At 42.2% G+C, this 47,171-nt stretch carries 47 protein-coding genes (1 of these 47 only partly in view); 31 read left to right on the top strand and 16 right to left on the bottom strand.

All coding sequences use genetic code 11. The annotated features are described in order from the left end of the window. Positions 1-99 precede the first annotated feature (99 nt). The 3 genes from M3N64_RS07640 to M3N64_RS07630 form a co-directional block, all read right to left on the bottom strand. Positions 100-336 (bottom strand): hypothetical protein, encoded by a 237-nt coding sequence (locus tag M3N64_RS07640; RefSeq protein ID WP_249100551.1) that lies wholly within the window; start codon positions 334-336, stop codon positions 100-102. Positions 337-389: 53 nt separating this feature from the next. Beyond that, complete coding sequence (locus tag M3N64_RS07635) at positions 390-776, bottom strand: hypothetical protein (protein ID WP_249100549.1); 387 nt, start codon at positions 774-776, stop codon at positions 390-392. Between the two features lie 221 nt (positions 777-997). Beyond that, positions 998-1,258, bottom strand: coding sequence for a hypothetical protein (locus tag M3N64_RS07630; protein WP_249100546.1), 261 nt, complete (start codon positions 1,256-1,258; stop codon positions 998-1,000). A gap of 301 nt (positions 1,259-1,559) precedes the next feature. On the opposite strand from M3N64_RS07630, the gene M3N64_RS07625 reads away from it, so the two are divergent. The 5 genes from M3N64_RS07625 (at position 1,560) to M3N64_RS07605 (ending at position 5,562) form a co-directional block, all read left to right on the top strand. Continuing rightward, positions 1,560-1,937, top strand: coding sequence for a nuclear transport factor 2 family protein (locus tag M3N64_RS07625; protein ID WP_249100542.1), 378 nt, complete (start codon positions 1,560-1,562; stop codon positions 1,935-1,937). A gap of 168 nt (positions 1,938-2,105) precedes the next feature. Continuing rightward, entirely contained in the window at positions 2,106-3,059 is a 954-nt protein-coding gene (locus M3N64_RS07620) for a C39 family peptidase (protein WP_249100539.1), read from the top strand. A 738-nt stretch (positions 3,060-3,797) separates the two neighbouring features. After that, positions 3,798-4,220 (top strand): phage holin family protein, encoded by a 423-nt coding sequence (locus M3N64_RS07615; protein WP_249100537.1) that lies wholly within the window; start codon positions 3,798-3,800, stop codon positions 4,218-4,220. A 127-nt stretch (positions 4,221-4,347) separates the two neighbouring features. Further along, positions 4,348-4,950: an ECF transporter S component gene (locus M3N64_RS07610; RefSeq protein ID WP_249100534.1), complete on the top strand. Its 603-nt coding sequence runs from the start codon at positions 4,348-4,350 to the stop codon at positions 4,948-4,950. Between the two features lie 66 nt (positions 4,951-5,016). Then, positions 5,017-5,562: a DUF6944 family repetitive protein gene (locus M3N64_RS07605; protein WP_249100531.1), complete on the top strand. Its 546-nt coding sequence runs from the start codon at positions 5,017-5,019 to the stop codon at positions 5,560-5,562. A gap of 60 nt (positions 5,563-5,622) precedes the next feature. Here the strand turns inward: M3N64_RS07605 and M3N64_RS07600 are convergent, their stop codons facing one another. Beyond that, the gene (locus M3N64_RS07600) at positions 5,623-5,970 is read right to left on the bottom strand and encodes a hypothetical protein (protein ID WP_249100528.1); all 348 of its coding nucleotides are present in this window, start codon (positions 5,968-5,970) and stop codon (positions 5,623-5,625) included. Between the two features lie 103 nt (positions 5,971-6,073). Then, a complete protein-coding gene (locus M3N64_RS07595; RefSeq protein ID WP_249100524.1) occupies positions 6,074-6,508 on the bottom strand; it encodes a DUF4395 domain-containing protein in 435 nt (144 codons plus the stop codon). 168 nt (positions 6,509-6,676) lie between these two features. On the opposite strand from M3N64_RS07595, the gene M3N64_RS07590 reads away from it, so the two are divergent. From M3N64_RS07590 to gnd, 5 genes are all read left to right on the top strand, one after another. Further along, a complete protein-coding gene (locus tag M3N64_RS07590) occupies positions 6,677-7,561 on the top strand; it encodes a putative RNA methyltransferase (RefSeq protein ID WP_249100522.1) in 885 nt (294 codons plus the stop codon). A gap of 117 nt (positions 7,562-7,678) precedes the next feature. Continuing rightward, the gene (locus M3N64_RS07585; RefSeq protein WP_249100519.1) at positions 7,679-8,443 is read left to right on the top strand and encodes a DeoR/GlpR family DNA-binding transcription regulator; all 765 of its coding nucleotides are present in this window, start codon (positions 7,679-7,681) and stop codon (positions 8,441-8,443) included. Between the two features lie 145 nt (positions 8,444-8,588). Continuing rightward, positions 8,589-10,487, top strand: a complete 1,899-nt coding sequence (locus tag M3N64_RS07580; RefSeq protein ID WP_249100517.1) for a PTS fructose transporter subunit IIABC — start codon at positions 8,589-8,591, stop codon at positions 10,485-10,487. Positions 10,488-10,692: 205 nt separating this feature from the next. Further along, entirely contained in the window at positions 10,693-12,906 is a 2,214-nt protein-coding gene (locus tag M3N64_RS07575; protein WP_497007935.1) for a glycosyltransferase-like membrane protein, read from the top strand. A gap of 164 nt (positions 12,907-13,070) precedes the next feature. After that, a complete protein-coding gene (gnd, locus tag M3N64_RS07570; protein ID WP_249100511.1) occupies positions 13,071-13,970 on the top strand; it encodes a phosphogluconate dehydrogenase (NAD(+)-dependent, decarboxylating) in 900 nt (299 codons plus the stop codon). Between the two features lie 152 nt (positions 13,971-14,122). Here the strand turns inward: gnd and M3N64_RS07565 are convergent, their stop codons facing one another. Then, positions 14,123-15,853: a pyruvate oxidase gene (locus tag M3N64_RS07565; protein WP_249100506.1), complete on the bottom strand. Its 1,731-nt coding sequence runs from the start codon at positions 15,851-15,853 to the stop codon at positions 14,123-14,125. Positions 15,854-16,082: 229 nt separating this feature from the next. Here M3N64_RS07565 and M3N64_RS07560 point away from each other — a divergent pair, with 229 nt between their 5' ends. Then, entirely contained in the window at positions 16,083-16,673 is a 591-nt protein-coding gene (locus tag M3N64_RS07560) for a hypothetical protein (protein ID WP_249100504.1), read from the top strand. Between the two features lie 37 nt (positions 16,674-16,710). On the opposite strand, the gene M3N64_RS07555 is transcribed toward M3N64_RS07560, so the two are convergent. The 3 genes from M3N64_RS07555 to lexA form a co-directional block, all read right to left on the bottom strand. Next, entirely contained in the window at positions 16,711-18,390 is a 1,680-nt protein-coding gene (locus M3N64_RS07555; protein ID WP_249100501.1) for an ABC1 kinase family protein, read from the bottom strand. 21 nt (positions 18,391-18,411) lie between these two features. Then, complete coding sequence (locus tag M3N64_RS07550; protein WP_249100497.1) at positions 18,412-18,729, bottom strand: phasin family protein; 318 nt, start codon at positions 18,727-18,729, stop codon at positions 18,412-18,414. Between the two features lie 141 nt (positions 18,730-18,870). Then, positions 18,871-19,482 carry a transcriptional repressor LexA gene (gene lexA / locus M3N64_RS07545; protein ID WP_249100496.1) on the bottom strand — a complete coding sequence of 204 codons (612 nt, stop codon included), beginning with the start codon at positions 19,480-19,482 and terminating at the stop codon, positions 18,871-18,873. 163 nt (positions 19,483-19,645) lie between these two features. Between lexA and yneA the strand changes: the two genes are divergently transcribed. From yneA to acnA, 8 genes are all read left to right on the top strand, one after another. Continuing rightward, complete coding sequence (yneA, locus tag M3N64_RS07540; RefSeq protein WP_249100493.1) at positions 19,646-19,942, top strand: cell division suppressor protein YneA; 297 nt, start codon at positions 19,646-19,648, stop codon at positions 19,940-19,942. A 116-nt stretch (positions 19,943-20,058) separates the two neighbouring features. Further along, entirely contained in the window at positions 20,059-20,421 is a 363-nt protein-coding gene (locus M3N64_RS07535) for a hypothetical protein (RefSeq protein WP_249100490.1), read from the top strand. A 92-nt stretch (positions 20,422-20,513) separates the two neighbouring features. Further along, on the top strand, positions 20,514-20,729 hold the full coding sequence (locus M3N64_RS07530) for a YneF family protein (RefSeq protein WP_249100487.1): 216 nt from the start codon (positions 20,514-20,516) through the stop codon (positions 20,727-20,729). 98 nt (positions 20,730-20,827) lie between these two features. Continuing rightward, positions 20,828-21,745, top strand: coding sequence for a Gfo/Idh/MocA family protein (locus tag M3N64_RS07525; RefSeq protein WP_249100484.1), 918 nt, complete (start codon positions 20,828-20,830; stop codon positions 21,743-21,745). A gap of 265 nt (positions 21,746-22,010) precedes the next feature. Beyond that, positions 22,011-23,177 (top strand): N-acetylglucosamine-6-phosphate deacetylase, encoded by a 1,167-nt coding sequence (gene nagA / locus M3N64_RS07520; protein ID WP_249100482.1) that lies wholly within the window; start codon positions 22,011-22,013, stop codon positions 23,175-23,177. 6 nt (positions 23,178-23,183) lie between these two features. Beyond that, positions 23,184-23,924 carry a glucosamine-6-phosphate deaminase gene (gene nagB, locus M3N64_RS07515; RefSeq protein WP_249100479.1) on the top strand — a complete coding sequence of 247 codons (741 nt, stop codon included), beginning with the start codon at positions 23,184-23,186 and terminating at the stop codon, positions 23,922-23,924. Positions 23,925-23,928: 4 nt separating this feature from the next. Further along, positions 23,929-24,657 (top strand): GntR family transcriptional regulator, encoded by a 729-nt coding sequence (locus M3N64_RS07510; protein ID WP_249100476.1) that lies wholly within the window; start codon positions 23,929-23,931, stop codon positions 24,655-24,657. Positions 24,658-25,096: 439 nt separating this feature from the next. Continuing rightward, positions 25,097-27,829, top strand: coding sequence for an aconitate hydratase AcnA (acnA, locus tag M3N64_RS07505; protein WP_249100473.1), 2,733 nt, complete (start codon positions 25,097-25,099; stop codon positions 27,827-27,829). 261 nt (positions 27,830-28,090) lie between these two features. Here the strand turns inward: acnA and M3N64_RS07500 are convergent, their stop codons facing one another. Further along, entirely contained in the window at positions 28,091-29,464 is a 1,374-nt protein-coding gene (locus M3N64_RS07500) for a dipeptidase (protein WP_249100471.1), read from the bottom strand. A gap of 200 nt (positions 29,465-29,664) precedes the next feature. Between M3N64_RS07500 and M3N64_RS07495 the strand changes: the two genes are divergently transcribed. From M3N64_RS07495 to dat, 4 genes are all read left to right on the top strand, one after another. Beyond that, positions 29,665-29,784 carry an FbpB family small basic protein gene (locus M3N64_RS07495; protein ID WP_249100468.1) on the top strand — a complete coding sequence of 40 codons (120 nt, stop codon included), beginning with the start codon at positions 29,665-29,667 and terminating at the stop codon, positions 29,782-29,784. 209 nt (positions 29,785-29,993) lie between these two features. Continuing rightward, positions 29,994-30,521 carry a GrpB family protein gene (locus M3N64_RS07490; RefSeq protein WP_249100466.1) on the top strand — a complete coding sequence of 176 codons (528 nt, stop codon included), beginning with the start codon at positions 29,994-29,996 and terminating at the stop codon, positions 30,519-30,521. Between the two features lie 11 nt (positions 30,522-30,532). Continuing rightward, complete coding sequence (locus tag M3N64_RS07485) at positions 30,533-31,315, top strand: SGNH/GDSL hydrolase family protein (RefSeq protein ID WP_249100464.1); 783 nt, start codon at positions 30,533-30,535, stop codon at positions 31,313-31,315. Between the two features lie 130 nt (positions 31,316-31,445). Continuing rightward, on the top strand, positions 31,446-32,309 hold the full coding sequence (gene dat / locus M3N64_RS07480) for a D-amino-acid transaminase (RefSeq protein WP_249100461.1): 864 nt from the start codon (positions 31,446-31,448) through the stop codon (positions 32,307-32,309). A gap of 393 nt (positions 32,310-32,702) precedes the next feature. On the opposite strand, the gene zwf is transcribed toward dat, so the two are convergent. After that, on the bottom strand, positions 32,703-34,175 hold the full coding sequence (zwf, locus tag M3N64_RS07475) for a glucose-6-phosphate dehydrogenase (RefSeq protein WP_249100458.1): 1,473 nt from the start codon (positions 34,173-34,175) through the stop codon (positions 32,703-32,705). Between the two features lie 362 nt (positions 34,176-34,537). Here zwf and cshA point away from each other — a divergent pair, with 362 nt between their 5' ends. Further along, positions 34,538-35,974, top strand: coding sequence for a degradosome RNA helicase CshA (gene cshA / locus M3N64_RS07470; RefSeq protein ID WP_249100455.1), 1,437 nt, complete (start codon positions 34,538-34,540; stop codon positions 35,972-35,974). A 431-nt stretch (positions 35,975-36,405) separates the two neighbouring features. Continuing rightward, a complete protein-coding gene (locus tag M3N64_RS07465; RefSeq protein ID WP_249100451.1) occupies positions 36,406-36,633 on the top strand; it encodes an IDEAL domain-containing protein in 228 nt (75 codons plus the stop codon). Positions 36,634-36,831: 198 nt separating this feature from the next. Here M3N64_RS07465 and M3N64_RS07460 read toward each other — a convergent pair whose 3' ends face one another. Beyond that, the gene (locus tag M3N64_RS07460) at positions 36,832-37,773 is read right to left on the bottom strand and encodes a DMT family transporter (protein ID WP_249100447.1); all 942 of its coding nucleotides are present in this window, start codon (positions 37,771-37,773) and stop codon (positions 36,832-36,834) included. A 2-nt stretch (positions 37,774-37,775) separates the two neighbouring features. Continuing rightward, positions 37,776-38,186: a reverse transcriptase-like protein gene (locus tag M3N64_RS07455; protein ID WP_249100445.1), complete on the bottom strand. Its 411-nt coding sequence runs from the start codon at positions 38,184-38,186 to the stop codon at positions 37,776-37,778. A gap of 135 nt (positions 38,187-38,321) precedes the next feature. On the opposite strand from M3N64_RS07455, the gene M3N64_RS07450 reads away from it, so the two are divergent. Further along, positions 38,322-40,013 carry a formate--tetrahydrofolate ligase gene (locus M3N64_RS07450; protein ID WP_249100443.1) on the top strand — a complete coding sequence of 564 codons (1,692 nt, stop codon included), beginning with the start codon at positions 38,322-38,324 and terminating at the stop codon, positions 40,011-40,013. 50 nt (positions 40,014-40,063) lie between these two features. On the opposite strand, the gene M3N64_RS07445 is transcribed toward M3N64_RS07450, so the two are convergent. Beyond that, entirely contained in the window at positions 40,064-41,464 is a 1,401-nt protein-coding gene (locus M3N64_RS07445) for a BaiN/RdsA family NAD(P)/FAD-dependent oxidoreductase (RefSeq protein ID WP_249100440.1), read from the bottom strand. A 234-nt stretch (positions 41,465-41,698) separates the two neighbouring features. Here M3N64_RS07445 and trhO point away from each other — a divergent pair, with 234 nt between their 5' ends. After that, entirely contained in the window at positions 41,699-42,634 is a 936-nt protein-coding gene (trhO, locus tag M3N64_RS07440; RefSeq protein WP_249100437.1) for an oxygen-dependent tRNA uridine(34) hydroxylase TrhO, read from the top strand. Between the two features lie 198 nt (positions 42,635-42,832). Next, positions 42,833-43,522: a type II toxin-antitoxin system HicB family antitoxin gene (locus tag M3N64_RS07435; RefSeq protein WP_249100434.1), complete on the top strand. Its 690-nt coding sequence runs from the start codon at positions 42,833-42,835 to the stop codon at positions 43,520-43,522. 288 nt (positions 43,523-43,810) lie between these two features. On the opposite strand, the gene tgl is transcribed toward M3N64_RS07435, so the two are convergent. Together tgl and M3N64_RS07425 are read right to left on the bottom strand one after the other, a co-directional pair. Next, positions 43,811-44,611: a spore coat transglutaminase TGL gene (gene tgl, locus M3N64_RS07430; RefSeq protein WP_249100431.1), complete on the bottom strand. Its 801-nt coding sequence runs from the start codon at positions 44,609-44,611 to the stop codon at positions 43,811-43,813. Continuing rightward, the gene (locus tag M3N64_RS07425) at positions 44,608-45,591 is read right to left on the bottom strand and encodes a hypothetical protein (protein ID WP_249100428.1); all 984 of its coding nucleotides are present in this window, start codon (positions 45,589-45,591) and stop codon (positions 44,608-44,610) included. The genes tgl and M3N64_RS07425 overlap by 4 nt, the downstream gene beginning before the upstream one ends. Before the next feature lie 197 nt (positions 45,592-45,788). Here M3N64_RS07425 and M3N64_RS07420 point away from each other — a divergent pair, with 197 nt between their 5' ends. The 3 genes from M3N64_RS07420 to M3N64_RS07410 form a co-directional block, all read left to right on the top strand. Next, the gene (locus tag M3N64_RS07420) at positions 45,789-46,583 is read left to right on the top strand and encodes a thymidylate synthase (protein ID WP_249100426.1); all 795 of its coding nucleotides are present in this window, start codon (positions 45,789-45,791) and stop codon (positions 46,581-46,583) included. Beyond that, complete coding sequence (locus tag M3N64_RS07415) at positions 46,580-47,071, top strand: dihydrofolate reductase (RefSeq protein WP_249100424.1); 492 nt, start codon at positions 46,580-46,582, stop codon at positions 47,069-47,071. Before M3N64_RS07420 ends, M3N64_RS07415 begins: the two co-directional genes overlap by 4 nt. A 77-nt stretch (positions 47,072-47,148) precedes the next feature. After that, on the top strand, positions 47,149-47,171 hold the 5' portion of the coding sequence (locus tag M3N64_RS07410; protein ID WP_249100422.1) for a hypothetical protein. 193 nt of this gene lie beyond the right edge of the window; the window shows 23 of its 216 coding nt (coding positions 1-23); it begins with the start codon at positions 47,149-47,151; its stop codon lies off the right edge, out of view.

Raw genomic sequence — 47,171 nt, 5'->3', positions numbered from 1 at the left:
TACACGGGAGACTGCGAATGCACGGGCTCCCGTTTTCTTTTTACATAATAAAGCCCCGGCGATGACCGGGGGGGATGTATGTGTCAGATAGTCGACTGATTAGAAAATATAATCCACTTCAATTTTGTCCCAAACTTCATTAAGTGATTTTCCATCTATTGTATAGTTATCAAAAATATCCTTACCAGATTTATATTCTTTACCTTGTCCATCATGAGCGATGCCCTTAGTTTTACCTAAATTGGATATTGTATATACCTCATCTTGATATCTCAAATCGAACTCTCTGCCTTGATCTATCATCTCAATTACTTTGCTCACGGATAAGTCATTCATAATAATCCAACCTTTCTCGATTTATGTCATCATTATGTGATGAACACTATTTGTCACTTTCTGCTAGCTTTATTCCCATTCCAGCTCCAATAATGTATATGTGGGTTAGTATGATACTTTGGAAAACCGTGATCAGTGTAGTCGATGTCAACCTTTGCACGGCCTTTTTTATCGAAAAGCCTTTTTTGATATGGTTTCCCCTTTTTATAAAGACGGTATTCGCTTTTTGGTTTAGCGCCTTTTATTGGCATACTTCCCCCATGATAATATTTTACTCCGCCACCACCACGAGTACCAAAGCCAATCGGGCTTTCATAAAACCCACCACCTCCAAATTGCCCACCTGCATTACTACTATTGTTCTGAGCAGAAGCAAAATTAGCAAAATAAATAGAAAAAAATAATAGTGGAAGTAACACGATAATTAATCTGTTCTTCAAATAATATCTCTCCAAGAAATAATTAATACATAGATGATATCATCTTGGGAGAAAAAGAAAATCAATAATTATCAACACGTTTCGACATGAATTGGATAGTATGGACTGCGCTTTAATTACTGATATTTGCAGCCATAATATCCAAAAAAGCATAGCTTTCTTTCAGCGTACGACCGACCTCCTCGAGTTCATCTCTGCCAAGATGGACGGCTCCGGCAACATCATCCGGGCGTATTGTTTTTCACGCCGACAGATCCGAACTTTTTCCAGAGAGCGTGTCTTTTCGGCGCTGATAGTAATTTCTGCTTAATCGCCGGATCGTGGTAAATATAGACGGATTCAGTCATTTTGTTTAAATAACCTACGTCTTCAAAAATAAGCAACCACTGATCGGCAGAATCCAGTTCAACACCTTCCAGTTCCCACTCCGTAAACCAGTCTTCATTCAAAATTTCACTTATCGTAATTAATGTGTTTTGCATAATTATCGTCTCCTATTTGATAAGTAGGAGGCGGATATAAAATGCAGTGAAAAAAGTAGCAAAAAATGTTCATTTTTATTTTTATATAGATTCATCAGTTTGCAGCGGTCTGTAATGTTTGCGGACCAAGGAAGCAGTTCGACAGAACCTTAGGGGCCTGTTTTTGAAGGCATGCTGAAAGAGCCTCAACGATGGTTTAATTTGACTTTGGTGTACGTGATAACGTTCATCATCATTGGAAGCCTTGCCAGGTGATGATATTATAGAAAAACAATGATAAACAATTGGGGAGACAAAGTAAATGGACATTAAAAAATTTTGGAATGCAGTACTCAAACAAGATGCAGAAAAACTGAAAACCTTTTTCAAGGACACGGCATATGTAAATTGGCATTGTACCAATGAACACTTTACGGTAGATGAGTATATTAGAGCAAACTGCGAATACCCTGGAGATTGGGATGGAACAATTGAAAGAATAGAGAAAGTTGGGAGTTTGATCATTACTGTAGTGAATGTTTTTACTATCGATAAAGAGTCGTCTTTTCATGTGGTATCGTTTATGGAAATCGAGGATGATAATAAGATAATTGCGATGAATGAGTATTGGAGTGATGATGATACTGCACCACAATGGAGATTACAAAAGAATATAGGAACGACAATTTTTAAGCGTTGAATATTCGTTTTTTTAATCAAAAATTAAGCATTTTCCTGTAAACTGTAATTATTCATTTCTAACCAATGCAGGGGTGTCGAGGAGTCAGTGAAAACATACTTTAAATGTTATATTATGGTGATCGCGATATTTAGTGCTGTTCTGCTGCTAACGGGGTGTTACGGCACGATGAAACAGGAAGAACAAGTTGTAATTACGATAAAAAAAATGCCGTCAATTATCCGACTGGGAGAAAATATTGATCCAAAAGATTATGTTACCGTAACAGATCAGAAGGGAAAAGCATTGTCATTAAATCATTTAATCGTCAAAGGTGAGATGAATACGAATCAAACCGGGACTTACAAACTGACTTTTTCTTACAAGAGTGAAAAGCATGTAGTTCCTGTGTCAAAAGTGGTTAAAGTAATCTATGAACGCACGGAGCGCACTGCATTTAAGACAAAATATGTGGACGATGATTCAATGATGCGCGGTGAAAATCGCGTTCATCAGAATGGAAAAAACGGAATTGAGCGTGTCCGTTATGATGCGAAACGAGTAAACGGAAAAATCATTCTTGGCGCCACCCTTAAGAGAGAAACAGTAAAACCTTCCCAGACTAAAATTGTGTACTCAGGTACTCAGATTCCCGAAAACTATAAAATGAACGTTGTAAGCATACGGCAGTTGCCTGAACTGCCCACGGGTTGTGAAATTACGGCGGTAACGATGATGCTCCGTTTTCATGGTGCACATGTGAATAAAATTCAGATGGCGAACGAAATGCCACGGGCTGTGAATGGTGATCCGGATACTGGCTTTGTCGGTTCACCATTTACTAAATCCGGAGTAACCATAAATCCACCCGCTTTAATGGGACTCGTAAAAAAGTATGCGGGAAGTGCTGTCAATTTAACAGGCGCTTCAACTGAGCAATTAAAGGATTATCTAAGTCGTAATCATCCGGTTGTCATATGGGGCACCTTTGATGGTTTTAGTATTCATGCGCTCACATTAACCGGATACAATCAAAGCGGCTTCTATTATAATGATCCTTGGTCGGGAGCAAAACGTTGGATGACAGATGAATTTCTGGTTAAACATTGGAGCGATCTTAATCGTCAAGCGATAACTTTTTGAAAAATTAACAATATTTTTGAATCATGCGTGATGATGCGTGACCCCGCACAAAAAATGCGTGACCCCGCATCATAAATGCGTTGTTATGTCGTGTGAAAAAGAGATAAAATTATATATGTAAAGCAGATGATTGCTTTACATGAGGTGAATACAGGCAGTGTTTTAGCAAATCGCGCCCCAATTACTTATTCACTGAGTCGCTCACAAATGTCACACAGCGTTCAGTGAAACAATGATTTTCCCTCTTTTGTATTTCCTATCCAACTTTTTAAAGGTTTGCTGGCACGCCCGATTCACCTTTTATTTTTTGCTTTTATAGGTCTCCGGACGTAGCGTGTTTTCGTGCTCAGGGTTGATGAAAAAGCAAAAGATAACATGTTACAGTATTTATGTAAAAGTAATACCCCCCAAAACATTTTTTGTGCAGGATCCTTTGTCAAAAGGATCTTTTTTTTTGCACTATAAGAAAGTTTAAAATTCAGCGGATTGTAGTATAAGTGCGGCGGCAGCTTTGCCTTTGCCAGAGGATTGGCAAAACCAAGTTTTCTAATTCGGGTATTTTGTATTCATGTACGGGTTGCGACGTATGGTTACAGCCAGAATGCATTTTTGTACAAACAGACTAAGTAACTCACCTCAGCCTTTTTTAGTGTTTCTGAGATGTCATTGGCATTCAGCCCTGTCCCTTAAAATGCGACAACATAAATTATAGAAACGAAGCAGAGAGGGGATAGGCAAGTGACACAGCATTTACATGTCTATAAAAGTATAACAATGTTTTTGAGTGTCATACTCAGCTATGTGTTTGGTGAATGGTCACCGCTCATTACGCTTCTTATTGCATTTGTTATTCTTGACTATATATCGGGACTGCTTGCTGCTGCATATAAAGGAAAGTTGTCAAGTAAAGTTGGTTTTCAAGGTATTGTCAGAAAAGTAATGATTTTCGCCGTGGTGGCCGCCGCTCATTTATGTGATCGAATACTTGGTTCAGAAAGCATAATTATGGATGCAAGCATTTATTTTTATCTGGCAAATGAATTACTGTCTATTATTGAAAATGCAGGAGAGATGGGGCTTCCGGTTCCGGACAAAATCAAAAAAATGGTCGCTGTTTTAAAGAATCAGGAAAAAAACAAGGCCGACGATCCGAAACAATAATAATATTATGTTAACAAAAACATTTAATTAGAGAAATTGAATGTTTCCCTTGTCGTAAAAAGTCATTATAATGACAAAGGAGGATTGATATTAAGAAATAGAGAGTTGACAAAAAAAGGGGTTTAACATGGAAACGACAAACAGAAAAAAAACTTATCGTTTAGTTATTTTAAGTGTTTTTACAGCAATTATTCTTTTGCAAAACCTGGTGCCATTTCTTGGTTACATACCGATTGGCGTTTTTAGTTTAACCATTATCCATCTTACAGTCATCATTGCAGCAATTGCACTCGGACCGGTTGAAGGTGCAATCGTGGGCTGTGTATGGGGCATGACTACTTTTATTCGTGCATTTGCATTTCCAACCAGTCCAATCGCACCTATTGTATTCACAAATCCGCTTATTTCAGTTGTTCCACGTATTTTAGTCGGCATTATCGCCGGGGGCGTTTATGTTGCATTGAAGAAGACCAGATTGCCGAAAGTTGTCAGCATGTCGGTTGCCGGTTTGCTTGGGTCTTTGACTAATACGATTCTTGTTCTGGGGCTGATTTACATTTTTTACAGTCAGCCATATGCGAACTTTCTGCAAATTGATGTCAGTAAGCTGCTTCCGGCATTGCTCACAATCGTTATGACGAATGGTGCTGCTGAAGCAGCAGCAGCCCTTATCGTGACGCCGGCAGTTGCGGGCGCGCTCCTGGCAGCAGGAAAGAAATATAACAAGTAATCGGACAATTAAAACTGAATACGAATATGATGGAATGATGAGGCTCAATTGATTGGTGGGACAACTGTGAACAGAGAAGAGATGTCCGATAACATAGCACTCGCATCCATTACAGTTGGAAAGATTCTGAATGCCATAGGTCAAACTCCTCTGGAGCATCTGGATCGTGAAACACAGGATGATCTGGTTTTTGCCGGGAGTTTAATTCAAGTTGCGGCTGGTTCTCTGCTTATTGATTTGTTTTCTGAAGACTCAGTTGCTCGGTTAGGCCTTGCATTGAATTTTATTGGCTACGGCACTTTCGCAATACAATTTATTAATGACGAAGATGATGACAGAAAACTGCTTGTGCAGACAATGTCCGCGAATCTTAAAGAAGTGCTCGGGAACATGGTGCTTGTAAGCGATCCGAAGGCATGGAGAAGAATGTACGTGATTATCGGAAGAATTATGGTATGTCTCGGAAACTTTCTCGAAGCACAGGGGAGAAAACGGTTACTGGACGCAGGTGGGGACTACACGCTATCCGATCCGATGGTTACCGCCGGCACTTGGACAGAGGCATGTGGCATGCTGATTATCCTGCTGGGGAATCTGGTCGAAACGACATAAATTGGGAAAAAACGCTTCTCTGATTTTTGAGAAGCGCGTTTTCTAACTGAATTTAAGGTTTCAGTAAAAGTATGGGTACGGATAGAAGAATGGAGGGACAAACAGAATAAATGGAAAGAGAAAACGATTGAAACGTCTGAATCTTCTGCGGCCTCCGGGTCCATAGAAATAACGTTCTGCATCGTTTACGTCTTCCGGTATCAGCATCACGACGCCCTGATCGTTAATATCTTCGATAATTCCCTCCATCTTTTTACCGTCCGCCATTTCCGCAATGACATGATAGTTCATGTATTTACGGCATACGTCATTGATATTCGGAACCGTATTTCCCTGCTGTGCATTACGACCATCCATTAATTGCGGGACAAACAGCGGTTGCTCATTTGTCTGATCATATTCTGCCATACTTGATCGCTTCCTTTCGCATCCAGTGTATTCACCCAGCAACATAACGGTGACACTTGGCGAACAGCAGGAGAGCCAGGCTGTTCATTTTGTGCCTGATTCTTTATTTAACATTTTGCTGTACACGTTTCTGGTGAAATCTGGTCCATTGGTAATGGATGAAGCAGCCGATGCAGAAACCGAGAATAGCGATGAATGCCGCAAGACCAACAATGGCAGAAAAAATATAAGCGGCAATCGTCCAGTTAAAAGCAAAACTGATTAAAGCGAGTGACAGGCACGAGACTGAGATCAGTTGATTAAAACGTTGTTGCTCATAGTCTTCAGGAATATATGAACGCTGCGGTTTTCTTAAAAATTTTTTTGCAAGTACCATAACAGGATTAAAATCAAAGACTAAACCAGACAAACCAGATAAGAGTGGAATAAGAAGCAGCCAATATTGATGTGTTAGCCAGGAGATAACAATTGCAAGAACAATCACCCACTGATTTGTTCGAACGAGGGGGCGCGGAATGGAATGAACAGTCGATGCCATAATAACACACCTTTCTTATCGGAATAGATATATTATACGATAAATCGTTCAACACGGCTAATAATAATTATCCCCCGTCTAAAAAATCTGGGAGTACACGGCTATGTTATAATAAGTCCGTCTTTAATTTTTTCATTCTATAAACAAACGACAAAAAGGGCGTTCTATATGAGTAAACGTTTACACTTTATTGATCAATTGCAAGTAAATTTAACTCTGCTGAAGTGTCCCATATGTGGACAGGCAATGGCGGTTTCAGAACAAAAAAGTCTGATCTGTAAAACTGGCCATACATTTGATATTGCGCGGAAAGGGTATGTTAATTTTCTGACCCGATCGATCCACACGGCCTATGGAAAAGATCTCTTTGAAGCGCGACGGCGAATGATCGCTGAACATGGTTTTTTTGACCCGCTTCTATCCACAATATCTGAGCAATTGAAAGCTACGGTTACATCACTAAGTTCATTAAATATACTTGATCTTGGCTGCGGGGAAGGATCATCTTTTTCGAGACTTTGCCAAAAAATAGTTAGCTTTCTGCCTAATGATATTAATGGGTTTGGAATCGACTTATCAAAAGACAGGATCAATTCGGCGGCAGTTCATTATCCGGAACAGATGTGGTTTGTGGCTGATCTTGCTTATCCCCCATTTGAAGATGGACATTTCGATTGCATTCTTAATCTGCTGTCCCCTTCAAACTATACGATTTTCAATCGGTTGCTGAAACCCGGTGGGTGTGTTATTAAGGTTATTCCCGGGAGCAATTATTTAAAAGAACTACGTACCTCATTATATGATGATCAAAAAGCACATTATTCGAACCAGGATACATTAGGACTGTTTAAAAAGCACTATCCGGAAGTTACGACCAGACATATAAATTACGTTGTTCGTTTAAAAAAAGATGCGATTCATGATCTTATTAAAATGACACCGCTTGCCTGGAATGCGTCTGAAGAAAATCAGCGGGCCTGGCTGAATATACCGTCTGCAGAGATCACTGCTGATTTTGATCTTTTAATAGGGAAAAGCAATAAACGTTCATAATCATTCAAAAAATGTAATATATCAAGGATAATAAGTGAATGGATGACGTCTTTTGAATTTTAGTGATTGAAAATGAATGAAATCATGTTACAATAAACATTGTGGAGGAATGAGTGTATGTTAGCAGAGGAAAGACAACAATCCATTTTGAAGATTTTAGCAGATACGCATGTTGTCAAACTTCAGGAACTGGTCCAGATGCTGGATGCTTCTGAATCAACAATTCGAAGAGATTTGCAGGAACTGGAAAACCGGCATTTACTTCGCCGAATTCACGGCGGAGCATCACTTCTGAATAAGCTTAATGAAGAACCGGACATGGATACTAAAACGCTGAAAAATGTGCATCAAAAAAAAAAGATCGCACGTCTTGCTGCTTCAAAAATAAAGGACAATGATTGTATCTATCTGGATGCCGGAACAACAACTCTAGAAATGATTCCTTTTATCAAAGCAAAAGATGTAACCGTTGTCACCAATGGACCCATACATGGAGATTTGCTCGCCCACAATCACATTCTCTGCTACTTGCTTGGTGGCATGATGAAATCAACGACAAAAGCAACAGTCGGGAGTATCGCATTGCAAAATATTCGCGATTTTCGCTTTGATACGGCATTCATTGGAACAAACGGTATTCATCCGTCGGCGGGATTTACTACGCCTGATCCCGAAGAAGCGGCACTGAAGCGCTGTGCACATGCGCTTGCCGATCAAACTTTCGTGATCTCAGACAGCAGTAAATTTACGGAAGTTTCTTTCTGTAAACTTTTCGATTTGAACGAAGCGATAATCATCACGGATGAAATACCTGAAAGCTGCAGATCCTTAATTTTAGAAAGGACTTCTGTTTGTATCGCCGATGATCCGGCCATTTTATAACAGGATTTTTTTGGCAACTGCGTTTTATTGTGAGTAAACAGCTGAATCTGTCCGGTTCATTCATTTCTACAATCATTTTTATGTAACACTCGACTGCTTAACTTATTTCTCTATACGTGTAACAACTTGGAAAAGGAGTGTACCTATGAGAATTACAGACCTAATGATTGAAAAGACAATGGTACTGGACATGAAGGCGACGGATAAGGAAGAAGCAATTGATGAGCTGATTGACAGTTTGCATCGTAATGGCAGAATCAATGATCCAGTACTATTTAAAGAAATGATTTTGAAACGTGAAGCACAGTCCAGTACGGGTATTGGAGACGGTATTGCTATGCCGCATGCCAAAACAAGAGCCGTTAACGAGGCAACTGTAGTGTTTGGACGAAGCCAAAAGGGGATTGACTACAAGGCCTTGGATGGGCAACCTTCTTATTTGTTTTTCATGATTGCTGCTCCTGAAGGCGCTGCTGATGTACATCTCCAAACGCTTGCAGCGCTCTCCCGCTTATTAATTGATCATGAATTTGTTGAACAGGTAAAACATGCTACTACTTCCGCTCAGGTAGCCAGACTGTTTGATGAAAAACAGGCTGAACATGATGCGGCAGAGGCAAGGGAAAATACTGTGCAGACCAATGAAATAAAGTCGGACGACGAGCGATTTGTTGTTGCAGTAACAGCCTGTCCAACGGGTATTGCTCACACCTATATGGCGGAAGATGCGTTAAAAAAGAAAGCAAAAGAAATGGGCATCGCCATTCGTGTTGAAACCAACGGGTCTGAGGGTGCAAAGCACGTTCTGACAAAAGAAGAAATTGATCGTGCAGCTGGTGTGATCATCGCCGCCGATAAGAAAGTAGAAATGGCCCGGTTTAATGGGAAGAAAGTACTGCAAACACCGGTAAGTGATGGAATTCGGAAGCCAGAGGAATTGATTACTAAGGCGCTTAAAGGCGAGGCACCAACGTATCACGCGGAAGGCGGTGAAGCATCAAGCGGCAGTGCGTCTGAAGACAAGGTGTCTGTATGGGGAAAAATCTACAAAGATCTGATGAACGGTATCTCCCATATGCTTCCGTTCGTTGTGGGCGGTGGTATTCTGCTGGCGATTTCATTTCTTCTGGAGCGTACGATTGGCGAAAGCAACACGATCTTTAAAATGCTTGGTGCGATTGCCGGTGGAGAAACGGGTGCCTTTCATTTTTTGATTGCTATTCTTGCAGGCTTTATTGCAATGAGCATTGGCGATCGTCCTGCCTTGATGCCAGGTGTGGTTGGCGGATTTATGGCATCATCATCGTCTGCGGGCTTTCTTGGTGGTCTTGCTGCCGGATTTCTCGCAGGCTGGGTCATTGTTTTATTAAAGAAAATTTTTCACGGTATGCCTCGTGCGCTGGACGGTCTTAAACCGATTCTTCTTTATCCGGTATTTGGTCTCCTGATCACTGGCAGTTTAATGTATTATGTGTTCGATCCGATTTTTAAAAATATCAATACAGGCTTAATTGATGCATTGAATCATCTGGGTACAGGTAACGCGGTTTTACTTGGCATTGTTCTTGGCGCAATGATGGCAGTCGACATGGGTGGACCGGTTAATAAAGCAGCCTACACATTTGCTATTGGCGTATTTACAAGCAGCGGGAACACAAACGGCTTGCTTATGGCAGCGGTAATGGCTGGTGGTATGGTTCCACCTTTAGCCATCGCGCTTGCAACCTCATTGTTTAGAAACAAATTTACCGATGAGGAGCGAAAAGCGGGGATTACCAATTACGTCCTGGGTCTTTCTTTTATTACCGAAGGAGCCATTCCATTTGCTGCATCCGATCCGCTTCGCGTGATTCTCTCAAGCGTCATCGGTGCAGCGATCGCCGGTGGTTTGACGCAATTATGGGGCATTAATATTCCAGCTCCACACGGAGGGATATTCGTTGTTTTGCTTGGAAATCATGCAATTCTGTTTCTCATTTCTACAGTTATCGGTGCGGTGATTTCCGGATTGATCTTAGGAATGTGGAAAAAAACAGTTGACTAAAAAAGCGTATTTATTTGCATTTAAACAACACGATGAGAAGTGGCAAAAATCAATGATAAAGTTTAAAAGGTCTTCTCTAAAAAAGGCCGAAAAAGCAGTCGATGATTATGAGTCGACTGCTTTTAACTTATAAATAAAAGTAATAATAATCGAAACGTTAACCAATAATATTTAAGACCATTAGGGAAATGACTACCTGGGTGTGATGATCTTGTCAGGCATAAGGAATAGCTTAATCAGGACGTTTAGTGACTCATTTGCATTGTTTTCCGGATTTTTCCTGCTTCTAAGTATTTGTGCTCCGTTTCTTTTGGGAATGAATCACTCTTTTGGCAAACTGGCATATTCGTCTGCAGATTTATTTTTTATGCTGCTTTTTTTTGTAATCGTTACACTTTTTTTCTTTGTTGCACTTCATCATGCGATGGCACATATTTCAGAATGTAGAGTTAAAAAACTGAGCTGGGTTCTTTTTGGTGTAATTATATTAGTCGAACTTTTCCTGCTGTGTGCTTTTACAGGAATCGAGCCACCTGAAATTGACGGAGGACATCTGTATTTAAAAGCAAAAGAACTGATAAATCCCGGTCAGGCAGGCAATGATCATTTGTATTTTCAAATTTATCCCAATAATATTCCGATCATGCTGATTCGCTATCTGTTTTATTTATGTACGCCTTTTCAATCAAGTCACGCATTATTTATTTTTGATCATGTGCTTTGCATGGTCGCATTGAATCTCGGCATCTTCTTTTCCTGGAAAATTGTTAAGCAGCTTTTGGGCGGCAGGATGGGGCTGGTTTTTCTCTTTCTCATTCTGACATGTGCGCCTGTTTTTTTCTATACACTGTATTTTTATTCAGATACACTGATGATCATGATGCCACCATTGCTTATTTTTGTGGTTATGTGCTATGAGCGCAGCGGGCGTGTATTTGATGCGGCGATGCTTTGCTTTATCTTTGCAGCAGGCTGCGTCATTCGGCAAAATCTTATTTTGTTTCTTCCGGCACTTATGATATATCTATGTTTTCGTTCACAGTTTAAACGTGCACTTGTACTGATGGCAGGCATTTTAACTGTATTATTTTTTTTGCAGATGGCTGTTGCCGATTTTGCTGGGCACATAAATATACAGGCGAATTCAAAAACTAAAATGCCTGTGACGCATTGGACCATGCTTGGCCTTTCAGAACAGGGGCGGTACAATCTCCGGGATTTTCGACTCACCTATCAGCAGCCGACTCAGGCCGCCAAAAAAGCGGTCAATGTACGTGAAATAAAACGAAGACTTGCATCAAAATCAATTGGGGAACTGACCTATTTATGGGCAGTGAAGGCTTTTCGCGTCTACGCAGATGGTTCGCTGGGTTATTACTGGTATTTAGGAAATACTACTGACCATTCTCTGCTTTACGATTATTTCATCGGTAATCAGCGCCAGTTGCTTCTCTTTATGATCCAGATTGGGCATTGCGTCCATTTACTGCTCCTTTTTTATGCAGCTCTTTTGGTACGTGCAAGCAGAAAAGTGGATCCGTCTTTGTTCCTCCTGATTATGTTGTTCGGAAATTTTCTTTTCTATATTTTTCTTTGGGAAGCTGAACCGAGATATGCATTGTTATTCTTCTTTCCTCTGCTGATCGCAGACTGTTATGGATTAAAAGCACTGGCTTCTTTTCTGAGCCGTCATAATCAATTACGAATTTTAAAGATGTCGATCAGCACGCAGCAAATGGCTCATTTTCTTTTCCTTTTGCTGCTATGCATTAGCGCAGCACACATAAATCAGTTAACAAGAGAAAGCGATGTTCAGTATCGTTATGCAGTGAACCAAAATCAAAGTAAAGGGTCTGAATATGCGCGTGTATCTGATGCAAGCAGTGTGCAGCAAACCTTTTACGCCAATCGAAGTTTTGATCATATTTCTCTGGGGAAAGCAGGTGCGCGCGGGACCGCTGTTTATCGATTGATGATCAGATCTCAGTCTGGCCCCGGACAGAGCGCTGTAAAAACGTTTACAGCTCAGGAATTAGAAAAAGGTGAACTGTCCGAGATCAAGCTTAACCATCCTCTTGCTGCGGCGACTAATTATACGATGATTCTTTCAAAACTAACCGGAAACGATTCAGATTATCTGGATTTGCCGATTCATGGAAAAGGACTATTTGAGCAGAGAGATCTCTACCCAGAGGGTTCGCTCTTTCAGAATGGACGGCAAAAGTCAGGGCAGGATCTCCAATTTCGCGTGTACCATAAAGAGATCCGAGCTTATCTCACAGTGCCTGTATTTGTTCTTCTCATAAGCGTTCCTTTAGTCATGATCATTTTTTTTGCAGATGTCTACCGTGAAAGCGAAACGGCTGAAGACGTTTCAGGAGGACCAGCCATTTTTCGCTATGATCGTCAGAAAAATTGATCATTGTTTGAAGTAATTATCGGACAGATAATCATGGCTTGCTCGTTAGTCTGCTATTAGTTGAGTTGAGCCATAACACATTATATTTTCTATTTGGATAAAAAGGCTAAATACGTTAAACTAAAAAAGATGAATATCAATAATACATAAATTAGGTGAGTGACATGGAAATCGGATTAATCGGTTTAGGTAAAATGGGTTATAATCTTGCCTTGAATATGTCGGAACACGGGTTTTCGGTCAAGGCATTTGATCTCTCTTCGGAAGCAGTAGCCAAAGCGGATACTTTCGATGGTATTGAAGGAATCTCGTCGCTTGAAGCACTTGTCGGTGCACTGAAAAAGCCGCGCGTTTTTTGGATGATGGTCCCTGCGGGCAACCCGACAGAACAGACATTGACAAAATTGCTTTCGTTGCTCAGTGAAGGAGATATAATACTCGACGGTGGAAATTCGAGGTATACAGATTCGCTGCGCCGCTATCAATTATGCAAGGAGAAAGGAATATCTTTCATGGATGTCGGTACATCCGGCGGAATGAGTGGTGCAAGAAACGGTGCATGTGTCATGGTCGGTGGGGATGAAGTATCATTTCGCTATCTTGAACCGCTCTTTAAAGCCATTTCTGTCAACGACGGTTATCTTTACACAGGCAGGGCAGGCAGCGGGCATTTTTTGAAAATGGTGCATAACGGAATTGAATACGGAATGATGCAGTCGCTTGCTGAAGGTTTTGAGGTTTTGCAGAAGAGTGAATTCGATTATGATAATCAGGCAGTTGCGAAGGTATGGAATCATGGGTCAGTCATTAGAAGCTGGCTGGTTGAACTGCTTGAAGATGCTTTTTCAAAAGATGGCAACTTGGAAAAACTGAGTGGTATCATGGCTTCGTCAGGCGAAGGCAAATGGACGCTGGAGACAGCACTTGACATGCAGGTGCCCACACCGGTGATTGCTTTATCGCTGCTGATGCGCTACCGTTCACTTGAAAGTGACACGTTTTCCGGGAAAGTAGTTGCTGCGTTACGCAATGAGTTTGGCGGTCATGCGGTTGTGAAAAAATAAGCATAAAGATACTATAATATAAAAAAAGCGTCCCGCTAATTTGACGGAACGCTTTTTTATAATACGGCCAGACTTTTCAGTTATGGTATATTGAGTGACACTGAAAAGAGGCGGAGAGTATCTTTATTGCTGCATTTACTGCTTTGAAAGAATTACAGGAATCGACGCATAACCGTCTTCATCGGTGGCATTTTTTCCATTTTATGATTTTCAGCAATGGATTTCGCCGTGAATTTTGCATAGCCTTTCGCTTCATCCATCACAATTTTTCCAGGAAGCGGTGCCGCATCGACATCAACGACAACATCGAGAATAACGGGTACATCAGAAGCTTTCGCTTCTTCAAGAGCCGGCTCCAGGTCGTCAAACGTCTCAACTCGAATCCCCTTACCACCGCATGCTTCAGCAAATTTTGCATAATCAATATCACCGAAATCGACTGCATATTTTAATTGTCCGGCTGATTGCTGTTCGTACTTGATAAATGCTAATTGACGATTGTTCAGAACAATAACGATCATGGGCATTTTGTAATGTACAGCTGTCGAGAAATCCTGCATCACCATTGCAAATGCCCCGTCACCCGTAATGGCGATCGCCTGGCGATCCGGGAATGCCTGCTTGGCAGCAATTGCTCCTGGAAGACCGCAACCCATCGTGCCAAGCCAAGCAGATACGATAAAGTCCTGTTTCTCAGACACTTTAAGATACCGTGTGGACCAGACGGTTGATGTACCGACATCGACTGAATAAATGGTATCCTCTTCAGAAATGGATTCAATTGCAGACATCAGTGCTTCTGGCGCGATTGGTGTCTGCTTTTTGACTTCGTCTTCAGTCATCCATTTCCACCATGTAGCCATCCGATTCTGGCAGGTTTTCAGGAATGGACGTTCTTGAACAGGTGTTGTGTGTTCCGTCAGATAAGACAGAGCTTCTGCCGCGTCGCCGACAATCCCGACAGTGACTGAATAGCGTTTACCGATTTTCACTGGGTCAATGTCGATCTGTACGCATTTCGCACCTTCGGGAAGGTAAGCTGCATACGGATAATCCGTACCAACCATGATCAGTAAATCTGCACTTTTCATTGCTTCATATGCTGGCTTGGTGCCGATCTTACCAATATTTCCGATAAAGTTAGGGTGTGTGTCAGAAATGGCACCTTTTCCTGGCAATGTGATTGCAACCGGAGCGGAAATACGTTCCGCGAATGCCTTCAGTTCTTTCTTTGCACTTTTTGCGCCGACACCAGCCAGAATGACGGGATTTGCTGCTTCATTAATCAACGCTACAGCGTCATTAAGATCGTCCTGCACGAGTCCTGGATTTTTCTTCTCAAACAGTGTTGAGAGCTGAGGGCTACTGTCAGAAATTTCACCAAGCGCAATATCATCGGGAATGGATAATACGGCTACACCGCGTTTCTGGTAAGCGGTACGGATAGCCTGGTTAACAACTGCCGGAAAGCTTTCTGCACTGGTAATTTTCTTATTGTACACAGCAACATCTTTGAACAATTCAACGGTATCCACTTCCTGGAAGTAGTCTGTTCCGGTCAGGCGTGCCGGGATATGACCCACTAAAACAAGCTGTGGTACATGATCCATCTTCGCATCATACATACCATTTAACAGATGAATCGCACCAGGACCGCCGATTGCGAGACATACACCAATTTTTCCTGTCAGTTTTGTGTAGGCAGCGGCAGCAAGCGACGCGACTTCTTCATGGCGTACCGTGTAGAATTTGATTTGGCTTTCTTCCTTGCGTAACGCTTCAACCATTGTATTGATCGAATCGCCCGGGATGCCATAAATATGGTCAATTCCCCAGTTTTCAAACAGTTTGACAACGGCTTCACTTGCTTTAATTTTTCCCATAATGGGTTCCTCCTTCAGAAATAACAATTTCTCCCTGAATCATGAAGTGGATTCAGATTCAAGTGTTTTCTATATATAAATTTGACAATAAATTGAACCTTATGGGTCCATTTTATGACTTTCAAAAGAAAATGCAAATAGATATGCACTATTTTTTCATTGAAGAAACGGATGAAATCTATTGTCGCACTATAATATAGTAGTTAAAAGAGGTATGGAGGATGAAAAAATGAGTTTTGTGTCGATCATTGTTACTGAGCGATGGATTTCCGCAGTGAGTGATGACAAGCTTTATACTGTTTCTAAACAGGACGGAATTTCTAAACGATTAGGCAGCAAACCAAGCTTTGTTCGTCTATCCGAACGGCAGTTTCTGGCGTGCACTGGAGATGCCAATACGCTTCAAATCATTAAAAATGAATTGCCCTTCAAAAAACAATCCTATGTAATTGATGAAGCAAGGCTTGATTGGATGGAGCGGCAGATTAAAAAGGTACCCAGCAGTCAGCAGGATGTGCTGCTTGCTGTGGCCGATACAACTGTCGGGAGTACATGCAGAATGATCGATAATCAGCCTAATTCGGAGTGGGTGAATACTCTCCCTGTACGGGGCAGGGCGGGAACGCTTTTCCTGGCAGGTAAGAACATTGATGAGCATCATATAAAATGGATTGCAGAACAATGCAGCCAAATGATCCATGGTTATCCGGATGACAGAGAACACGTGATCATGGCACAAGTCAGACTCAATCGTATGGCACAAAAAATAGATCCATCGATTGGCTCGCGTGTGTTCCATATGTGGATCAAAGCCGATTAAAAGAACAATATTAATGGGGGGTCCGCAGTGAAGGGGATCAGAATCGCCCGGAACGGAAAATGGACAATAGCACGAGCATAAACATAAACAGTACAATGGTGATCGCGATGCTGAGGACCGGCACGTTACTGAGCAATGATCTTGAACCAAATGTTTCACCCAGGATAATGCATGCTAAAATGATACTCAGTGAAAGCAACATGATGCTGAATGAGATACGATTTGCTGCCCGGTCTACTTTGGCAAGCAGAAATTCTAATTGCGGGAGTTTCATTTCGACACGCGTTTTTCCGCTGTTAAGATGCATCAGCGTTTTGCGGAGTAAGCCAGGCAGGCGTATGCTGTTTTCAAAAATGTCATATCCATTCATCAATATCTTTTTTGAAAGTTCCTCGGGATCGAGTCTTCGAATTAACAGTCGATGTCCATAGGGTTCGGCGAACTCGAGAATATTGCATTCATGATCCAATCCTGTAATCAATCCCTCCAATGTAATCAGCGCTTTGCCGAGCAGTGTATAATTTTTGGGGATATGGATGCGGTGTTTTTTTGTAACCGAGAAGATATCATGAATGACTGCGCCGATATGAACCTTCTTAAAAGGAAGGCGATAGTAATTTTCTCGGAGCATATCTAAATCAGTTTTAAATTGCCGCTCATTCAGATCGTCCGGCATTACGGCCATTGATGAAATTGTGCGCAACAGGAGATTGGTATTGCCTCTCATAAGTCCAATAATCAAGTCACCGAAATCGCGTTTCATGGGCTCGCTTAAATGGCCGACCTGTCCAAAATCAATGTAACCAATTCTGTTGCCGGAGAAAAAAAGAAGATTCCCCGGGTGTGGATCTCCATGAAAAATACCGCAGATGAGCGCCTGATCAAGAAATGAATGGACAAGACGCTCGCATATGGTTTTTTTATCAATGTCCGCGGGGCAGTTCTGGATTAAATCGTTATATTTATAGCCGTTAATAAAATCTAAGGTTAATATTTTAGCGGTTGAATAATCCTGATAGACCTTAGGAATGATCACACGCTCATCTGTTTTAAAGAATGCAAATAATTTTTCGGTTGTTCTGGCTTCTATTGTGTATTCAAGCTCGCTTCGTATGGCCAGTGAGAATTCTTCAACAAGATCAAGAATCTGATAAGTGCGTGCCCATTCATATCTTTTGTCGACGAGTGAGGCGAGATCCCAGAGAATTTCAATATCATTTTCAACAATGGCATCAATGTTGGGCCTTTGAATTTTCACGGCCACTTCTTCTCCGGTTTTCAGAACTGCATGATGTGCTTGAGCGATTGAAGCGGCCGCAATGCATTGTTCATCAAACTGGGCAAAAATTTCTGAAACGGGTGCCCCCAGCTCGCGGCACACGATCTGATCAATGGTCTGGATGTCAACGGGAGTCACTCGTTCTTGCAGGTCACGCATCGCTTCGGCAATTTGTTCAGGTAAAATATCCGTTCTGAGACTCAGGAGCTGGCCAAGTTTAATAAAAGTCGGACCCAGTTCTTCAAGCATGAGACGGATCCGCTTTCCAAGGGTTTTTTGATCGTTGCCTGTGCCATTAAAATCAGAAACAATCTGTTTAGGCAGAGACAGCAAATGAAAAAGACCGACTTCTTTTACAATATAGCCAAATCCATATTTAACGAGAACAGAAACAATTTCCTGATATCTTTTTAAATGGCGTATGCGTTTTCCAATCATAGAAATTGTCACCTTTAGCCGTTAATTTTTATGCGGATCATGGGACACCTGTTTCAGCTCAGCGATTTCTGTTTCCAATTGGCTCAGTTTATCCTTAAGCGCTGCATATTCGTCACGAGTGACAAATCCAAAATCTTTCAAAGCCTCAATGGCCTCCTGGCGCAGTTTGTTTGTGTTTTCTTTTCCTTTGTCACTGAGCAGACCAAGATATTCTTGCACTTCTTCAGAAGCTGCACTGCCGCTTTTTGATAAGTCATTCAGTACCTTCTCAGCTTTTTCTTTACCCACAATTGTTACACCAATTCCGATAAGCAGGCTTTTCCTGAGAAAATCATTCATTGTCGTTCCTCCTTGTTTTTTCTTTATTTTAACCGACTACGTTCACCATGTATACCTGCACCTTCCGTCATAACTGATACAAAAAAAGAAGGAATAAATATTCCTTCAAAAATGATACGCATTGATTTGTCGTTCAATTCTTCATTTAATAGTGCGAAAAACACCAATTACTTTGCCCAGGATGACGCAATGATCAAGTAAAATTGGATCCATTGAAGGATTTTCCGGTTGAAGTCTCACATGGTCTTTTTCCATGAAAAAACGTTTCACAGTTGCTTCATCTTCATCAGTCATTGCTACAATAATGTCTCCGTTTTCCGCAGTCTGCTGCTGGCGTACAATAACCTTGTCCCCATCAAGAATACCTGCGTTAATCATGCTTTCTCCGGAAACGTTAAGAATAAACACCTCATCATCCTCTACCATAGAGCCGGGAACGGGAAAATATTCTTCGATATTCTCAACGGCACTGATGGGAAGCCCGGCGGTAACTTTACCAATTACCGGAACATGAACTGTTTTTTCAGTATAAATGTCACTGTCATGATCGAGCACTTCGATTGCCCGAGGTTTCGTTGGATCCCGGCGAATAAGCCCTTTTTTTTCAAGGCGTTCAAGATGTCCATGAACAGTTGAACTGGACGCAAGCCCGACGGCATCACATATTTCACGCACTGACGGCGGATATCCTTTCAGGGCGACTTCATGCTTAATAAAATCAAGTATAGATTGCTGCCGATTCGAGAGTTTCATGATGTTGCTCCTTTTCCTTATCTTGTCAATATTATAGCATTCAGGGAAAATGCATGCAAACGTTTGTTCTAAAAAAAGCTTGACTCAAATGTGTGTTCGCATTAAAATTGAGAAAACGAACAAACGTTCTGAGAACAAATATTCCTGTTGGGAGGCAATAAACATGCAGACACATACAAATAAAAAAGCGAGAGGCATTTCCTATATTGTATTACTTTGTATTATGACGATAATTTTCTTCTTTACACTTTCGAATACCGTTTTGGCGGATCAGAATAGTTATGAAAAAATAAAGGTGAAGGCAGGGGATTCGCTGTGGTCAATTGCTGAAGCGCATCAAAAAGAAAGTGCAAACCTTTCAAAACATGCATTTATTGAGTGGGTAAAGAATGAGAATGGTTTAACACGCGATCACATCATTCCAAATCAGCAACTTGTTATTCCGGTAAAAAGAAAATGAAACAGTTTAACGTCTAAGCATCAAGGCGGAGGTGCGAGATGCCTGCGGAGCGTTCCTGTGAATCAGCATACCAGTGAAACCCCGCAGATTTCAGCTTGCTCGAAGAGGGTCGTGGTGTGGCCACGCCAGGTGAGCAGCCGCAGCGACGATGTAGTACAAAAAACATAAATCAGCAAATCACGGTTGAGATTACGGGTCGGGCACACCCGTTTTTTTACAGGGAATTGGACGGTTTAGTGGATTGGCAATTAAGTGAGACTATGCTATACTGTTATATAACAAAGAGAAATCACTTACTATGTATTGGTACAATTAATTTCTCTTTGATGCTTTTTGCTTATGGCGATGAATTTCTTATCATTAATGATTTTACATTAATGACCATTTTTCATCCTCCTTCAGAAAGAAAGCTTTTCTTAATTGATTTAAGAAGCAGCTTTCTCTTTTTTTTACGTGTTCGGATGATCGCCCATTTGTGAATGCATGATGTTTCAGTGGGTGTAAGGTTGACCTGAATTCTTGTGGTAGTGTACACTGTTTATGGATATTGACACAAGGAGGAAGCAGACACATGCTCTGGTTATACATATTAGTTGGCGTGATTTGCCTGGCTGCCGGGGTAATTCTCGGTTTCTTAATCGCGCGTAAATATATGATGAACTATCTTAAAAAGAACCCGCCGATCAATGAAAACATGCTGCGCATTATGATGGCGCAAATGGGCCAGCATCCATCACAAAAGAAGATCAATCAGATGATGAAAGCCATCAACAATCAAATGAAGTAAAAAGAACCCCATTGAATGATCCATTCACTGGGGTTTTATTATAAAATAAATAATGGTAGAAATTCGAAATTCAGAAATATCGGAGAGGGAGAATAGTCTTGATAAAAGTAGGTGTGATCGGTATTGGTTCAATTGCGCTAAAGGCCTATATACCTGTTTATGCGTCAATAGGCGATGTTGATTTCTATTTCTGTACACGGAATCCAAAAACTCTGGAAAAATTGCATGAAAAATATCGATGGGATCACATTTTTACCAACATTGATGAATGGTTAAATCAAGGAATTCAGGCTGCATTTGTACATGCCGCGACTGTAGCACATCCGGAAATTATTGAACGTTTAATTCACGAGGGAGTTTCTGTTTATACAGATAAACCGCTTGCGGATAATTTTGAAAGCGCTGCATATTTAACGAAGCTGGCTGATAATGCTCATGTCTATCTGTTTACCGGTTTTAACAGAAGATTTGCTCCGATGATTGCCCGGGCAGCTGATTTGCCGGATAAGACGATGATTATCTGCCAGAAAAATCGAATCAACGCAGCCGGTGACTTGAGAACGATTGTTTTTGATGATTTCATTCATGTCGTTGATACAGCAAGGTTTTTGCTTAACAGGCCAATTGATAAATATTCAGTTTCAATTTCGAAAAACAAGGAAAATCTATGTACAGGTATTATCCTTAACATGCAAAGCGGTAATGTAGTGGCATCGGCAATAATGAATCGCGTTAGTGGAGCAAATCAGGAACTCATTCAAGTGATGAGTAAACATGGGGAACTATTGATACGTGATTTGACAGAATGTGAATGGATTCAAGGCAAACAACGACAAATCGAATGTTTCGATGATTGGTGCAGTACGTTGCATAAACGAGGGTTTGAACAGATTGTTCAGTCGTTTCTAAATACAGTTCGCTCTGGTCAGCAGGAGCCTATACTAAAGGGAGATGCACTGGAGACACACCGCATTTGTGAACAAGTAGTGACTAGAAATGAACCGTTCGAAAGATAAAAAGAATAATTAAGTCTAGTTGTCTATACAACAAGATGTTTATATGCTACAATTAAAGAAAAGATCCAGTTAAAGTTCTGGTTTTTTTCTCGCAGTTTGTTTCATTCATGAAAAGGTGCTTTTTTAACGTGACTATCTGCCAAACGATGTATGAGTGCTGAATTCAGGACTGAAAGCGAGTATTTTTTTCCTTTTCTAGATGGATCAAAAAGTGGGCTGGAAAAATAATCATTACTTTAGCCGGCTCTAAAAAGGAAGCGATCTCATGACAATTAAAATTGAAGGATGTTCCATCTATAGTCAAAACGAATGGCTGGAAAAAAGCAGCCTTTTCATTGAAAACGATAAAATTGTTGGTATCGGTATAAACAATGACGTATCTGCTGATCAAATCTTCCAATTTCCCGATACGTATAACTGTTTGCCTGGAATGATCGATATGCATATCCATGGTGCTGACGGCGCAGATACGATGGACGCTACGCCAGAGGCATTGCACACCATTGCTTCTGCACTGGCAAGAGAAGGGACGACCTCTTTTTTAGCGACAACGATCACACAATCGGTCCCTGCAATAGAAAGAGCATTGATAAATATCTCTGAAACGATAGGAAATCAAAGCCCTGGTGAATCTGAAATAATTGGTGTTCATTTAGAGGGACCCTTTATAAACAAAGAAAAAGCCGGAGCGCAGCCAGAAAAATATATCATAGATCCTGATCTTGCGCTCTTTGATCACTGGCAGGAGCTTTCAGGCCATTATATAAAAGAAGTAACACTTGCTCCTGAGGTAAGCGGTGGTCTCGACTTTATTCGTCATTTGGCGGAGCAGCATGTCATCGCATCGATCGGACATACTAACGGAATTGATGAAGATGTCATCCGTGCCATCGATGCAGGGGCTACACAGGTTACTCATCTGTATAACGGAATGAGAGGCATGCATCATCGAGAACCTGGTATTCTTGGTGGAGCGTTGCTCCATCATGAACTATATACTGAACTGATCTGTGACGGTCACCACATTTGCCAGGGTATGATAAATCTGGCTTATAAATTAAAAGGAAGCGATCGAATCATTTTGATCACCGATTCGATGCGTGCGAAATGTTTGAAAAATGGTACGTATGATCTTGGTGGACAAGATGTACACGTAAACGATGGCGTCGCACTATTAAAAGACGGCACTATTGCAGGAAGCCTGTTAAAAATGAAAGATTCGTTGCGCAACATGCTCACTTTTACGGATGCTACATTGGCGGATATCGTCCAGATGAGTGCGATTAATCCGGCATTACAGTGCGGTGTATTTGATCGTAAAGGATCACTTGAAGTTGGAAAAGATGCGGATCTCATCGTACTGAACGAAAATAATGAACTCGTGCTTACGATTTGTCGGGGGACTGTTGCTTTTGAAAAGAAAGAGGAGTGATGATACATGCAAATAGTTGCTGTAAAAGACAAACGGGAACTGGGCCGAAAAGCAGCTAAAGTAATTTTAGAAGTAATTCACAAAAAGCCAGATGCCGTGCTGGGTCTTGCAACCGGAGGTACGCCAGAAGAAACGTATAAAGAGCTTGTCAAGGATCATCGCGAAAACGGAACGAGTTACAAAGCTGTTCGCACGGTTAATTTAGATGAATATGTAGGTATTGATCCAAGTGATCCGAACAGTTATCATTCTTATATGGACCATAACTTTTTCAAATATATTGATCTTCCGGAAGATCAGCATTTTCTTCCTGACAGTCTGGCAACGACTGATCATGATTGTGCACGGTATGACGATTTAATCGACAGTCTTGGTGGTGTGGATCTTCAGCTGCTTGGCATTGGCGGTAACGGTCATATCGGTTTTAACGAACCGGGGACTCCTTTGTCCATAGGGACACACGTCGTTCAGTTAACTGATTCAACAAGAAAGGCGAATGCACGTTATTTCAGCAGCTTATCCGAAGTTCCGGAACAAGCGATCACAATGGGAATCGGGACCATATTGAAAAGCAAAAAAGTTCTTTTAATTGTGTCGGGTGAAGAAAAGGCCGAGGCGATGTACAAGCTGGTTCGTTCCTCCGTTCCGGAAAGCGGTTTTCCTGCCTCTGCGCTTATTCAGCATCCGGATGTTACCGTGATCGCTGACAGATCTGCATTGTCTTTAATAAAATTAAATAAGGATTGATGAAATGATTGACCGTAAATCACCGGTGCCAATGTACTATCAAATCGAAAAATATATTGAGCAATTAATTGAAACCAGGAATTTGAGAGCTGGGGATCAAATTCCTTCTGAACGTGAATTTACCGATCAATTCCATGTCTCAAGAATGACGGTGCGTCAAGCAGTGCTGGATCTTGTGAATTCCGGCATTCTTGTGCGCATTAAAGGTAAGGGTACATTTGTAGCCGATCAGCTGAAAATCGAAAAAGCATTGCAGGGTGTTAATGGATTTTCAGAAGATATGATTAGCCGTGGGATGAAGCCAGGCAGCAAAATGCTGAGTTTTGCATGTATTACGCCTAGTGCCAAGGTGGCCCAGAAACTTTCGATTGATTCGCAGGACAAGGTTATTGAGATCAAACGAACCCGTTTGGCAGATGATGAGCCTATGGCCATTGAAATATCCTATCTCCCGCAAAAATTGGTCCCCAACTTAGCTGAAGCTGATCTCACACTTTCGCTTTATCAGTATATAGAGCAGAAGTGCAACTTGGAAATCGATCATGCTGAACAATCCATTGAAGCGGTTATTGTTACCGCCGGTGAGGCGGATATTTTGAAAGTGCCAAAAGGTTCACCGGTATTGTTGATTGAGCGTTGCTCTTATCTCAAAAATAAACAATCGATTGAATACACAAAATCACTGTATCGCGCAGATCGCTATAAATTTATGGTGACACTTCCAAGAGGGTAAGCAGTGACTTTTTTATATGAATAGCGAATTTAGAATTCAGCGAAAGATACATTAAGAGATGCCAGGACTTAGCCTTAATTCAAAAAATTTGGGCCAAGTCTTTCTTTTTTACAGGTTAAGTATAGAGTTTTTCTCTCTATCCATTCGATGAAACAATGGTTAAGCCAAGCACCACCAAAGAAGAGGTGCGCCCGCGGCAAGCGAGCTGCCGCAGCGCCGATGCAACCCAAAGGCATAAATCAATAAATCATGGTCGGAGATAAAGGACCGAGCATTTTTGCCCGGTTTTCTTAAGCAGAATATCTATCATAAGATGGATTATCGATAAGTATTGATTATTAAAATTTATAGAATAAATAAAATTTACTTAATGATAAAGTTCAGCTATCATTAAATAAGGGATGTGTCCATGATTGAGACAGACAGGAAGGTGAAAAAAATGACAGCAACAGCAAACAACGCAAGTGTAAAAAACAATGATTTTTTCCATGCATTAAGGACGTTTATCAGCAATGGAAAAACGATTCGTTACTATCAGTTAAATGCGTTATCGGATTACGGAGATATAGAAAAGCTTCCTTATTCGATTAAAATTTTGCTTGAAGCAGTTTTACGCCAATGTGATGGAAGAGTCATTAAAAGTGAACATGTGGAAAATCTTGCAAGATGGGGAACGGATAAATTGGATAAACGGATTGACGTGCCTTTTAATCCTTCCCGAATTATTCTGCAGGATTTCACGGGTGTTCCGGCTGTCGTCGACTTGGCTTCATTGCGAAAAGCGATGGCTGACCTTGGAGGCGATCCTAATAAGATTAATCCGGAGAAACCAGTCGATCTCGTTGTTGATCATTCGGTTCAGGTTGACCATTTCGGTACCAACGAAGCACTTCGTTATAATATGGAACGAGAATTTGAAAGAAATGAAGAACGGTACAAGTTTCTGAAATGGGCGCAAAAATCATTTGAGAATTTCCGTGCGGTACCACCGGCTACCGGTATTATTCATCAGGTGAATCTGGAGTATCTGGCTTCTGTTGTTCATTCAGTTGACGATGCTGAGGGTACACTGGCGTATCCGGATACGCTTGTTGGTACGGACTCACATACAACGATGATCAATGGATTAGGCGTACTCGGATGGGGTGTCGGAGGTATTGAAGCAGAAGCGGGAATGCTTGGACAGCCTTCTTATTTTCCAGTGCCGGATGTTATTGGTGTTCGAATTGTCGGCAGTCTGCCAAACGGGGCGACTGCTACTGATCTGGCACTGCATGTGACTCAGATGCTCCGTGATGAACATGTTGTTGGCAAATTCGTTGAATTTTTCGGGCCGAGTTTATCTCATATGTCACTGGCTGACCGGGCGACCATAGCCAATATGTCACCAGAGAACGGGGCAACAGCCACTTTTTTCCCGGTAGATCAGATTACATTGGATTATCTGCGCCTGACCGGCCGTTCCGAATTACATGTGAAGCTTGTTGAAGATTATTGCAGAGCGAATGGCTTATTCTATACTCCAAATGCTGTGGATCCGCGCTTTACAAAAGTTCTGGAGCTGGATCTTTCCGTGGTTCAACCATCACTTGCGGGGCCGAAACGTCCTCAGGATCGGATCGCTCTTACTGATATGAGTGAAGAGTTTGAGAAAGCACTGACAAGGCCGTCCGGAAATCATGGATTCGGATTTGACGAAAATGAACTGGGAAAAAGCGCGACCATTATTTATCCTGACGGAGATAAAGAGGCACTTAAAACCGGTGCTGTAGTTATTGCGGCCATAACGAGTTGTACGAATACAAGTAATCCAGGGGTAATGATTGGTGCAGGTCTGATTGCGAAAAAAGCTGTGGAAAAGGGGCTCAATGTACCTAAATATGTGAAAACCAGTCTTGCACCGGGATCGAAGGTGGTCACCGATTACCTTGAAAAAGCCGGGCTTATGCCTTATCTGGAACAGCTTGGATTTCATGTTGTTGGCTATGGCTGCACAACATGCATTGGTAATTCCGGACCGCTCCCGGATCCGGTGGAAAAAGCGATTATTGATCAGGATCTGACGGTGTCCGCCGTTCTTTCCGGGAATCGAAATTTTGAGGGCAGAATTCATCCGCTGATTCGGGCAAATTATCTGGCTTCACCGCCACTCGTTGTTGCGTATGCCTTAGCGGGAACCGTAAATTTTGACATGGCCCATGATTCTTTTGGCAAAGATTCTGAAGGAAGAGATGTTTTCTTTCAGGATATCTGGCCATCATCCGATGAAATTGAGGCCGTGATGAACCGTTCGGTTAGCCCGGAGAATTTCAAAAAAGAGTATGCGCGTGTCTTTACCGAAAACAGACGCTGGAATACCATTCAAACAAGTGAGGGCGAGCTGTACGATTGGAACCAAGCGTCCACTTATATTCAGAATCCACCATTTTTTGAGAACCTCTCAGCGAATTTAAATACAATCACACCGCTTCAGGGGCTTCGGGTAATAGGCAAATTTGGCGATTCTGTAACCACTGATCATATTTCTCCTGCTGGTTCGATTGCACCAAAAAGTCCGGCCGGGAAGTATTTGCTTGATCGAGGCGTAAAAACCTTTGATTTTAACTCCTACGGTTCAAGAAGAGGAAATCATGAGGTGATGATGCGTGGCACGTTTGCTAATGTGCGCATTCGCAATCAAATTGCTCAGGGAATGGAAGGCGGGTATACAACTTACTGGCCAACGCGCGAAATCATGCCCATTTATGATGCAGCGATGAGATATAAGCAAAACGGTACACAACTAGTGGTACTTGCCGGCAAGGATTACGGCATGGGCAGTTCAAGAGACTGGGCGGCTAAAGGAACTAATCTGTTAGGCATTAAAGCAGTCATAGCTGAAAGCTATGAGCGGATTCACAGAAGCAACCTGGTTATGATGGGGGTTTTGCCGCTCCAGTTCGCCAAAGGGCAAAATGCCGATCAGCTTGGCCTGACTGGTGAGGAAGCAATCACGATTAGTATTGATGATCAGGTGAAGCCGGGAGATAAAGTGAATACCACTGCGGTCAAGTCTGACGGTCGGAAAATCGAATTTAATGTTGTCATTCGATTCGACAGTGAAGTTGAGATTGATTATTATCGAAACGGTGGTATTCTTCAAACGGTACTCAGAAGAAAACTAGCGGAATAAGCAGGACAGATATATTTGGATATTTCTGAAGAGCGGAGACAAATTAATGGATGAAGAAGTTGATTGAGTGCCTTCAGACATTCGAATGATGCGAAGGAACGGGTCCGCTGGAGTGGTCATGTTTTGATCTTACTCGCTTCCTGATGTTCAAATAAGAACGCCGAGAAAGTTCAATATAGCTGAATAAACTTTATAGGCTTCTTCAATAAAAAAGCGGCCGTCCTCGTAAAAAGGGCGACCGCTTTTGCTTTTTAGAATTCTTTATTTTAAGTATTCTGGCAGATAAAACAGGAATGATGTGAGGGCGTCCAATCCACGGTCAAAGTTCTGCAGATGAAAATGTTCATTAGGTGCATGAAAATTTTCACTGTCCAGTCCGAATCCCATAAGAATCGGCGCAAGTCTCAGTTTATCATGGAACGTATTCACAATCGGTACTGAACCCCCTTGACGAGACAAAATGGCTTTTGTGTTGAACGCCTCTTCCAGAGCCTTGTGAGCGGCCTGCAATGCAGGATGGTCAACAGGCATACTGAAAGGATCGGCACGATCCATAAGCACGACATCGAGTTTTACACCAACAGGCAAGTGTTCTTTTAGATGTTTTTCAAGCTGCGCTCCGATCTTCGCTGGGTCTTGGTCCGGAACAAGTCGGCAAGTAATTTTAGCAGTCGCCTGAGATGGAATAACCGTTTTCAGTCCTTCACCTGTGAAACCACCAAAGACACCGTTTAACTCCAGCGTCGGCCGTGACCAGATTCGGGCAATTGTTGAGTATCCCTCTTCACCGTATAAACTGTCGACATCAAGTTCCTTTTTCAATGCCTCATCATTGGAGAGGCTCTCACATGTTTTTCGTTCCTCATTCGACAATGGTTTGACGTCATCATAAAAGCCCTTAACAGTTACGTGTCCCTGCTTGTCATGGAGTGTCGCGAGCAGTTCAATCATCGCATGAAGTGTATTCTGAACGGCGCCGCCGTAGACACCGGAATGAAGATCACCTTTAGGGCCCTGCAGCCGTACTTCCAGGCCGCAAAGGCCGCGCAATGCGTAGCTGACTGCCGGCTGATCCATACCCAACATGGTCGTATCCGAAACAAGCAGTACATCGGCACTCAGAAGATCAAGATGATCATCAACAAAAGCATCGAGGTGCGCGCTGCCGATTTCTTCTTCACCCTCAAAGCAAAATTTAATATTTACCGGCAGTTCTCCCTTTGCTTCAAGGATGGTTTCCGCGGCCTTGGCTAGCATAAAGACTTGCCCTTTGTCATCGCTCGTTCCCCGGCCATAGATGATGTTATCTTTAATTACCGGTTTAAATGGATCAGATGTCCATTTTTCGATCGGATCAACAGGTTGTACGTCATAATGTCCGTAGCATAGGACAGTTGGTTTTCCCTCGGCCTTCAGGTAGTCGGCATAAACAACTGGATGACCTGCTGTTTCTAAGATCTGGACATGTTCCAGACCACCGTTGCGCAAATCATCAGCCAGCCAACTGGCCGCTTTTCTTACATCATCTTTATGATTCGAGTCGGAACTGATACTTGGAATGGAGAGAAATTCCATCATTTTTTTTAAATAGTGCTGGCGGTTCCGCTTTAGAACTTCTTTGACTTGTTTATCCATGGAAAAGCCTCCCGACGTAATTTAACCCCTCTATTGTAGCAGATTGGTTCATTAAACGACAAAAAGTGCGGATTTCCGTGTTTGAACAAATTAAATGCGGGTAACATTGTTAGTATAGTAAAAAAATTCACATAGTTATGTTCTTTAATTTTTGCTACCGACCGACTTTGCATGGAGAAGAGTAGAAGGGTGTGAAAATCATGAAAAAACGTGACCGTATTAAAGAATTAATTCAGAAGAATAAATTGGAAATTCTTCGTGATGGAAAACAATTGGAGAAAATTGAAAGAAGGATTGACAATAGACATGCAACAAAATGAACGGTGAATAAAACTGAACCTGATTTCAAAAAAGCATAATCAAAAGCAGCGATATTCGCTGCTTTTTTTACAAGTAAAGGAAGTGTCTGATTTTGGCTAAGCATAAAAGTGTACGTCAGACATGAAAGCGCGATACACCTGTGGAGCGTTCTAATTTTTCCGGTGGTTCTTATGTTAAAATAAGAACTGTCAAGTGTGAGGTGATGGTCTTGAGTGAAAAAGAAATTCAGGTTGTTCCCTATAATGCAAACTGGTCAGTCGAATATAAAAAGGAAGCCGCCCGTATTGTTCCATTGTTGAAGCCGATCTTACGCGCGATTCACCACATTGGCAGTACATCGATACCTAACATGGCAGCAAAGCCGACAATCGATATTTTGGCAGAAGTCACGACTATTGAAATGTGTGATTCGTTTACGAATGAATTTGTGAAGATCGATTATCAGCCATTTGGAGAGTACGGGATTAAAAATCGGCGCTATTTTGTCAAAAAAGACAGATTTGGCAATCATTTGGTTCATCTTCATGCTTTCGAAACGGAATCCGAACAGGTTATTCGGCATTTGGCTTTTCGTGACTATTTAAAAACGCATGAGGAAACGGCACGTTTTTATTGTCAGCTAAAGCTCCAATTAGCCAAAGAATTTCCAAATGACCGTGAAGGCTACTGTATTGGTAAAGATGAAGCGTGCAAGCGAATTGAGCAGCTTGCCTTACATTGGTGGTATGAAGGATAGAGAACGGGTGAGTGAGGTGCAGAAGTATTAAAAAGCGAGTTTTTATTATTCTTTCAGCTGTCATTGTGCTGATTGGCACATTGTTTCTAGCAATCTTTTATTTAGGAGAGCATACGAGTGTTCCTAAAAAACCGAAGCCATTGCATTTGAAAATTGTTGCTCTGGGTGACTCATTAACCGAAGGCATTGGTGATCTTGAAAACCAAGGCTATGTTGGCACAACGTCAAAATTACTTCGGAAAGCAAAAAATGTAAAGAGTGTTTCGGTCAAGGACTTTGGACACCGAGGGGATACATCGAAAGATTTGCTTAATAAATTAAATCAGTCTGAAGTAAAAAACGCCATTAAAGGATCGAACACTGTTTTTTTGACTATTGGCGGTAATGATCTTGTTCGCGTGTTCAAGCAACATTTTCTGGATCTTCATGAAAGTGATTTTACCCGCGAGCAAAAACTATTCTCAGCGAATTTGAAAAAGGCCCTGACTGAAATTCGCAAGTTGAATCCGGATGCACATATCTATTACTTTGGACTGTATAATCCGTTTGAAGATTATTTGGGGGAAGCCAATAAAGATTTTGTTCCGATACTCAATCATTGGAACGCAAACAGTAGCCGTATCAGTGAGTCGTTCTCTCCGATCTCTTTTGTGCCTACATCTGATCTGTTTCGCGGAAAAACCAATGAACTTCTGTATACCGATCATTTTCATCCGAATAAGAAAGGATATACGCTGATGGCGCATCGACTGGTTCGATTTATTGAATCAGCGAATAACAGAAAAAGAAAATGATTCAATCCAGGATTGTCGGTTTTGATCGTAGGGCATATAATCAGATTATTGCATGAATCAGTAAACAGGTGCATTGTTCTGCTGATAGAAAAAATCATACTATGTTAAGTATTCAAAGGGGGATAATGCAGTGTCATTTGTGCTGTATCAGGATCAATTTATTGAACGTAATCAGGCAAAGGTGGATATTGAAGACAGAGGGTACCAGTTTGGGGATGGTATCTATGAGGCTATGATTGTCTACAGCAGTCATATATTTCTTCTTGAGCCCCATATGAAACGTCTTGAACGCAGTGCGCATGAATTAAATCTGAATCTGCCCTATTCTATGGATCATCTGACCAGGAATATCAAGCGGTTGGTTGAAATAAATCATTTAACTGACGGCATCGTTTATTTTCAAATCACGCGTGGCGCGGCACCTCGACAGCATTACTTCCCCGAAAATACATCTTCGGTGGTCACCGGGTCAGTCGTGCATAAAGAACGCAGTGCGGCACAGGGAACAAGGGGAATAAAGGCGGTTCTTGCTGACGATATTCGCTGGCTTCGGTGCGACATTAAGACACTGAATCTGCTCGGCAATGTTCTTGCAAAGCAAAAGGCCCACGAAGAAGGCGCCGGCGAAGCGATTCTTCATCGAGAGGATACTGTAACAGAAGGCTCGTCAAGCAATGTGTTTATTGTTCAGAACGGAGAATTGGTGACTCATCCGGCCGATCATTTTATATTAAACGGGATCACACGGTTGTTTGTGCTTGATCTTGCCAGGCGATTAACGATTCCTGTGCATGAACGAACATTCACCATTGATGAGCTCATGAACGCGGACGAAGTATTTATAACCGGCACAAGCAATGAGGTAAATCCCGTGCTGGAAATTAATGGTCATTTAATCAATGGAGGAACGCCGGGGTCAATAGAACGAAAACTTATCGAAGCATTCAATGCGGAAGTAGAATGGATCAGAGCGCTTCCCCAGACTCAGGCATGAATGAGAAAAAATATGAAGTATTAGAAAACCGAGCAAAAAGCGCCCGGTCCTTAATCTCCAGCCACATGTCATGGGTTCGTGTCTTTACAGTACTGAATCGACGCTTCACAGTTGCTCGCTTGCCGCGGGCGATCCGGAAGCCTCCTCAGGCAGGCAAATTCCTGCGGGGTCTTTCCTGGCTCGCTGATCCCGCAGGCGTCTCGCACTCCGCTTTGATTCTCGATAAGACACTGGTTTATTGGTTTTCATATGGGTCAAAATGATATACTTTCTTATCTTGTAAAAAAACGTGTTCCTGAATGATTAACGGAACACGCTTTTTTCATAAGAAGGGTGGAACTTAACATCTTTTGATCATGGTAAGCATGAAGAATGGATAACGGATCAATGAAATTATTCCATATGCATGAGCGGCCACCAGTGATGTCCGTTTTTTTCAAGCAATTCGTCGGCCGATACCGGACCCATTGAACCTGCCTCGTAGTAATCAACAGGTACATGGCGCTTTTTCCAGGAATCAACAATCGAATCCACGATTTCCCAGGAGTAAGCCACCTCATCCCAGCGGGTAAAGTTTGTAGAATCACCCTTAATACAGTCCGCAATCAGGCGTTCATAGGCATCCTGCATGTTTTCCATTGCCAATGCATTGTTTCGGAATTTCATAGAAATCGGAATTGTATTTCCAGTTTCACCGGTTTCTTTGACATTTAGCTTCAGTGAGAGCCCTTCATCAGGTGAAATATAGATCACCAGCAAATTTGGACCAACGTGGTTAACATTGTGAAAGTACGGATTCTTCGGCAGCTTTTTAAATTGAATGACAATCTGTGTTGCCTTTTCGGACATTCTTTTGCCAGTACGTATATAAAAAGGAACGCCTTGCCAACGATAATTGTCGATCATAAACTGAGCGGCCACAAAAGTCTCTGTTTCAGAATCACTGCGAATATTGTTTTCATCAAGATAGCCGCGGAGTCGTTCACGATTGGCATCGATGCCGCGAGAATACTGACCGCGCACAATCTGTTCAGTGACATTGTGTATATTCATCGGCCGGACTGCCTTCAGAACTTTAACCTTCTCATAGCGGACATCATTGGTTTCAAGACGCACCGGAGGTTCCATGGCAACCAGCGTCAGCAACTGCATAATGTGATTCTGAACCATATCTAACAGGGCACCGGTCTGATCGTAATAATTGGCTCGGTCGCCGACCCCCAGCGTCTCACTAAGCGTAATCTGTACATTTGATATGTAGCGTCGATTCCAAATCGCTTCAAATATAGGGTTTGCAAATCGAAGCACTTCAATATTCTGAACCATTTCTTTGCCCAGATAGTGATCGATTCGATATATTTCATTTTCGTTAAAAGCATGAAGCAGACTGTCGTTTAGTTCTTTTGATGATTCTTTATTATGACCGAACGGTTTTTCAATGACTAAACGCTTCCAGCCCTTTGTTTCCGCAAGTCCGGATTTTTTCAGCTGCTTTGCCGCTTCGGCAAAAAAACACGGTGCAAGTGAGAGATAGAAAATGCGATTTCCATGCAGATGATAGCGTGCATCAAGTTCTTCGCAAAACGTACTGAGCGAAGCAAAACTTTCCGGGCGTGTAATATCGAGGCGCCGATAATAGAAACGCTCTAAAAAGTGTTTGCGCTGGCCCACTTCGGAAGGCAGAGAGTCATTAATTAAATCACGATAGGTTTCATCAGTATGCGTACGCCGCGCCAGACCAATTACTGCAAATTCCTGATCTCTTGTGTACAGTCTGTACAGTGCAGAATAAAGCTTTCTTCGTGCCAAATCTCCTGTTGCGCCAAAAAGAAAAATTAACACCGGCTCCCTTGCCGTCTCAGTCATTATTTATTTCCCTCGTTCCTCGTCCATTATGCTTAAATGTTATCACACTTTTTGATTAATGTGTTACACTTTATGCATTTTCGTTTGAAATGAATGTGAACATTAGACATTATTGACGATAGACAGGTTTTTCAGTCAGCATAAAATGCACGATATCCAATATTCAATCCATTGCATTTCACTTCTTAACATGTTAAGGTGTGTTTATGTGTTTAGGTAATCAATAGGGATGGAAGAGGTTTACTTTTGAATACAACGATGAAAGCTCGTTCACTGTTTAGTAGGCATTTTCCGTCCGACGCGGGGAATGCCTAATCATTTGTTGATCAAACTAAACAATGAAAAGGAGATAGTATAACTTAATGAAATTTGCAGAGCTCGAAATTAGTGAAGAAATAAAGAAAGCAACCGAACGTATGGGGTTTACAGACATGACCCCGATTCAGGAACAAGCCATTCCGGTTGCGAAAACCGGAGTGGATCTTATCGGACAGGCACAAACCGGTACAGGTAAAACGACCGCATTCGGTATTCCGATGATTGAGGCAGCCGATCCTCAGGAGTCTGAAATACAGGGTGTTGTCATCACTCCGACACGTGAACTTGCCATTCAAAACGCCCATGAACTGAGTTCTTTGGGGTTTTATAAAAAAGTTCGAACAATCGCTATTTACGGTGGGCAGGATATTCAACGACAGATTCGCGATTTGAAAAGACGCCCGAGCATCGTATCGGCAACACCTGGACGGCTGCTTGATCACATTAAGCGTCGGACGATTCGCTTAGATCAGATTAAGATGATTGTGCTTGATGAAGCAGACGAAATGCTGAATATGGGATTTATTGACGATATCCATGAAATTCTGGAAAACACCCCGCAGAACCGCCAGACTTTGCTGTTTTCGGCCACCATGCCGAAGCCCATACAATTGCTCGCAGAGAAGTTTATGCATGAACCACGAAAGATTCAAATAAAAGCCAAAACACTGACGGTTTCTTTGATTGAGCAAAACTATGTGAAACTAAGAGAAGCAGAAAAATTTGACGCGCTGACTCGCTTTCTGGATATTCAATCACCTGAGAGGGCCATTGTTTTTGGAAGGACGAAACGCCGTGTCGATGAATTAATGCGTGCCCTGCAGAAACGCGGTTATGAAGCGGAAGGCATTCACGGCGATTTGACACAGTCGAAGCGTGATCTTGTTCTTCGCCGTTTTAAACAAAATGAAGTTAAGTTGCTCGTCGCGACAGATGTGGCTGCACGTGGTCTTGACATCAGCAATGTAACACATGTCTATAATTTTGACCTGCCCCAGGATCCTGAAAGCTACGTGCATCGAATTGGTCGTACCGGACGTGCCGGGAAAACAGGAATGGCCTTAACTTTTATCACGCCAAGCGAATTCCCGCATTTGCGTTCCATTGAACGATTAACGAAACAGCCGATGAAGCAGATCAATGCACCGAGTTACGAAGAGGCACTTGCAGGACAGCAAAAATTAGCAATAGACAATTTGAAAGAGATGCTTGAATCGGGGAAGTATCACGCATATATGTCAAAAGCTCAGGATTTGCTGGATGAATATGATTCTGCACAACTCATTGCAGCGGCACTGAAAATTATGACGAAAGAACCGAACACGACACCGATTCGACTGACCCGTGAAGCGCCGTTGATGGTCAAACACACTTCCGGACGCCAGCAGCGAGGTGGCAAGGGGAGAAATTATTACCACTCAAAGGATCGCGATTACCGGAAGGGTAACAACTATCGTGGACGGAACAGGCAGAAGTCATAGCAGTACTAATGAATGAACTTTGTTATGTCATGATCTGCTGATCTGCCATTTATGGGCAGCATGCAAATTCAAGAAATGTGCGTGCCGCGTTCTCCGATGGCCTAATTGATAGGCGGAACGTTGTGCATGGCGAACTTTTTACTTGTTGCTCTATTTAAGGGATGAATGAACTATATTGATATGGTCTGTTGTTTGAAATCGGGATCTTCCCGATTTTTTTTTAATTCAGGCATTTAAAAATAGTTGATATGCGTACCATGCGAATGAAGAAGTTTTTTATTTCGTGCACACGCGTTAGTGCGTTGCTTGATTGTCATAAATATCCAATGCAATCGGAATAATTTGAAGAATAAAAAGAAAGTGAATTAGAATGGTTGAAACTTTCAGAAAAATAGTTTAGAATAGTAAAAAGTGCAAAGGGGGCAATGAAGATGAACAATGAACACTCATCCCAAGAGAATTCAAAAGCGCTTGTTGTTTACCAAGAGCAACAGGCGAAGGTCTCGGTTGTAGAAATGTATGCCCAAATGATCCTTGATGAAATGGAGTTCAACCAAAAGGTTAAAAGCTTGCGTCAGCGTATTGATGCGAGTCTGGACTCAAGGAACAAAGCACTCTTTATGAAACTCACCGCTGAATATAAGGCATTGACTCGCTAAACGGCTGCTTGTTGGACCGGACTGTTAAGAAAAAACGTCTTTGAAGAGAGGCGCAAGACGATTCAACTGAACAGACAGATGTCTTATGCTCTATACAATAAAAATGAAAAACTGTACAAATTAATATATTCCAATAAAAAGAGTGTTTCAATAGCTATTGAAACACTCTTTTTACGAAGAAACGGACGGCGCTTTGAATTAAACCTTTTTCTCCTCGCATTTGATCGAATTAATCTGTTCCTTTTTTTGTCTTGTTGGCCATTCAGCGATCAGCATACCGGTCAGAATAAGCAATGATCCCGCTAAGTCACTTGTACCAAAACGAACGTTCTGGAAAACAGCAGAAGTCCAGGCGGCAAAGACGGGCTCCATAATATAAATGATCCCTACATGTGTTGCAGGTGTCTCCTTTTGCAAGAAAGTCTGAAGAAGAAAAGCGAAGGCTGTCGCGAATATCGCCATAAACAGGACGACAGCGACAACATCTGCCTGAAGCATACGCTGCCATTCAAATGCTTTGCCCCTTTCAAAAAGAATACTGCCGGCAAAAGCGAGCAGCGCTACTGCAGATAGCTGTACAATGGTAAGAGACAGAGCCTGATACTGTTCCGTAACCTTAGCGGTAAAAATGATATGCAAGGCAAAGGTAATGGCACTGACAAGCACAATTAGATCTCCTTTGTTCAATACGAATTGCCCGCGAGTCGTTAAAAAGAATAAACCGATAGTCGCGAAAACAACCCCTGCAATAATCGTTCTATGTGGTATTTTTTTTAACATCATTGATGAAAAAACAGGGACAAGCACAACGCTAAGTCCGGTAATAAACGCTGCGTTTGAGGCAGTTGTATAGAGAAGGCCGATTGTCTGGCAAACATAGCCTGCAAACAGAAAGGTTCCAAGAAGCAGACCGGAACCGATTAGTTTCCAGCTGTATTGATCGATTTTGGGAGTATGTTTACTTGCGAACATCATTTGCCAGCTCATTAGAACAGCAGCGGCAAGTAAAAAACGCCAGGCATTAAAAGTCAATGGAGTGAGCTGATCAAGTACATTCTGGACGATAATAAAGGTTGTACCCCATACAAAAGTGACCCCGAGCAAAGTGGCATCCGCGATCAGTGTACGCTTATGATTCATACTTAACCTCCGTGTCCTGCCAGTTGCTCATGAATTGCCTGGCGAGCTAATAGATCAGCATTTTTGTTCTGTCGGTCGGGGACCCACTTACAGAAAAACAAGTCGAATTGATCGATTAAATGAAGTGATTGATCCAAATAGGGAACATACTGTTTGTTTTTGACATAACGTTTATTCAGAGCTTCATTGACAAGCTGTGAATCGGTTCGGAAGGAGATGATTCGATGGCCTCGCTCGTGTGCACATTGCAGTGCCGCTACACAAGCAGCAAATTCTGCTTCATGGTTGCTTGAAAGTTCTCCAAACGCTATGGATCGCCGAATTTCGTTTCCATTTCCTTCGTTTATGTAAATGCCGCCACCGGCAACTCCAGGATTGCCAGCCGTTGATCCATCAAAGGATACTTCAATCATAACTACTGCACCTCTGCAAGTAACGCTTATGTAGCTAAATCTGTTACGGACGTTTTAGCCTCGCTCACATTATGTTATCATAATTAGAGAAAAAAGGTTGGACAACTTTTATTACTGGATGGGTGAATGAGAAAAATGTCAGAAAAACCAAAAAATGTAAAATCGGATATTGAAATCGCGCAGGCTGCCAAGCTTAAACCAATCGGAGAAATCGCAGAACAATTAGGACTTGAAGAAAATGACTGGGAACCTTATGGAAACAGTAAAGCTAAGGTATTCGTCAAGACACTTGACAAATTACGCAATCAAGCTGACGGAAAAATCATTCTTGTGACGTCGATAAATCCAACCCCTGCCGGTGAAGGTAAATCAACGGTCACCGTTGGCTTGGGTCAGGCACTGAATAAAATCGGCCGCAAAACTGTGATTGCGCTTCGTGAACCTTCGCTTGGACCAACAATGGGAATTAAAGGAGGAGCGGCGGGGGGCGGATACGCCCAGGTCGTCCCAATGGAAGACATTAATTTGCATTTCACCGGCGATTTTCATGCGATTACAGCTGCGCACAACGCACTTTCGGCTTTTCTGGATAATCATCTTCATCAAGGCAATGCGCTTCATATTGATCCGCAGCGCATTGTTTGGAAACGTGTGCTGGATTTGAATGATCGTTCACTCAGGCATGTTGTGATCGGTTTGGGCGGTAGGGTTGATGGTGTACCACGCGAAGACGGTTTTGATATCACGGTCGCATCAGAAATCATGGCAATTCTTTGCTTGTCTGAAAACTTGGCGGATTTGAAGCAGCGGCTTAGCCGCATGCTGATCGCTTATACATATGAGGGAGATCCTGTTTTTGTTCGTGATTTAAAGGTTGAGGGCGCTCTGACATTATTGCTTAAAAACGCGCTCCATCCGAATCTTGTTCAAACACTGGAAAATACGCCTGCATTTGTTCATGGAGGACCGTTTGCCAATATTGCACATGGATGTAACAGCGTGCTGGCGACAAAATTAGGTGCCAAACTTGGAGAATTTCTGGTTACGGAAGCCGGATTTGGCGCGGATCTTGGCGCAGAGAAATTTCTGGATATCACAACTCGCGCCGGCCATTTCGAACCAAGTGCTGTCGTGATCGTTGCGACAATCCGTGCATTGAAAATGCATGGAGGGTTAACAAAAGAGGAGTTAAAAACCGAAGACCTCAAGGCATTGATGCACGGTATGGAGAATCTCGCATGCCATATTGACACAATTAAATCTTTTGGGCTGCCTTATGTGGTCGCTATTAATCACTTTATTTTTGATACGGATCGTGAAGTCAAGTATATTCAGGAGTGGTGCGCGGCGCATCACCATCCGGTTGCTTTAACAAAAGTCTGGGAACTTGGCGGTGATGGCGGAACGGAACTTGCTCAGCGTGTCATTGATACGATCGAGAAAAATGAACATCACTTTAAACCTCTCTATAGTCTGACGGACTCGCTTGAAAGTAAGATCAAAACAATTGTAACGAAAGTGTACGGCGGAAAGGATGTTGACTATTCGCCGAAAGCACGAAAACAGTTGAAGGATTTTGCAAAGTATGGATGGGATCAGTTGCCTGTCTGTATAGCAAAAACACAGTATTCACTGTCGGACGATCCAAAATTAATCGGCAGGCCAAAAGATTTCACTATTCATGTGCGTGAATTAAAGGTTTCAGTCGGTGCCGGCTTTGTCGTTGTCATGACAGGAAATGTGCTGACCATGCCTGGCCTCCCGAAACATCCGGCTGCACTGAACATGAATGTTGATGAGGGAGGAAAAGTAACTGGCTTATTTTAAAAAATGAAAAATGACAATAGAAAAGAGCTGACACAATCCATCCGGTTGTATCAGCTTTTTTGATTTACGCGCGAAGTCTGCGCTGCGGCAATTCCAGCCGCATGCCCGGTAGTAAAGGCAGCTGTGATATTATATCCTCCAGTGTAGCCATGCACATCTAGAATTTCGCCGCAGAAGTATAGGCCTGAAACAAATTTTGATTCCATCGTTTTGGGATTGATCTCTTTGAGCGAGACGCCACCTCCGGTTATGAACGCTTTTTCAAGAGACAATGTTCCATTTATTTTAATGGGAAATGCTTTCAATGAATGCGCCATTTTTCGAATATCTTCCTTTGATAAATCGTAAAATGTGTGGTCTGGTGAAATGGAATTAAATTCAAAGAGAAAGTTAAGATAGCGTTCGGGTACAATGCCTTTCCAAACATTTTTTATGGCTTTCTTTGGATCGTTTTTAGAGATTCGAGTTAAATGTTCGTATAGTTCTTGCTCATTAATTTCTGGCTTGGTATCAATCAGGACCGTTACTTCATGAGTTTTGAATTTCTTTAGTGCTTTGACGACAAATTGACTGAGTCGCAAAATGGCAGGGCCAGATAAACCAAAATGAGTAAAAACCATATCCCATCTGTGAGTCATTAAAGGCCTGCCTTTTGGATTAACCAAGGTTACAGATACATCGGAGAGAGAAAGGCCTTGAAGTGTTTTGTTCTTTATAAAGGTCTCATTAGATGTAAGCGGAACCTCTGTTGGATAGAGAGCGGTGATTGTGTGCCCGGCAGCTTTAGCCCAACTGTATCCATCTCCAGTGCTCCCAGTCTGCGGAACACTTTTTCCACCGACGGCAACGATCACTTTTTTTGCTTTGATAATCTCGCCTGATTTGAGTTGAACGCCGCATATTTTCTTGCTATACATGTCAGTCGTACAGACCGATGGACCAGTTTGCGGAACGGATTTTCCGCCTACAGCGACAATACTAGAAACGGCGGATATCTTTTCTCCACTTTTTAATTTTGCGCCTATTGTTCGTTCATCATAAAGAACGGCCTGGGCCGGCGCATGTGTTTTAATTGTGACATGTAACTGGTTCATGCGCTCAAGCAAAGCACCAACGACAGATTTTGCATTATTGGAAACGGGAAACATGCGCCCGTGATCTTCTTCTTTTAGCGCAACACCTAATTGTTCAAAAAAAGAAATAATGTTCCGATTATCAAATGCCGATAGTGCACTGTGCAGAAAGCGTCCATTTCCGGGGATATGTGCGATCAGCGATTCAATGGGCATTGCATTGGTAACATTACAGCGCCCTCCGCCTGAAATGGCCAGCTTTCTGCCAAGTTTGTCACCTTTGTCGAGCAATAGCACGCGAGCGTCGTTTTCTGCTGCGGCAATGGCAGCCATCAGTCCAGATGGTCCGCCCCCAATGACGATTACATCATAATCCATAACTATTCCTCACTTTTTGTCCTATTCCTCACCTACCATATCAGAATTCGATAAGCATTTCATTAATAAATGATCCGTTGTCTCCTTTTTACATTGAAAAATAACTTTGAAAATTTCGAGTTCGTCAATAGTGACATTTGTCACATCTGATTAAATTTGGTAGGATAAACAAAGAAAAAAGTGATGTAACCGTTAAAAAGAGTTTTATGATGACATATTAATGAGGTGGTTAAATTGCCAGAAGACAGATCTTTTCGCGTTCTTTTGTATTATCATTATGTAACTATTGATGATCCGGAGACATTTGCTGCGGAGCATTTACGCTTCTGTAAATCAATCGGTCTGAGAGGACGTATTTTGGTCGGACATGAAGGATTGAACGGTACGGTGTCCGGTCCGGCTGAGAAAACGCAGATCTATATGGATACGCTTCATGAGGATCCCCGTTTTAAAGATATGCCGTTTAAAGTTGATGAGGCAGATGGGCATGTTTTCAAGAAGATGCATGTACGCCCGCGCAAGGAAATTGTTGCGCTGAAGCTGGATCGTGATATTGATCCACACGAATTGACAGGTAAGCATTTAAAGCCGATCGACTTTTATCACGAAATGCAAAATGAGGATGTGCTCCTTATCGATGCACGCAATGATTATGAGACGCAAATTGGTCATTTCCGCAATGCTGTTTTGCCTGACATTCGCAATTTTCGCGATCTTCCGGAATGGATTGATGAACACCTGTCTCAATACAAAGACAAAAAAGTCCTGACTTATTGTACGGGCGGTATTCGTTGTGAAAAATTCAGCGGCTACCTTCTTCGTGCCGGATTTAAAGATGTTAGTCAGCTTGAAGGCGGAATTATTGAATATGGAAAGGACTCCACGGTTCGGGGAAAGCTTTACGATGGAAAATGCTATGTATTCGATCAACGCGTTTCTGTGCCTGTGAATCGAACCGAAGAAGCTATCGTTGTTGGCCATTGTCACCATTGCGGGAAGTCCTGTGATCGTATTGTTAACTGCGCAAATCCGGAATGCAACAAACAGTATATCTGCTGCGAGGAATGTGAAAAAAAGCATCACCGTTCTTGCAGTGATGTATGCGATCATCATCCGAAAAATCGTTATGTGGGGGCGGAGCATCGGCTAGATAGTTTACAGGAAGCATGAAATGTATCAGGCATTCGTTGTCCGCTTATAAAAAGTATGTAAGGTTGCCATGCTGGTACATTGATTTGCAGCATTTCATCATGTGGTCTGATCAAGACATGAAAGCGCAAGAGACCAGCAGAAAGTCTGCTTGATACGTATAAAATAAGTGTCACACGTGCAAAATACGTGTTATACTTTATTGAGAGGTGAGTTATGATGATAAAAGATCAGTATATTTATCCTGCGCTTTTTACACAAAAAGAAGCACAATGGACCATTGATTTCCCAGATCTCCCTGGGTGCACGACTGTCGCACAAAACATTGAAGAAGGGTTTGCACGTGCAAAAGAGTCACTTGCAAAATATATTTATGATCTTGAAGAAAAAGGAGAACCAGCTCTGGAGCCCTCGGATATTACATTAATCCATGCAGGTGAAAATCAATTTGCCACATTGATTGAAACTTGGATGCCGCCGTTCCGTAAGAAAATGGAAAATCAGGCAGTAAAAAAAACATTGACGATTCCAAAATGGCTGGATGATGCAGCCAAACAGGCCGATCTCAACTATTCACGTATTTTGCAGGATGCGCTAAAAGATGAACTGAACATTGATGAAAGTGAACGTTCTTTTTCTGTCCAGGATAAGCTAAACAGGCAATTAAAAAAAGTTAAGAAAAGCCTGAAAGATTTGTCGAAGATTCGTGTACATGTTGATAGAGCTAATGATGAGGGTGGCGGTAGAACAACGGAAGCCGAAGAAAATTCCTATTCGGATTCAATCGGGCAGGAACTTGAACGAATCAAGCAGGAAATGAATCATCTGGCTGATCGATTAAAAAAATCGGATGAATTTCAACGAATGAATGAAAAAGTGAACCAGTTAATCAACAAGCTAAAACGATAAATATTTAAGAGGGTGTCTCAAACGATGGGACACCCTTTTTATAAAAGATCATCATGTACGCATAGCGATTTCACTGATATCAGAGTTTTAGGAAAAACCAAATTTTCTGGTTTAGGTGGTACTTCGTTTTACAGCTCATTTTTGTACACGTTGAAAGACGCGAAAAGGCCGCACTTTTCGCATGCGGTGAAAAACAGCAAGATGTTTAACGCAATCTTTATTAAAAAATAGACTCAGGAAGGAGTGAGCATTCGGGCTTTGACACATTCTTTCTTTTGTCCGTCAGAATTAAAATGTGTAAAATGAAGTCCCGGCGGCAATACGAATTCCGTCCATTCGGGTTCCTTCTGCTAACGCAGCCAGGGCAAGATAGTCAGGTCGTGTAGCGTTATTCATGAGAAAAGCGGAAACCATAGAACCAGGCCGTCTGAACTTATTAAGTTCAGCGATCATTTGATTTGCTGGCATAATACCGACACCATGACCGAAATATAATCCGTCTGGAAGTTCTACAACATTTTCGCCTTGCCACTGAGGTGTCTGAGGGCTGACTGCGGGATTTTTAAAATAACGGACATCCCCTGGTATACCGGCGCTGACGCGTGGTACATTTCTAAGCGGAAAAAACGGATGGTTTTGCCAATCCCATAAATACAGCTGCTGAAATACCTCATTGAACCGTTCGTCCGGAATGGTCTCAATCAATGCCTTATAAAAAATGATCATCATAGCCGTTGCGCATTCGAATGCATAGGCTTCACCATTGACAAAAATGTCTGAAACGGCCTCAGATGCCGGAACGCCATGCTTTAATTCAAATCCCCCGTCACCGGTAAGTCTCCAGTAGTAATCATTACACTCAGAATAATAAAAGGTTGCGAAGGATGCACCGCTCGCTAGCAGGGCGCGCGCAGCTTCGATGGTTTCACTTCTGAATTTCAGCTCGAAATTCAACTCACGCCGGGAAGGATAAGCAAACCACTCTTCAGACGCGGCCATTGCTCTGAAGACATCTGAGGCATATCTGCCATTCGTGGCAAAACTGCCGTAATCATCAGATGACAGTTGCTGGTTTCCTGCAATGATCATAAATAATCCCCTCCGTGTAAAGGGACGTTTTCGGATTGAAGCTGTTCTTTAACGGGCTGCATCACCCAATTTCGCCAAATTTTCGACTGCAGTTTTCTTAAACGACTGGAGTATGCAGATAAATGGATTTGCGTCCGATGTGGCAGTTTAATAAATTCGTCGTAATTTTTTTTCTCTTGTTTGGAAAATGCCTGAACAGGTTCACCGTTTGACGGAGAAACAATTTTGCCAAGATATTTGGCACTGTAATGAATTTTAAACGGCCGAGCTCCGGGTACTGCGTCATTGGTTTCGCCTGTGTACACTAAATAGTGTGCGTTTTCTTCATACCAGGTCTCAAAAGCAAGTAATGCTGCCTGGTTATCAAGCGCATGGCGCACTTCAGGAATGAAAGCAAGCATTTTTCGCGCGTAACTGCTCTCGACCCGTTCATTGGATAATAAGTAGTTCGCAAGATAAACAAGGCAAACTGGATTCGCGGTTTCCCACAACGCACTGATTAAATAATGACGCTGGCTTTTGTTTTTGCAGCGATAAATGACCAGATCAACCATGCCTTTCAGCCAATTCTCGTGATAGGTATGCAGAAGATGGATCGCAGTCTGATCGATCACCTGAGTGTAGTCGGTTGAAACAATATTTTTCCATCCCGTCTTTAATATCCAGTACATGGCGCTAACCACTTCATCATGCTGAACGGCAAATGATGCAGAATGATTGATGCCGAAATCCGCACCATGAAGCACATTCCGAATATGCTGCAAAGCTATCTGCGTGCGAGGAGCTAATTGGCCGCTGCGTGTTTCCAGTTCATTGCGCAGCATAAAAAGAACGGGAAACTCCAGATCCGGATCATTGATCATTTGGAATGCATGCTGCTGATCCGTCTGGTAGATCCTTTTCCATTCATTAATGAAAGTGTCAGGGTGATCATGCCTCAATCGATTTAACGGGTTATCTTGCTGATTTTCCGTGCTCATTGCAGTCCCTCCCGTGCAATAAACCTTGTAACATGTTATGTGCCGCTTACCGATATATTCATGTCAATATGGAAAGAGCATTTAAAGCATTGGCGGGATTGCGGAGAACTATGTCCTGATCATCTGATCAGCATACCTGAAATGAAGAGTTTATGTTACACTAAGAAACAGCGATAATAAAAGTGGAGTGATCAGCTTTGGAACAATATTTAAAGCTATGCCGAAAAGTTCTGGATGAAGGCCACAGAAAAAGTGACCGGACCGGCACCGGGACAATCAGTATTTTTGGTTATCAAATGCGATTTAACTTGCAAGATGGCTTTCCGCTTATGACAACAAAGAAGCTACATTATAAATCGATCATCTATGAACTGCTCTGGTTTTTAAAAGGAGATACGAACGTTCAGTACTTGAAGGACCATGGCGTCCGTATCTGGAATGAGTGGGCCGATGAAAAAGGAGATCTTGGTCCCGTCTATGGTCATCAATGGCGTTCATGGCCGGGAAAAAACGGTGGAACAATCGACCAGATTACTAATGTTATTCATGAAATCAGGGAGAATCCGCATTCGAGAAGACTGATCGTGACTGCATGGAATCCGATGGATATACCTGATATGGCATTGCCGCCATGCCACTGCCTTTTTCAATTCTATGTTAATGATGGCAAGTTAAGCTGTCAGCTCTACCAGCGCAGTGCGGACCTGTTTCTTGGTGTGCCGTTTAATATCGCTTCATATGCTTTGCTGACGCATATGATTGCCAAGGTAACCGGATTGGAAGCAGGTGAATTCATCCATACGCTTGGAGATGCTCATATTTACCTGAATCATCTCGATCAAGTGAAGACGCAGCTGGAACGCAGGCCGCGTCCATTACCGAAACTGATGATTAACCCGGATGTTTCTTCAGTTTTTGATTTCAAATACGAAGATTTCAAATTTATTGACTACAATCCTTATCCGGCAATCAAAGGTGAGGTGTCAGTATGATTTCCTTTTTGCTGGCTATGGACCGCAATCAGCTGATTGGACGTGACAATCAGCTGCCGTGGCATCTTCCTGATGATTTGCGTTATTTTAAAAAAATAACGTGGGGTCATCCGATTGTTATGGGCCGGAAAACGTATGAATCGATTGGCAGGCCGCTTCCCGGACGGGAAAATATTGTTTTAACACGAAATTCGAATTTTACAGAGAAAGGGGCGAGACACTTTACTTCAGTAGATGAACTCATGAATAGCGGCATTGCCTACGGACGCGAATGTTTCGTTATCGGGGGAGCAGCTGTTTTCAAAGCATTTATGCCTTATGCAGATCGGCTCTATATCACGCATATTGATGCTGAGTTTGAAGGAGATACATACTTTACAGATTTCCATATGAGCGATTGGCATTTGATCAGCAGTACTGCTGGAAATCTTGACAGCAAAAATCATTTCCCTCATGACTTTCGCATTTATGAACGCGCATGTGTCTGATCGGTTGATCGATATCAGCTTTCACTTCTCTTTCTTCAGTGCATACACTGTTAAAAAGGGTAACGGAGTTGATACAAATGATCATTTCATATCTGCAGCT

The organism is Sporolactobacillus mangiferae, from assembly GCF_023336505.1.
GTDB lineage: Bacteria > Bacillota > Bacilli > Bacillales > Sporolactobacillaceae > Sporolactobacillus > Sporolactobacillus mangiferae.
Note: the sequence above shows the minus strand (reverse complement) of the source record. Positions and strands in the feature narration are given on the sequence as shown.

Bases quoted from the DNA above. Each gene is read 5' to 3' on its own strand.
- tgl (WP_249100431.1), bottom strand. From the start codon at position 44,611: ATGATCATTGCAGGAAACCAGCAACTGTCATCTGATGATTACGGCAGT.
- yneA (WP_249100493.1), top strand. From the start codon at position 19,646: ATGCAGACACATACAAATAAAAAAGCGAGAGGCATTTCCTATATTGTA.
- M3N64_RS07500 (WP_249100471.1), bottom strand. From the start codon at position 29,464: ATGGATAAACAAGTCAAAGAAGTTCTAAAGCGGAACCGCCAGCACTAT.
- M3N64_RS07620 (WP_249100539.1), top strand. From the start codon at position 2,106: ATGAAACAGGAAGAACAAGTTGTAATTACGATAAAAAAAATGCCGTCA.
- M3N64_RS07530 (WP_249100487.1), top strand. From the start codon at position 20,514: ATGCTCTGGTTATACATATTAGTTGGCGTGATTTGCCTGGCTGCCGGG.
- M3N64_RS07460 (WP_249100447.1), bottom strand. From the start codon at position 37,773: ATGAATCATAAGCGTACACTGATCGCGGATGCCACTTTGCTCGGGGTC.
- M3N64_RS07415 (WP_249100424.1), top strand. From the start codon at position 46,580: ATGATTTCCTTTTTGCTGGCTATGGACCGCAATCAGCTGATTGGACGT.
- cshA (WP_249100455.1), top strand. From the start codon at position 34,538: ATGAAATTTGCAGAGCTCGAAATTAGTGAAGAAATAAAGAAAGCAACC.
- gnd (WP_249100511.1), top strand. From the start codon at position 13,071: ATGGAAATCGGATTAATCGGTTTAGGTAAAATGGGTTATAATCTTGCC.
- M3N64_RS07590 (WP_249100522.1), top strand. From the start codon at position 6,677: ATGAGTAAACGTTTACACTTTATTGATCAATTGCAAGTAAATTTAACT.
- M3N64_RS07465 (WP_249100451.1), top strand. From the start codon at position 36,406: ATGAACAATGAACACTCATCCCAAGAGAATTCAAAAGCGCTTGTTGTT.
- M3N64_RS07565 (WP_249100506.1), bottom strand. From the start codon at position 15,853: ATGGGAAAAATTAAAGCAAGTGAAGCCGTTGTCAAACTGTTTGAAAAC.
- zwf (WP_249100458.1), bottom strand. From the start codon at position 34,175: ATGACTGAGACGGCAAGGGAGCCGGTGTTAATTTTTCTTTTTGGCGCA.
- M3N64_RS07445 (WP_249100440.1), bottom strand. From the start codon at position 41,464: ATGGATTATGATGTAATCGTCATTGGGGGCGGACCATCTGGACTGATG.
- M3N64_RS07640 (WP_249100551.1), bottom strand. From the start codon at position 336: ATGAATGACTTATCCGTGAGCAAAGTAATTGAGATGATAGATCAAGGC.
- M3N64_RS07435 (WP_249100434.1), top strand. From the start codon at position 42,833: ATGATAAAAGATCAGTATATTTATCCTGCGCTTTTTACACAAAAAGAA.
- acnA (WP_249100473.1), top strand. From the start codon at position 25,097: ATGACAGCAACAGCAAACAACGCAAGTGTAAAAAACAATGATTTTTTC.
- M3N64_RS07610 (WP_249100534.1), top strand. From the start codon at position 4,348: ATGGAAACGACAAACAGAAAAAAAACTTATCGTTTAGTTATTTTAAGT.
- M3N64_RS07580 (WP_249100517.1), top strand. From the start codon at position 8,589: ATGAGAATTACAGACCTAATGATTGAAAAGACAATGGTACTGGACATG.
- M3N64_RS07575 (WP_497007935.1), top strand. From the start codon at position 10,693: ATGATCTTGTCAGGCATAAGGAATAGCTTAATCAGGACGTTTAGTGAC.
- M3N64_RS07630 (WP_249100546.1), bottom strand. From the start codon at position 1,258: ATGCAAAACACATTAATTACGATAAGTGAAATTTTGAATGAAGACTGG.
- M3N64_RS07555 (WP_249100501.1), bottom strand. From the start codon at position 18,390: ATGATTGGAAAACGCATACGCCATTTAAAAAGATATCAGGAAATTGTT.
- lexA (WP_249100496.1), bottom strand. From the start codon at position 19,482: ATGAAACTCTCGAATCGGCAGCAATCTATACTTGATTTTATTAAGCAT.
- nagA (WP_249100482.1), top strand. From the start codon at position 22,011: ATGACAATTAAAATTGAAGGATGTTCCATCTATAGTCAAAACGAATGG.
- M3N64_RS07550 (WP_249100497.1), bottom strand. From the start codon at position 18,729: ATGAATGATTTTCTCAGGAAAAGCCTGCTTATCGGAATTGGTGTAACA.
- M3N64_RS07560 (WP_249100504.1), top strand. From the start codon at position 16,083: ATGAGTTTTGTGTCGATCATTGTTACTGAGCGATGGATTTCCGCAGTG.
- nagB (WP_249100479.1), top strand. From the start codon at position 23,184: ATGCAAATAGTTGCTGTAAAAGACAAACGGGAACTGGGCCGAAAAGCA.
- M3N64_RS07595 (WP_249100524.1), bottom strand. From the start codon at position 6,508: ATGGCATCGACTGTTCATTCCATTCCGCGCCCCCTCGTTCGAACAAAT.
- M3N64_RS07625 (WP_249100542.1), top strand. From the start codon at position 1,560: ATGGACATTAAAAAATTTTGGAATGCAGTACTCAAACAAGATGCAGAA.
- M3N64_RS07510 (WP_249100476.1), top strand. From the start codon at position 23,929: ATGATTGACCGTAAATCACCGGTGCCAATGTACTATCAAATCGAAAAA.
- M3N64_RS07425 (WP_249100428.1), bottom strand. From the start codon at position 45,591: ATGAGCACGGAAAATCAGCAAGATAACCCGTTAAATCGATTGAGGCAT.
- M3N64_RS07450 (WP_249100443.1), top strand. From the start codon at position 38,322: ATGTCAGAAAAACCAAAAAATGTAAAATCGGATATTGAAATCGCGCAG.
- M3N64_RS07495 (WP_249100468.1), top strand. From the start codon at position 29,665: ATGAAAAAACGTGACCGTATTAAAGAATTAATTCAGAAGAATAAATTG.
- M3N64_RS07600 (WP_249100528.1), bottom strand. From the start codon at position 5,970: ATGGCAGAATATGATCAGACAAATGAGCAACCGCTGTTTGTCCCGCAA.
- M3N64_RS07585 (WP_249100519.1), top strand. From the start codon at position 7,679: ATGTTAGCAGAGGAAAGACAACAATCCATTTTGAAGATTTTAGCAGAT.
- M3N64_RS07455 (WP_249100445.1), bottom strand. From the start codon at position 38,186: ATGATTGAAGTATCCTTTGATGGATCAACGGCTGGCAATCCTGGAGTT.